This window comes from Streptomyces sp. NPDC031049, assembly GCF_055571015.1.
On record NZ_JBVIGC010000001.1, the window covers coordinates 644,972 to 698,002 of the forward strand.

65 protein-coding genes (2 of these 65 only partly in view) are annotated in these 53,031 nt (G+C 71.4%); 9 read left to right on the top strand and 56 right to left on the bottom strand.

Annotated elements, in window-relative coordinates:
• A protein-coding gene (locus ACZ45Q_RS02775; RefSeq protein WP_003948568.1) for a response regulator transcription factor crosses the window boundary here: on the bottom strand, positions 1 to 291 show its 5' end (the start). The gene continues 321 nt to the left of window position 1, outside the view; the window shows 291 of its 612 coding nt (coding positions 1-291); its start codon is at positions 289 to 291; its stop codon lies off the left edge, out of view.
• 380 nt (positions 292 to 671) lie between these two features.
• Here ACZ45Q_RS02775 and ACZ45Q_RS02780 point away from each other — a divergent pair, with 380 nt between their 5' ends.
• Positions 672 to 995: a WhiB family transcriptional regulator gene (locus tag ACZ45Q_RS02780; protein WP_468253990.1), complete on the top strand. Its 324-nt coding sequence runs from the start codon at positions 672 to 674 to the stop codon at positions 993 to 995.
• A 92-nt stretch (positions 996 to 1,087) separates the two neighbouring features.
• On the opposite strand, the gene ACZ45Q_RS02785 is transcribed toward ACZ45Q_RS02780, so the two are convergent.
• Positions 1,088 to 1,984, bottom strand: coding sequence for a LysR family transcriptional regulator (locus tag ACZ45Q_RS02785; protein WP_468253992.1), 897 nt, complete (start codon positions 1,982 to 1,984; stop codon positions 1,088 to 1,090).
• Between the two features lie 81 nt (positions 1,985 to 2,065).
• Here ACZ45Q_RS02785 and ACZ45Q_RS02790 point away from each other — a divergent pair, with 81 nt between their 5' ends.
• Both ACZ45Q_RS02790 and ACZ45Q_RS02795 read left to right on the top strand, forming a co-directional pair.
• The gene (locus tag ACZ45Q_RS02790; protein WP_468253994.1) at positions 2,066 to 2,746 is read left to right on the top strand and encodes an MOSC domain-containing protein; all 681 of its coding nucleotides are present in this window, start codon (positions 2,066 to 2,068) and stop codon (positions 2,744 to 2,746) included.
• A gap of 211 nt (positions 2,747 to 2,957) precedes the next feature.
• The gene (locus tag ACZ45Q_RS02795; protein WP_468253996.1) at positions 2,958 to 3,731 is read left to right on the top strand and encodes an SDR family NAD(P)-dependent oxidoreductase; all 774 of its coding nucleotides are present in this window, start codon (positions 2,958 to 2,960) and stop codon (positions 3,729 to 3,731) included.
• A 169-nt stretch (positions 3,732 to 3,900) separates the two neighbouring features.
• Here ACZ45Q_RS02795 and groL read toward each other — a convergent pair whose 3' ends face one another.
• From groL to ACZ45Q_RS02815, 4 genes are all read right to left on the bottom strand, one after another.
• Positions 3,901 to 5,526 carry a chaperonin GroEL gene (gene groL / locus ACZ45Q_RS02800; protein ID WP_468253998.1) on the bottom strand — a complete coding sequence of 542 codons (1,626 nt, stop codon included), beginning with the start codon at positions 5,524 to 5,526 and terminating at the stop codon, positions 3,901 to 3,903.
• 115 nt (positions 5,527 to 5,641) lie between these two features.
• On the bottom strand, positions 5,642 to 5,950 hold the full coding sequence (gene groES, locus ACZ45Q_RS02805; RefSeq protein ID WP_190206047.1) for a co-chaperone GroES: 309 nt from the start codon (positions 5,948 to 5,950) through the stop codon (positions 5,642 to 5,644).
• Between the two features lie 260 nt (positions 5,951 to 6,210).
• The gene (locus ACZ45Q_RS02810) at positions 6,211 to 6,906 is read right to left on the bottom strand and encodes a polysaccharide deacetylase family protein (protein WP_468254000.1); all 696 of its coding nucleotides are present in this window, start codon (positions 6,904 to 6,906) and stop codon (positions 6,211 to 6,213) included.
• Positions 6,903 to 7,775, bottom strand: a complete 873-nt coding sequence (locus ACZ45Q_RS02815; RefSeq protein WP_468254002.1) for a polysaccharide deacetylase family protein — start codon at positions 7,773 to 7,775, stop codon at positions 6,903 to 6,905. Before ACZ45Q_RS02815 ends, ACZ45Q_RS02810 begins: the two co-directional genes overlap by 4 nt.
• 294 nt (positions 7,776 to 8,069) lie before the next feature.
• On the opposite strand from ACZ45Q_RS02815, the gene ACZ45Q_RS02820 reads away from it, so the two are divergent.
• Complete coding sequence (locus tag ACZ45Q_RS02820; RefSeq protein WP_468254004.1) at positions 8,070 to 9,248, top strand: class I SAM-dependent methyltransferase; 1,179 nt, start codon at positions 8,070 to 8,072, stop codon at positions 9,246 to 9,248.
• A 58-nt stretch (positions 9,249 to 9,306) separates the two neighbouring features.
• Here the strand turns inward: ACZ45Q_RS02820 and ACZ45Q_RS02825 are convergent, their stop codons facing one another.
• Together ACZ45Q_RS02825 and ACZ45Q_RS02830 are read right to left on the bottom strand one after the other, a co-directional pair.
• The gene (locus ACZ45Q_RS02825) at positions 9,307 to 10,305 is read right to left on the bottom strand and encodes an LCP family protein (protein WP_468254006.1); all 999 of its coding nucleotides are present in this window, start codon (positions 10,303 to 10,305) and stop codon (positions 9,307 to 9,309) included.
• A gap of 399 nt (positions 10,306 to 10,704) precedes the next feature.
• Positions 10,705 to 11,757: a LacI family DNA-binding transcriptional regulator gene (locus ACZ45Q_RS02830; protein WP_468254008.1), complete on the bottom strand. Its 1,053-nt coding sequence runs from the start codon at positions 11,755 to 11,757 to the stop codon at positions 10,705 to 10,707.
• 163 nt (positions 11,758 to 11,920) lie between these two features.
• Here ACZ45Q_RS02830 and ACZ45Q_RS02835 point away from each other — a divergent pair, with 163 nt between their 5' ends.
• Positions 11,921 to 14,239, top strand: coding sequence for a beta-xylosidase/alpha-l-arabinosidase (locus ACZ45Q_RS02835; RefSeq protein ID WP_468254010.1), 2,319 nt, complete (start codon positions 11,921 to 11,923; stop codon positions 14,237 to 14,239).
• A gap of 42 nt (positions 14,240 to 14,281) precedes the next feature.
• Here ACZ45Q_RS02835 and ACZ45Q_RS02840 read toward each other — a convergent pair whose 3' ends face one another.
• The 4 genes from ACZ45Q_RS02840 to tsaB are packed head-to-tail and all read right to left on the bottom strand — an operon-like array spanning position 14,282 to position 16,803.
• Complete coding sequence (locus ACZ45Q_RS02840) at positions 14,282 to 14,539, bottom strand: hypothetical protein (protein WP_468254012.1); 258 nt, start codon at positions 14,537 to 14,539, stop codon at positions 14,282 to 14,284.
• Positions 14,536 to 15,642, bottom strand: coding sequence for a tRNA (adenosine(37)-N6)-threonylcarbamoyltransferase complex transferase subunit TsaD (gene tsaD, locus ACZ45Q_RS02845; RefSeq protein ID WP_468254014.1), 1,107 nt, complete (start codon positions 15,640 to 15,642; stop codon positions 14,536 to 14,538). The genes ACZ45Q_RS02840 and tsaD overlap by 4 nt, the downstream gene beginning before the upstream one ends.
• Positions 15,635 to 16,120, bottom strand: a complete 486-nt coding sequence (gene rimI / locus ACZ45Q_RS02850) for a ribosomal protein S18-alanine N-acetyltransferase (RefSeq protein WP_468254331.1) — start codon at positions 16,118 to 16,120, stop codon at positions 15,635 to 15,637. The genes tsaD and rimI overlap by 8 nt, the downstream gene beginning before the upstream one ends.
• A gap of 29 nt (positions 16,121 to 16,149) precedes the next feature.
• Positions 16,150 to 16,803, bottom strand: a complete 654-nt coding sequence (gene tsaB / locus ACZ45Q_RS02855; RefSeq protein ID WP_468254016.1) for a tRNA (adenosine(37)-N6)-threonylcarbamoyltransferase complex dimerization subunit type 1 TsaB — start codon at positions 16,801 to 16,803, stop codon at positions 16,150 to 16,152.
• Between the two features lie 147 nt (positions 16,804 to 16,950).
• Between tsaB and ACZ45Q_RS02860 the strand changes: the two genes are divergently transcribed.
• On the top strand, positions 16,951 to 17,505 hold the full coding sequence (locus ACZ45Q_RS02860; RefSeq protein WP_468254019.1) for a hypothetical protein: 555 nt from the start codon (positions 16,951 to 16,953) through the stop codon (positions 17,503 to 17,505).
• 20 nt (positions 17,506 to 17,525) lie between these two features.
• On the opposite strand, the gene ACZ45Q_RS02865 is transcribed toward ACZ45Q_RS02860, so the two are convergent.
• The 5 genes from ACZ45Q_RS02865 to ACZ45Q_RS02885 all read right to left on the bottom strand — a co-directional run bounded on the left by ACZ45Q_RS02865 (position 17,526) and on the right by ACZ45Q_RS02885 (position 23,270).
• The gene (locus ACZ45Q_RS02865) at positions 17,526 to 17,717 is read right to left on the bottom strand and encodes a hypothetical protein (RefSeq protein ID WP_468254021.1); all 192 of its coding nucleotides are present in this window, start codon (positions 17,715 to 17,717) and stop codon (positions 17,526 to 17,528) included.
• Between the two features lie 213 nt (positions 17,718 to 17,930).
• A complete protein-coding gene (tsaE, locus tag ACZ45Q_RS02870; protein ID WP_468254023.1) occupies positions 17,931 to 18,452 on the bottom strand; it encodes a tRNA (adenosine(37)-N6)-threonylcarbamoyltransferase complex ATPase subunit type 1 TsaE in 522 nt (173 codons plus the stop codon).
• Positions 18,418 to 19,683, bottom strand: coding sequence for an alpha/beta fold hydrolase (locus ACZ45Q_RS02875; protein ID WP_468254026.1), 1,266 nt, complete (start codon positions 19,681 to 19,683; stop codon positions 18,418 to 18,420). The genes tsaE and ACZ45Q_RS02875 overlap by 35 nt, the downstream gene beginning before the upstream one ends.
• A gap of 107 nt (positions 19,684 to 19,790) precedes the next feature.
• On the bottom strand, positions 19,791 to 20,957 hold the full coding sequence (gene alr / locus ACZ45Q_RS02880) for an alanine racemase (RefSeq protein ID WP_468254028.1): 1,167 nt from the start codon (positions 20,955 to 20,957) through the stop codon (positions 19,791 to 19,793).
• A gap of 852 nt (positions 20,958 to 21,809) precedes the next feature.
• On the bottom strand, positions 21,810 to 23,270 hold the full coding sequence (locus ACZ45Q_RS02885) for an NAD(P)H-hydrate dehydratase (RefSeq protein ID WP_468254031.1): 1,461 nt from the start codon (positions 23,268 to 23,270) through the stop codon (positions 21,810 to 21,812).
• A 142-nt stretch (positions 23,271 to 23,412) separates the two neighbouring features.
• Here ACZ45Q_RS02885 and ACZ45Q_RS02890 point away from each other — a divergent pair, with 142 nt between their 5' ends.
• Positions 23,413 to 24,660 (top strand): hypothetical protein, encoded by a 1,248-nt coding sequence (locus ACZ45Q_RS02890; protein WP_468254033.1) that lies wholly within the window; start codon positions 23,413 to 23,415, stop codon positions 24,658 to 24,660.
• Between the two features lie 211 nt (positions 24,661 to 24,871).
• Here ACZ45Q_RS02890 and ACZ45Q_RS02895 read toward each other — a convergent pair whose 3' ends face one another.
• From ACZ45Q_RS02895 to ACZ45Q_RS02905, 3 genes are all read right to left on the bottom strand, one after another.
• Positions 24,872 to 25,243 (bottom strand): holo-ACP synthase, encoded by a 372-nt coding sequence (locus tag ACZ45Q_RS02895; RefSeq protein ID WP_468254035.1) that lies wholly within the window; start codon positions 25,241 to 25,243, stop codon positions 24,872 to 24,874.
• A gap of 31 nt (positions 25,244 to 25,274) precedes the next feature.
• The gene (gene glmS / locus ACZ45Q_RS02900; protein WP_468254037.1) at positions 25,275 to 27,122 is read right to left on the bottom strand and encodes a glutamine--fructose-6-phosphate transaminase (isomerizing); all 1,848 of its coding nucleotides are present in this window, start codon (positions 27,120 to 27,122) and stop codon (positions 25,275 to 25,277) included.
• A 100-nt stretch (positions 27,123 to 27,222) separates the two neighbouring features.
• Positions 27,223 to 27,999: a hypothetical protein gene (locus ACZ45Q_RS02905; RefSeq protein ID WP_468254040.1), complete on the bottom strand. Its 777-nt coding sequence runs from the start codon at positions 27,997 to 27,999 to the stop codon at positions 27,223 to 27,225.
• A 218-nt stretch (positions 28,000 to 28,217) separates the two neighbouring features.
• On the opposite strand from ACZ45Q_RS02905, the gene coaA reads away from it, so the two are divergent.
• On the top strand, positions 28,218 to 29,186 hold the full coding sequence (gene coaA / locus ACZ45Q_RS02910) for a type I pantothenate kinase (RefSeq protein ID WP_468254333.1): 969 nt from the start codon (positions 28,218 to 28,220) through the stop codon (positions 29,184 to 29,186).
• 125 nt (positions 29,187 to 29,311) lie between these two features.
• Here coaA and glmM read toward each other — a convergent pair whose 3' ends face one another.
• The 4 genes from glmM to ACZ45Q_RS02930 all read right to left on the bottom strand — a co-directional run bounded on the left by glmM (position 29,312) and on the right by ACZ45Q_RS02930 (position 33,308).
• A complete protein-coding gene (gene glmM / locus ACZ45Q_RS02915) occupies positions 29,312 to 30,670 on the bottom strand; it encodes a phosphoglucosamine mutase (RefSeq protein WP_468254042.1) in 1,359 nt (452 codons plus the stop codon).
• Between the two features lie 209 nt (positions 30,671 to 30,879).
• The gene (gene rpsI, locus ACZ45Q_RS02920; RefSeq protein ID WP_019526966.1) at positions 30,880 to 31,392 is read right to left on the bottom strand and encodes a 30S ribosomal protein S9; all 513 of its coding nucleotides are present in this window, start codon (positions 31,390 to 31,392) and stop codon (positions 30,880 to 30,882) included.
• A 42-nt stretch (positions 31,393 to 31,434) separates the two neighbouring features.
• Positions 31,435 to 31,878 carry a 50S ribosomal protein L13 gene (gene rplM, locus ACZ45Q_RS02925; RefSeq protein WP_416525458.1) on the bottom strand — a complete coding sequence of 148 codons (444 nt, stop codon included), beginning with the start codon at positions 31,876 to 31,878 and terminating at the stop codon, positions 31,435 to 31,437.
• A gap of 224 nt (positions 31,879 to 32,102) precedes the next feature.
• The gene (locus tag ACZ45Q_RS02930; RefSeq protein ID WP_468254045.1) at positions 32,103 to 33,308 is read right to left on the bottom strand and encodes a glycosyltransferase 87 family protein; all 1,206 of its coding nucleotides are present in this window, start codon (positions 33,306 to 33,308) and stop codon (positions 32,103 to 32,105) included.
• Positions 33,309 to 33,382: 74 nt separating this feature from the next.
• Here ACZ45Q_RS02930 and ACZ45Q_RS02935 point away from each other — a divergent pair, with 74 nt between their 5' ends.
• Entirely contained in the window at positions 33,383 to 34,264 is an 882-nt protein-coding gene (locus ACZ45Q_RS02935; RefSeq protein ID WP_468254047.1) for a hypothetical protein, read from the top strand.
• A 67-nt stretch (positions 34,265 to 34,331) separates the two neighbouring features.
• On the opposite strand, the gene truA is transcribed toward ACZ45Q_RS02935, so the two are convergent.
• The 32 genes from truA to gdhA form a co-directional block, all read right to left on the bottom strand.
• Complete coding sequence (gene truA, locus ACZ45Q_RS02940; RefSeq protein ID WP_468254050.1) at positions 34,332 to 35,186, bottom strand: tRNA pseudouridine(38-40) synthase TruA; 855 nt, start codon at positions 35,184 to 35,186, stop codon at positions 34,332 to 34,334.
• 146 nt (positions 35,187 to 35,332) lie between these two features.
• A complete protein-coding gene (gene rplQ / locus ACZ45Q_RS02945; protein ID WP_468254052.1) occupies positions 35,333 to 35,836 on the bottom strand; it encodes a 50S ribosomal protein L17 in 504 nt (167 codons plus the stop codon).
• A gap of 181 nt (positions 35,837 to 36,017) precedes the next feature.
• Positions 36,018 to 37,040, bottom strand: a complete 1,023-nt coding sequence (locus tag ACZ45Q_RS02950; RefSeq protein WP_003966937.1) for a DNA-directed RNA polymerase subunit alpha — start codon at positions 37,038 to 37,040, stop codon at positions 36,018 to 36,020.
• 149 nt (positions 37,041 to 37,189) lie between these two features.
• Entirely contained in the window at positions 37,190 to 37,594 is a 405-nt protein-coding gene (rpsK, locus tag ACZ45Q_RS02955; RefSeq protein ID WP_003948617.1) for a 30S ribosomal protein S11, read from the bottom strand.
• 64 nt (positions 37,595 to 37,658) lie between these two features.
• Complete coding sequence (gene rpsM / locus ACZ45Q_RS02960; protein WP_416525463.1) at positions 37,659 to 38,039, bottom strand: 30S ribosomal protein S13; 381 nt, start codon at positions 38,037 to 38,039, stop codon at positions 37,659 to 37,661.
• Between the two features lie 198 nt (positions 38,040 to 38,237).
• Positions 38,238 to 38,351 carry a 50S ribosomal protein L36 gene (rpmJ, locus tag ACZ45Q_RS02965; protein WP_003974245.1) on the bottom strand — a complete coding sequence of 38 codons (114 nt, stop codon included), beginning with the start codon at positions 38,349 to 38,351 and terminating at the stop codon, positions 38,238 to 38,240.
• A gap of 70 nt (positions 38,352 to 38,421) precedes the next feature.
• Complete coding sequence (gene infA, locus ACZ45Q_RS02970; protein ID WP_003948620.1) at positions 38,422 to 38,643, bottom strand: translation initiation factor IF-1; 222 nt, start codon at positions 38,641 to 38,643, stop codon at positions 38,422 to 38,424.
• A 249-nt stretch (positions 38,644 to 38,892) separates the two neighbouring features.
• A complete protein-coding gene (map, locus tag ACZ45Q_RS02975) occupies positions 38,893 to 39,729 on the bottom strand; it encodes a type I methionyl aminopeptidase (RefSeq protein ID WP_468254054.1) in 837 nt (278 codons plus the stop codon).
• Between the two features lie 202 nt (positions 39,730 to 39,931).
• Positions 39,932 to 40,582: an adenylate kinase gene (locus ACZ45Q_RS02980; protein WP_468254056.1), complete on the bottom strand. Its 651-nt coding sequence runs from the start codon at positions 40,580 to 40,582 to the stop codon at positions 39,932 to 39,934.
• On the bottom strand, positions 40,582 to 41,898 hold the full coding sequence (gene secY / locus ACZ45Q_RS02985) for a preprotein translocase subunit SecY (RefSeq protein WP_468254058.1): 1,317 nt from the start codon (positions 41,896 to 41,898) through the stop codon (positions 40,582 to 40,584). Before secY ends, ACZ45Q_RS02980 begins: the two co-directional genes overlap by 1 nt.
• A gap of 241 nt (positions 41,899 to 42,139) precedes the next feature.
• Positions 42,140 to 42,595: a 50S ribosomal protein L15 gene (gene rplO, locus ACZ45Q_RS02990; RefSeq protein ID WP_468254059.1), complete on the bottom strand. Its 456-nt coding sequence runs from the start codon at positions 42,593 to 42,595 to the stop codon at positions 42,140 to 42,142.
• A gap of 2 nt (positions 42,596 to 42,597) precedes the next feature.
• Complete coding sequence (gene rpmD, locus ACZ45Q_RS02995) at positions 42,598 to 42,780, bottom strand: 50S ribosomal protein L30 (protein ID WP_004984515.1); 183 nt, start codon at positions 42,778 to 42,780, stop codon at positions 42,598 to 42,600.
• Positions 42,781 to 42,783: 3 nt separating this feature from the next.
• Positions 42,784 to 43,389, bottom strand: coding sequence for a 30S ribosomal protein S5 (gene rpsE, locus ACZ45Q_RS03000; RefSeq protein ID WP_019753099.1), 606 nt, complete (start codon positions 43,387 to 43,389; stop codon positions 42,784 to 42,786).
• A 42-nt stretch (positions 43,390 to 43,431) separates the two neighbouring features.
• Complete coding sequence (rplR, locus tag ACZ45Q_RS03005) at positions 43,432 to 43,815, bottom strand: 50S ribosomal protein L18 (protein WP_416525467.1); 384 nt, start codon at positions 43,813 to 43,815, stop codon at positions 43,432 to 43,434.
• Between the two features lie 3 nt (positions 43,816 to 43,818).
• Positions 43,819 to 44,358 carry a 50S ribosomal protein L6 gene (rplF, locus tag ACZ45Q_RS03010; protein ID WP_468254063.1) on the bottom strand — a complete coding sequence of 180 codons (540 nt, stop codon included), beginning with the start codon at positions 44,356 to 44,358 and terminating at the stop codon, positions 43,819 to 43,821.
• Between the two features lie 24 nt (positions 44,359 to 44,382).
• On the bottom strand, positions 44,383 to 44,781 hold the full coding sequence (gene rpsH / locus ACZ45Q_RS03015; protein ID WP_015658459.1) for a 30S ribosomal protein S8: 399 nt from the start codon (positions 44,779 to 44,781) through the stop codon (positions 44,383 to 44,385).
• Between the two features lie 212 nt (positions 44,782 to 44,993).
• Positions 44,994 to 45,179: a type Z 30S ribosomal protein S14 gene (locus ACZ45Q_RS03020; RefSeq protein WP_003956452.1), complete on the bottom strand. Its 186-nt coding sequence runs from the start codon at positions 45,177 to 45,179 to the stop codon at positions 44,994 to 44,996.
• Between the two features lie 5 nt (positions 45,180 to 45,184).
• Entirely contained in the window at positions 45,185 to 45,742 is a 558-nt protein-coding gene (rplE, locus tag ACZ45Q_RS03025; RefSeq protein ID WP_184818456.1) for a 50S ribosomal protein L5, read from the bottom strand.
• Complete coding sequence (rplX, locus tag ACZ45Q_RS03030) at positions 45,742 to 46,065, bottom strand: 50S ribosomal protein L24 (protein WP_004984523.1); 324 nt, start codon at positions 46,063 to 46,065, stop codon at positions 45,742 to 45,744. Before rplX ends, rplE begins: the two co-directional genes overlap by 1 nt.
• 2 nt (positions 46,066 to 46,067) lie before the next feature.
• Entirely contained in the window at positions 46,068 to 46,436 is a 369-nt protein-coding gene (rplN, locus tag ACZ45Q_RS03035) for a 50S ribosomal protein L14 (RefSeq protein ID WP_003998823.1), read from the bottom strand.
• Between the two features lie 104 nt (positions 46,437 to 46,540).
• Positions 46,541 to 46,828, bottom strand: coding sequence for a 30S ribosomal protein S17 (gene rpsQ, locus ACZ45Q_RS03040; protein ID WP_289933197.1), 288 nt, complete (start codon positions 46,826 to 46,828; stop codon positions 46,541 to 46,543).
• Complete coding sequence (gene rpmC, locus ACZ45Q_RS03045; RefSeq protein ID WP_007494763.1) at positions 46,828 to 47,052, bottom strand: 50S ribosomal protein L29; 225 nt, start codon at positions 47,050 to 47,052, stop codon at positions 46,828 to 46,830. Before rpmC ends, rpsQ begins: the two co-directional genes overlap by 1 nt.
• Positions 47,052 to 47,471 carry a 50S ribosomal protein L16 gene (rplP, locus tag ACZ45Q_RS03050; RefSeq protein ID WP_004984526.1) on the bottom strand — a complete coding sequence of 140 codons (420 nt, stop codon included), beginning with the start codon at positions 47,469 to 47,471 and terminating at the stop codon, positions 47,052 to 47,054. Before rplP ends, rpmC begins: the two co-directional genes overlap by 1 nt.
• Positions 47,472 to 47,476: 5 nt before the next feature.
• A complete protein-coding gene (gene rpsC, locus ACZ45Q_RS03055) occupies positions 47,477 to 48,307 on the bottom strand; it encodes a 30S ribosomal protein S3 (RefSeq protein ID WP_468254068.1) in 831 nt (276 codons plus the stop codon).
• Complete coding sequence (rplV, locus tag ACZ45Q_RS03060; protein ID WP_006130776.1) at positions 48,307 to 48,654, bottom strand: 50S ribosomal protein L22; 348 nt, start codon at positions 48,652 to 48,654, stop codon at positions 48,307 to 48,309. The genes rpsC and rplV overlap by 1 nt, the downstream gene beginning before the upstream one ends.
• A gap of 42 nt (positions 48,655 to 48,696) precedes the next feature.
• Positions 48,697 to 48,978, bottom strand: a complete 282-nt coding sequence (rpsS, locus tag ACZ45Q_RS03065) for a 30S ribosomal protein S19 (protein WP_030233885.1) — start codon at positions 48,976 to 48,978, stop codon at positions 48,697 to 48,699.
• A 12-nt stretch (positions 48,979 to 48,990) separates the two neighbouring features.
• Positions 48,991 to 49,827: a 50S ribosomal protein L2 gene (rplB, locus tag ACZ45Q_RS03070; protein ID WP_468254071.1), complete on the bottom strand. Its 837-nt coding sequence runs from the start codon at positions 49,825 to 49,827 to the stop codon at positions 48,991 to 48,993.
• 53 nt (positions 49,828 to 49,880) lie between these two features.
• Positions 49,881 to 50,300 carry a 50S ribosomal protein L23 gene (gene rplW, locus ACZ45Q_RS03075; RefSeq protein ID WP_468254073.1) on the bottom strand — a complete coding sequence of 140 codons (420 nt, stop codon included), beginning with the start codon at positions 50,298 to 50,300 and terminating at the stop codon, positions 49,881 to 49,883.
• Positions 50,300 to 50,956 (bottom strand): 50S ribosomal protein L4, encoded by a 657-nt coding sequence (rplD, locus tag ACZ45Q_RS03080; RefSeq protein ID WP_468254076.1) that lies wholly within the window; start codon positions 50,954 to 50,956, stop codon positions 50,300 to 50,302. Before rplD ends, rplW begins: the two co-directional genes overlap by 1 nt.
• A gap of 8 nt (positions 50,957 to 50,964) precedes the next feature.
• A complete protein-coding gene (gene rplC, locus ACZ45Q_RS03085; protein ID WP_190166826.1) occupies positions 50,965 to 51,609 on the bottom strand; it encodes a 50S ribosomal protein L3 in 645 nt (214 codons plus the stop codon).
• 18 nt (positions 51,610 to 51,627) lie between these two features.
• Entirely contained in the window at positions 51,628 to 51,936 is a 309-nt protein-coding gene (gene rpsJ, locus ACZ45Q_RS03090; protein WP_003948644.1) for a 30S ribosomal protein S10, read from the bottom strand.
• A gap of 425 nt (positions 51,937 to 52,361) precedes the next feature.
• On the bottom strand, positions 52,362 to 53,031 hold the 3' end of the coding sequence (gdhA, locus tag ACZ45Q_RS03095; RefSeq protein ID WP_468254077.1) for an NADP-specific glutamate dehydrogenase. Its footprint extends 689 nt past the window's final position; only the last 670 of its 1,359 coding nucleotides appear in the window; its start codon lies beyond the right edge, outside the window; it ends in the stop codon at positions 52,362 to 52,364.

Genomic DNA, 53,031 nt, shown 5'->3' on the forward strand with positions numbered 1-53,031 from the left:
GCCGGCGGCGACCGCGAGGGCGACGCCGTCGAGGTCCTCGGCGACGGTGAGCATGATGATGCGCGCGCCGGGGTCGGCGGACAGCAGCCGCCGGACGGTCTCGACGCCGCCCAGGCCGGGCATGCGCACGTCCATCAGAATGAGGTCCGAGCGGTCGGCACCCCAGCGGCGGAGGACTTCCTCGCCGTTGGCAGCCGTCGTCACGCGCTCGACGCCGGGCACGGTCGCGACCGCGCGGCGGAGCGCCTCTCGGGCAAGCGGGGAGTCGTCGCAGACGAGGACGGATGTCATGGCCGTCCTCCGCAGCTGATGCGCGTCACCTTGAGCCTCCAGGCTGGTACGAATCGTCACCTGTGCGGTCGACCGTCTCGGACGCCCGCCCGAGCGCTTGTTCTTTCAACCGCCTCCGCACTCTCAACGACGGTCACTCGAAAGAGTTACGGGGCCGTGTGCCGTCTTCGGCACTCTACGTGAGGGCGCGGACACGGTGCAGACATGCGCGGCGGACCCACAAGCTTTCATCACAACCCATGCCCCATTCGGCCCTTTTTCTTCCGCTTTGGCAGTGTCTGAGGCTAGATTCGCAATGAGTCATATTTTCATCTCCTTAGATGGTAGTTGTACGGTCGTGGACACCCCGTCCACCCAGATCGGCTACAAGGGGTCACGCAATGGCAGATTTCTCCCGCCTTCCCGGACCGAACGCGGACCTGTGGGACTGGCAGCTCCTGGCCGCGTGCCGTGGGGTGGACAGCTCGCTGTTCTTCCATCCGGAAGGCGAACGCGGTGCGGCTCGGAGCGCTCGTGAGAACTCGGCCAAAGAGGTCTGCATGCGGTGCCCGGTGCGCGCCGAGTGCGCAGCCCACGCGCTGGCGGTGCGCGAGCCGTACGGCGTGTGGGGCGGACTGACCGAGGACGAGCGCGAGGAGCTCATGGGGCGGGCACGCAACCGCCTGGTGTCGGCGGCCAGCGGGGAAGCCGCCTCGTCTCACTGAAGGAACGTTTCTCTTGACTGGGCACGCGGAAGCGTGCCCCGCCTTCGTCCGGGCCCGTCGTGCACCCCTCGGCGCGCTGGGCTCCGGTCGGGTCAGCGCGCCGCTGCCCGCGCCAGGTGGTCCAGGGTGGCCGTCACGGCCGGGACCTGGGCCAGGTCCGGCAGCGTGAGCGCGACGATCTCGCGGCGCACCGCGGGTTCCAGCTCCACCGTGCGCGCGCCCCGCGGCCGCACCGACTCCACCGCGAGCTGGGGCAGGACGGCGACGCCCAGGCCGGCGCCGACCAGGCCGACGACGGCCGGGTAGTCGTCGGTCGCGAAGTCGATGCGCGGTGTGAAACCGGCCTCCGCGCACACCTCGACCAGCTGGCCCCGGCAGCGGGGGCAGCCCGCGATCCAGGACTGGTCGGCCAGTTCGCCGATGGACACCGACGCCGAGCGGGCGAGCGGATGCCGCTCGGGCACCAGGGCCACCAGCCGGTCGGTCAGCAGCGGCCGCACCACCAGGTCGTCCCACTCCTCCGCGCCGGCCGCGCCCTCGTAGCGGAAGGCGAGCGCCACGTCGCAGTCGCCCTCGCGCAGCAGCCCCACGGACTGCGGCGGTTCGGCCTCCTCCAGGGAGACCCGGGTGCCGGGGTGGGCGGCGCGGAGCGCGGCGAGTGCGGTGGGCACGAGCGTGGAGCTGCCGCTGGGGAAGGACACCAGGCGGACCCGTCCGGCGCGCAGGCCCGCGATCGCGGCGACCTCCTCCTCCGCCGCGGTGAGCCCGGCGAGGATGCCGGCGGCGTGGCGCACCAGGGCCTCGCCGGCCTGGGTGAGTCGCATCTCGCGTCCGTTGCGCACGAGCAGGGGCGTCCCGACGGAGGCCTCCAGGGCCTTCATCTGCTGGCTGACGGCGGGCTGGGTGCAGCCCAGCTCGCGCCCCGCCGCCGAGAAGGAGCCGGTGGCGGCGACGGCGCGCAGGACACGGAGATGGCGGGCCTCGATCACACCCCCGAGGATAAGTGACGCTTTGGTGCGGCGGCGAATAATGCGTCGACGCTTTGAGGGAGGGTCTTCTACCGTGCCGCCATGAAGCTTCTGTCAGTGAACCTGGGCCGCGCGACGCCCGTGCCGTACACGGACCAGCCGGACGGAGTGACCGGCATCGACAAGCGTCCGGCCGAGGGGCCGGTGCGGGTGGCGCCTCCGGGGACCGAGGGGACGGGCGCGAGCGGCCTCGCCGGGGACGCGGTGTGCGACACGCGGCATCACGGCGGCGCCGACCAGGCCGTCTACGCGATGGCGCGCGAGGACCTCGACGCGTGGGAGCGCGAACTGGGCCGCGCCCTGCCCGACGGCGCCTTCGGGGAGAACCTCACCACCGCCGGCCTGGACGTGTCCGGCGCGCTGATCGGCGAGCGCTGGAGGGTGGGCCCCGACGTGGTGCTGGAGGTGACGAGCGGACGGATACCGTGCCGCACCTTCCAGGGCCATCTGGGTGAGGAGGGCTGGGTCAGGCGCTTCACGCGCAAGGGCGCGCCGGGCGCGTATCTGCGGGTGATCGAGCCGGGTGAGATCCGGGCGGGCGACCCGGTGCGGATCGTGCACCGCCCCGCCCACGAGGTGACGGTGGCCCTCCAGTTCCGCGCGGTGACGACGGAGCGGGAGCTGCTGCCCCGGCTGCTGGCGGCGGGCGACGCGCTGCACCCGCAGGCACGGGCGACGGCGCGGACGTACGTGGAGAAGCAGGGGGTGCGCCAGGAGGCGTGACGGTACGTCGGCCGGCGGTGGGCCTGACGGCACGTCGGCTGACGGAGCGTCGGCAGGTGGCTGGGCCTGACGGTGCTCGCGGCGCCACCTGGTCCCCGCACTGGACGGAGGAGGACCAGTCGGCGGCGACGCTCTCGCCGGCCGGTCCACCCGTGCCGGAGGGCTGGGCCGGTGAGCGGATGGCTCTCTTCCGGGTAACTAGTCTTGCGCCATGACAACGGCTCTGATTACGGGATCGACGGCAGGGATCGGTGCCGCGTTCGCGCGGCGGCTGGCGGCCGACGGGCACGACCTGGTGCTGGTCGCCCGCGACACCGAGCGGCTGCGCCTACAGGCGACCGAGCTGCACGACCGGCACGGCATCGAGGCGGAGGTGCTGGGCGCCGACCTGGCCGAGGAGGCCGGCATCGAGGCGGTGGCGGCCCGGCTGGGTGACCGCAGGAACCCGGTCGACCTGCTGGTCAACAACGCCGGTTTCGGCAACAAGGGCCGTTATCTGGACGTCCCCATGGCCGACGAGCTGCGCATGCTCAAGGTGCACTGCGAGGCGGTGCTGCGGCTGACCTCGGCGGCGGCCGAGGCCATGCGGGAGCGGGGCCGCGGCGGTGTCGTCAACGTCGCCTCGGTCGCGGCCTTCGTGCCGCGCGGCACCTACGGGGCGTCCAAGGCGTGGGTCGTGCAGTTCACCCAGGGCGCGGCGAAGGACCTGGCGGGCAGCGGCGTACGGCTGATGGCCCTGTGCCCCGGCTTCGTGCGCACCGAGTTCCACCAGCGGGCCGGGATGGGGACGGACAACATCCCGAAGTGGATGTGGCTCGACGCGGACAAGCTGGTCGCGGCGGCCCTGGACGACCTGGCCCGCGGCAAGACCCTGTCGATCCCCGACCCCCGCTACAAGGCACTCATGGGCGCGGCGAAGCTGGTGCCGCGCGGAATGCTGGGCGGCATCACGTCGAAGACGGGACGAAAGTACGGGCCGCAGTAACAGCGCCCCGCAGGGGGGCGCGGGGAACTGCGCGACCGGCCACGACGGCGCCGCGCCCGGCATCGGACCCGCACGGGGCGGACGCGAACCCGGCACCCGCCCCAGGCATAACGCACGGTGCCCAGCACCCCCGCAGGGGCACTGGGCACCGTTCAGCTCAGCGCAGCGCTCAGTGGGCGTGGCCGTGGCCGTGGCCCGCGGCGGCCGGCTCTTCCTCTTCCTTCTTCTCGACGACCAGGGTCTCGGTCGTCAGCAGGAGGGAGGCGATGGAGGCGGCGTTCTCCAGGGCGGAGCGGGTGACCTTCACCGGGTCGATGACGCCGGCCTTGACCAGGTCGCCGTACTCGCCGGTGGCGGCGTTGTAGCCGCTGCCCTTCTCCAGCTCCTTGACCTTGGAGACGATGACGTAGCCCTCCAGGCCCGCGTTCTCCGCGATCCAGCGCAGCGGCTCGACCACGGCGTTGCGCACGACCGCGACACCGGTGGCCTCGTCGCCGGTCTTGGAGAGGTTGCCCTCCAGGACCTTGGAGGCGTGGACCAGCGCGGAGCCACCACCGGAGACGATGCCCTCCTCGACCGCGGCGCGGGTCGCGGAGATGGCGTCCTCCAGACGGTGCTTGCGCTCCTTCAGCTCCACCTCGGTGGCGGCGCCGACCTTGATCACGCACACGCCGCCGGCCAGCTTCGCGAGGCGCTCCTGGAGCTTCTCGCGGTCCCAGTCGGAGTCCGTGGCCTCGATCTCGGCCTTGATCTGGGAGACGCGGCCCTCCACGTCCTCCTTCTTGCCGGCACCGTCGACGATGGTGGTGTCGTCCTTGGTGACGGTGACGCGGCGGGCGGAGCCCAGCACGTCCAGGCCGACCTGGTCGAGCTTGAGGCCGACCTCCTCGGAGATGACCGTGGCGCCGGTGAGGACCGCCATGTCCTGGAGCATGGCCTTGCGGCGGTCGCCGAAGCCGGGGGCCTTCACCGCGACCGCGTTGAAGGTGCCGCGGATCTTGTTCACGACGAGGGTGGACAGGGCCTCGCCCTCGACGTCCTCGGCGATGATCAGCAGCGGCTTGGAGGAGTTGGCCTGGATGACCTTCTCCAGCAGCGGCAGCATGTCCGCGATGGAGGAGATCTTGCCCTGGTGGATCAGGATGTACGGGTCGTCGAGGACGGCCTCCATGCGCTCCTGGTCCGTGACGAAGTACGGCGACAGGTAGCCCTTGTCGAAGGCCATGCCCTCGGTGAAGTCCAGCTCCAGACCGAAGGTGTTCGACTCCTCGACGGTGATGACGCCGTCCTTGCCGACCTTGTCCATCGCCTCGGCGATCAGCTCGCCGACCTGCTGGTCCTGGGCGGACAGCGCGGCCACGGCGGCGATGTCGGACTTCTCGTCGATCGGGCGGGCGGTCGCGAGGAGGTCCTCGGAGACGGCGGCGACGGCCGCGTCGATGCCCTTCTTCAGCAGCGCCGGGGAGGCACCCGCGGCGACGTTCTTCAGACCCTCGCGGACCAGCGCCTGGGCCAGGACGGTGGCGGTGGTGGTGCCGTCGCCCGCGATGTCGTTGGTCTTGGTCGCCACCTCCTTCACCAGCTGGGCGCCGAGGTTCTCGTACGGGTCCTCGATCTCCACCTCACGGGCGATGGTGACGCCGTCGTTGGTGATGGTCGGGGCACCGAACTTCTTGTCGATGACGACGTTGCGGCCCTTGGGGCCGATGGTGACCTTGACGGTGTCGGCGAGCTTGTTGACGCCGCGCTCGAGGGCGCGACGGGCGTCCTCGTCGAACTTCAGGATCTTCGCCATGGGAGCGTGAGCCCTCTTCCGGAATCTGGGTTTAACGGCACTGCGCCCCGGGCGCCCGGCTTCTTATGGGTCGCGGGGGGCCAGGGGCGCAGCTAAAGCAAGGTGCTTCGGTGAATTACTTCTCGACGATCGCGAGCACGTCGCGGGCCGAGAGGACGAGGTACTCCTCGTTGTTGTACTTCACCTCGGTGCCGCCGTACTTGCTGTAGAGAACGACGTCGCCGACCTTGACGTCGAGCGGAAGGCGGTTGCCGTCCTCGAAGCGGCCCGGGCCCACGGCCAGGACGACGCCCTCCTGGGGCTTCTCCTTGGCGGTGTCCGGAATGACCAGGCCCGAAGCCGTGGTCTGCTCGGCGTCCAGCGGCTGGACCACGATGCGGTCCTCGAGCGGCTTGATGGCAACCTTGGAGCTGGCGGTCGTCACGATCCGACCTCCCCCTTCGGAGATCTCACGGGGTTAACTGTCTGAGGTGGCGACCAGGTCGATCCGTCGTCGCGGGTGCCGGACCTGCCCGTCGCTGTGTTGGCACTCTCCAGGGGGGAGTGCCAGAGCCGAGACTATGACCGGGGTTAGCACTCGGTCAAGCGGAGTGCCAATGCCGTGCGGCGCGTCGGCGGGGGTTCGCCGTGAACGCCGGTTTTTCTGGGACCGTGCGCCGCGAAGCTGCCGGGCGGTGGGACGGGCTACAGGTAGTCCTCCAGGCGGCCCACGCGCAGGCCGCCGTCCTCGATCCTCCGCAGCAGCTCCGCCGTGCGCTCCGGTGCGGTCACCGCCACGATGTCGCCGGGATGCAGGCGGTGCTCCCCGCGGGTGTACGTGACGTCGCCGGTGGCCGTCACCTGGGCCCGCCACAGGACGACCGCCGTGATGCCGCAGTCGGCGGCGGCGCGCAGGGTCGTCGTGTCGTACCGGCCGTGGGGCGGGCGGAGCAGGCGGGGGCGGACGCCGAAGCGGGCGCGGAGCTTGCGCTGCTGGCCGCAGATCTCGGCGCGCTGGCCGGCGTAGGGCAGGCCGCGCAGGGAGCGGTGTTCGAGGGTGTGGTTCTGCAGGCTCGCGCCGACGGAGCGGAGCCCGGCGAGGTCGCCGTAGGCGGGGCCGGCGACGGTGTCGGTGAGGAAGAGGGTGACCGGGAGCCTTCGGGTGCGGACCAGGTCGGTGACGTGCGGATGCCGCTCGGCGCCGTCGTCGTAGGTCAGGAAGACGACCCTGTCGCGGGTGCGGACGTGGTCGACGACCGGGGGCAGGTCCCGGGCCGGGCCGGCGGCCGCCTGGGCGCCGTCCCCGGGCGGGCGGGCGACCGGGCCGGTGGTCTGGGCGCAGGCGGCGAGCAGGACGGCCGTGAGCGCGGCGCCGGCGGACCGGAGCCGCCGGCGCCTCACAGGTAGTCCTCCAGGCGGGCCACGGCGTACCCCTCGGCGGTGACCTTGTCCAGGAACCGGCGGACCATGTCGGCCATGGTGCCCTTCCAGTCGTCGGGGCCGCGGAAGTGGCTGAGCACGATGTCGCCGGGGTGGATCTCGCGGTCCCACTCGCGGTAGTCCCAGCGGTCGACGAAGACCTCCTCGTTCCACAGCGGGACGTGCTTGATGCCGCAGCTCTTGGCGGCGCGCAGCGAGTCGGCGTTGTAGTTGCCGAAGGGCGGGCGGAAGACGGTGGGGCGCTTGCCGTAGCGCTCGCGGATGACCTTCTGCATGCCGCAGATCTCGCGCTTCTGCGCCGCGTACGACAGGCCGGGCAGGTAGGGGTGGTTGAGGGTGTGGTTGTTGAGGGTGACCCCGCGGTCCTGCATCTTCCTGAAGTAGCCGTAGTCGTCCTTCACCACGTAGTCGCTGAGGAAGGCGGTGTACGGGATCTTCAGCTCGCTCATCATCCGCAGGAACGCCGGGTCCTTCTCGGCGCCGTCGTCGATGGTCAGGAAGACGATCTTCTGCTTGGTGGGGATCGTGGTGAAGACCGGCGGGAGCCCCCGCTCGGCGTGGTCGTCGACCTCGAAGCCCTTGCGCGTGGTGATCTCCGGCTTCTCGGCCGGGGGCGCCGGCGCGGCGAGCGGGACGCGCTTCAGCCCCCAGCGCTTGGCGGCGGCGGCCCGTGCGGCGTGCGCGGCCTTGAGCTTGCCGGCGTAGGCGTCCAGCGCGCGGGCCGGCGGTGCCTGAAGGGGCTGCTGGCCGGGGGCGGGCCGCACGTCGGCGGCGTCGCCGCAGCCTGCGACGAGCGCGGTGACGGCGAGCACGGCGAGGCCGCCACGCACACGTGCGCCCCGGTTCCGGAGCAGGGGGCCGCCCGGGGACCGGAGCAGCGGGCCGTGCGGGGACCGGAGCGCACGGACGCCGGGGGTCCGGAGCGCGCGGGCCTCCCGGGACCGGAGCGCGCGGTCCCAGGGGAGCCGGACCCCGGTACTCCCGCCGCGCGCCCGGAACATCCGACTCTTGTCATTTTGTACGACTGCTCGCATGGTGCCGGATCCTGACAGCCGACGCCCCGGGAACCGGTCCGACACCGCGGCGGGCGGCGCTCCGTCCACCGACTGGCCCACAATGAGGCGGTGAACGACCTCGACGCCCTCCGCACTCCAGAAGGCCGCGCCCTCCTCGCCGAGGTGCACGGCACCGACCCCGCGCGGGAGCTCGCCGTGGCCACCCGGTTGCGGCGCGAGCACCCCGCCCACCTGGTGTCGGCGGCGCTCGCCCAGGCGCGGCTGCGGCAGCGGGCGGTGGCCAAGTTCGACGCCGAGGACGCCGGGCGCATGTTCTTCACGCCGAACGGCGTCGAGCAGTCGACGCGGGCGAACGTGGCGGCGTACCGGGCCGCGCGCCTGCGGGCGCTGGGGGTGCGCTCCGTCGCCGATCTGTGCTGCGGTATCGGTGGGGACGCGATCGCGTTCGCCCGCGCCGGCATCCGGGTGCTGGCCGTCGACCGCGATCCGGTGACCGCGGGCGTGGCCCGCGCCAACGCCGAGGCGCTCGGGCTCGCGGACCTGATCGACGTACGGGAGGCGGACGTCACGGACGTCGACACGGTCCCGTACGACGCGGTGTTCGTCGATCCCGCCCGGCGCGGCGGACGGGGCCGCGTCTTCGACCCGGAGGCCTACTCGCCGCCCCTGTCCTGGGCGGTGTCCGCCGCGCTCCGGGCGCCGCTCGGCGTGCTGAAGGTCGCTCCCGGCATCCCGCACGAGGCGATCCCCGCCGAGGCCGAGGCGGAGTGGATCTCGGACGGCGGCGACGTGAAGGAGGCCGTGCTGTGGTTCGGCACGGGCAGGACGCCGGGGGCGCGGCGGGCGGTGCTGCTGCCGTCGGAGGCGGGCGTCCGGGCCACGCCGGAGACGATGCTGCCCGATCCCGGGGTCCGTCCCGTCGGACGCTACCTGTACGAGCCCGACGGCGCCGTCATCCGCGCCCACCTGGTCGCCCAGGTCGCCGGGGAACTGGACGGCGGCCTGATCGACCCGACCATCGCCTACATCACCGCCGACGAGCGGCGCGTGACCCCGTTCGCCACCGCCTACGAGATCACCGACGTGCTGCCCTTCAACGTCAAGAAGCTGAAGGCGCTGCTGCGGGAGCGGGAGGTCGGCGTCCTCACCGTGAAGAAGCGCGGCTCGGCCGTCGAGCCGGAGGAGCTGCGCAGGAAGGTCAAGCCCCAGGGGCCGCACTCGGCGACCGTGTTCCTGACCCGGGTGGCGGGGGCGCCGACGATGCTGATCGGGCGGCCGGCGGGCTGAGCGCGTGAGGGACGGCCGCCCGCGCGGGCCGGTGCCGGCGGCGAGCCGTGACGGCCGGTCAGCGCAGGGACTCCCACAGCTCGTCGGCCTCCGGCTGGTGCGCGATCACCCGGTTGGGGTCGAACGGCGCCGGGATGACGGGCATCGTCACCGTGCGCACATCGTCCGCCGACAGGCCCGCCAGGCTCTGGCCGAGGCTCATCAGCTCGCCGAGGGAGTCCAGGCCCGTGTCGGTGGTGAGGCTGCCGGTGGCGGCGTCGGCGACGCGGTAGAGCCTGGCCGGGTCGGTGAGCAGGTCGGTGGCGGAGATCCGCTCCAGCAGGGCCCTGACCAGTTTCTGCTGGAGCTCTATGCGCGCGAGGTCACTGCCGCCGTCGAGGCCGTAGCGGGTGCGGGCCAGCGCCAGGGCCCGGGTGCCGTCGAGGTGGTGGGTGCCGGCGGGCAGGTGCAGCCGGCTCTTGTCGTCGTCGATGTCCTGCTCGGTGGTGACGGTGACCCCGCCGAGGGCGTCCACGAGCTTCGCGAAGCCGGCGAAGTCGACCTCGACGTAGTGGTCCATGCGGACGTTCGTCAGCGACTCGACCGTCTTGACCGCGCACACCGGCCCGCCGACCGCGTACGCCGTGTTGAACATGGCGCTCGACGCGGGCGCCGTCCGCTCGCCGGAGGGCAGGGGGCAGGACGGGCGGGCGACCAGGGTGTCGCGCGGGATGCTCACGACGGTCGCCTCCGTGCGCCCGGCGTCGAGGTGGACGACCATCGCGGTGTCGGAGCGGGCGCCCTCGCTGTCGCCGCCGCCGAGCCTGCGGTTCTCCTCGCCGCCGCGGGAGTCGGAGCCCAGGAGCAGGATGTTCAGCGCGCCGGTGGGGACCGAGGCGGCGGACGGGACGGCCGCCGGCCGCGGCGGGCGGTCGTCGCCGAGCGCGCCGTCGATGTCGACGCTCTCGATGTTGTCGCCGAGGCGCCAGTACGCCCAGCCGGCCGCCGCGACGCCCAGGAGCACGGCGCCCGCCAGGGCTAGGCAGGCGGCCTTCAGCACCCTCGACCGCACGCCCATGTGTCCGCCCCCGTCTCCGTCCTTCGCGGTCCCTCGTGCGTCTGCCGTGTCCCTTTCGGGTGCCCGCGGGAAGGAACGTAAGTCCGAATTGTTGCGAGCGGTGGCGCGCGGACGGGATTCTGCGGAAATTCTCAGATTGCCGAGAGCGGGACGGCCCGCCCGGCGACGTGTGCGGGCGCGCACCGGGGGCGGCGGAGGCACCACCCGCTCGGGGTCGGCGGAGGGGCGCACCAGGGGTCGGGCGGAGGCGCCCTCCCGGGTCGGCGGAGGGCGCTCCGAGGTCGACGGCGGTCGCGCTGGGGAGTCGGCGGAGGGCGCGCTACGAGGTCGGCGGAGGGCGGGCTGCGGAGTCGGCGGAGGGGGCGTCGAAAGTTTCGACGTGGTGAACGACTCTCTTCGCTAGACCGTCGCGGGCGCCGCCGTGCTGCTGCGCACCACCAGGCTGGTGGCCAGTTCCACCCGGGTCGCCGCCGCGGAGGCGTCGTCGCGGCCGAGGTCGAGGACGAGCCGGGCCGCCGCCTCGGCCATCTCCGTCAGCGGCTGCCGCACCGTCGTCAGCGGCGGCCCCACCCAGCGGGCCACCGGCAGGTCGTCGAACCCGACCACGCTCAGATCCTCCGGGATCCGCAGCCCCAGCTCCCGCGCCGCCTCGTACAGCCCGAGCGCCTGGAGGTCGTTGCCGGCGAACACCGCGGTCGGCCGGTCGGGGCGGCGCAGCAGTTCCAGGCCCTGGCGGTAGCCGGTCTCGTGGTGGAAGTCGCCGGTGCGGATCAGGCCCGGGTCGACGGGCAGGCCGGCCGTCTCCAGGGCTGCCCGGTAGCCGTCGACGCGGGCGCGGCTGCACATCATGCGGGTCGGCCCGCTGATCGCGCCGATCCGGGTGTGCCCCAGGTCGACCAGGTGCCGGGTGGCGGCCAGCCCGCCCTGCCAGTTGGTCGCGCCGATGGACGGCACGTCGGTTCCGGGGTCGCCGGCCGGGTCCATCACCACGAAGGGGATGGAACGGCTGGTCAGCAGGGCGCGCTGGGAGCCGTCCAGCCCGGACAGCACGAGGATCACGCCGTGCGGACGGCGCGCGGCGACCTGGTCGGCCCAGGTCCGCCCCGGCGTCAGCCGGCCCGCACTCTCGGACAGCACGACGCTCAGGCCCGCGTCCCGCGCCACGTTCTCCACGCCCCGGATGACCTCCATGGCCCAGGCGCTCTCCAGTTCGTGGAAGACCAGGTCGAGCAGGGGGGACCGGGTGGCCTCGGCCCGCCTGCGCCGGTAGCCGTGGGCGCGCAGCAGCTCCTCCACCCGCGCCCGGGTGGCCGGGGCCACGTCGGCTCGGCCGTTGAGCACCTTCGAAACAGTCGGTGCCGACACACCGGCCTCGCGGGCGATCTCGGCGAGGGTCGCGGTCTGCGCGGACCGCCCTTGCGTCCGGGTTTCAGCGGGCTGGGGGGATGTCATGGCGGCGATCGTATCCCCGTCGACCCCCTTGACGAAGCCCGCGGAGCGCCAATAGGTTCCCGGAACATTCGGATTGAACTTCGAAACATTCGAAGCGGATGCGTTCGACGAACGATGCGCGAGTGCCGTCCGTGAGAGGGCAAGCCCACCCGACAGGAGTTCCATGACCACCGCGCCCTGGCGTGACCCCGCCCTGCCCGCCGCCGCCCGTGTCGACGACCTCCTGGCCCGGATGACCCCGCGGGAGAAGATCGCCCAGCTCTACGGCGTGTGGGTGGGCGCCGCCACGGACGGCGAGGGCGTCGCCCCGCTCCAGAACCGGATGAACGCCGACCACGACTGGGACGAACTGATCACCCACGGCCTCGGCCAGCTCACCCGCCCCTTCGGCACCGCCCCCGTCGATCCGGCCGTCGGCGCCCGCGCCCTCGCCCGCGCCCAGCGCCGTATCGCCGAGGCCGGCCGGTTCGGCATCCCGGCCCTCGCCCACGAGGAGTGCCTGGCCGGCTTCACCGCCTGGCGCGCCACCGCCTATCCGGTGCCGCTGGCCTGGGGCGCGACCTTCGACCCGGACCTGGTCGAGGAGATGGCCCGGCGCATCGGCCAGGACCTGCGCGCGGTCGGCGTCCACCAGGGCCTGGCGCCCGTGCTGGACGTCGTACGCGATCCGCGCTGGGGCCGGGTGGAGGAGACCATCGGCGAGGACCCGTACCTGGTCGGCACGATCGGCACCGCCTATGTGCGCGGTCTCGAGTCGGCCGGGATCGTCGCCACCCTCAAGCACTTCGCCGGGTACGCCTCCTCGGCCGGCGCCCGCAACCTCGCCCCCGTCCGGGCCGGGGTGCGGGAGTTCGCCGACGTCACGCTGGCACCGTTCGAGATGGCCCTGCGCGAGGGCGGCGCACGCTCGGTGATGGCGGCGTACACGGAGACCGACGGCGTCCCGGCCTCGGCCGACCCCGCGCTGCTGACCGCGCTGCTGCGCGAGGAGTGGGGCTTCACGGGCACGGTCGTCGCCGACTACTTCGGCATCGGCTTCCTCCAGGCCCTGCACCGGGTCGCCGGCACCCCCGCCGAGGCGGCCCGCCTGGCGCTCGCGGCCGGCATCGACGTGGAGCTGCCGACGCTCGACTGCTACGGGCAGCCGCTGGTGGACGCCGTGGCGGCGGGCGAGGTCCCCGAGGAACTGGTGGAGCGGGCGGCCCGCCGGGTGCTGCTGCAGAAGTGCGAACTGGGCCTGCTGGACGCCGACTGGGCCCCGGAGCCCCCGGAGTCCGACGGCCGCCCGGTCGACCTGGACTCCCCCGCCAACCGGGCCCTGGCCCGCCGGCTGGCCGAGGAGTCGGTGGTCCTCCTGGACAACCCGGACGGGGTGCTGCCGCTCGCGCCGGACACCCGGATCGCGGTCGTCGGCCCCCGCGCGGCCGACGCGCTCGCGATGCTGGGCTGCTACTCCTTCCCCACCCACGTCCTGCCCCACCACCCCGAGGCGGCCACGGGCATCGAGATCCCCACCGTCCTCCAGGCGCTGCGCGAGGAGCTCCCGGACGCGAAGGTGACGTTCGCCGAGGGCTGCGGCGTGTCGGACCCGGACACCTCCGGCTTCGAGGAGGCGGTGGCCCGGGCGGCCGAGGCGGACGTGTGCGTGGCCGTCCTCGGCGACCGTGCGGGCCTGTTCGGGCGGGGCACCTCCGGCGAGGGCTGCGACGCCACCGACCTCCGGCTGCCCGGGGTACAGGGCGCGCTGCTGGACGCGCTGGTCGCGACGGGTGTCCCGGTCGTCCTGGTGCTGCTGACCGGCCGGCCGTACGCGCTCGGCCGCTGGCGGGGCCGGCTGGGCGCCGCCGTCCAGGCCTTCTTCCCCGGGGAGGAGGGCGGCCCGGCGGTGGCGGGCGTGCTCTCGGGCCGCGTCAACCCCTCCGGGCGCCTCCCGGTCAGCGTCCCGGACCTGCCCGGCGGCCAGCCGTGGACCTACCTCCAGCCCCCGCTGGGCCTGGCGGGCGAGGTCAGCAACCTGGACCCGACGCCGCTGTACGCCTTCGGGCACGGGCGCTCGTACACGACGTTCGCGTGGGACCGCTTCGAGGGCCCCGCTCCCGAGGTGGGCACGGACGGGACGTACGAGGTGGCGGTGACGGTCCGCAACACCGGCGACCGGCGCGGCGCAGAGGTCGTCCAGCTGTACCTGCACGACCCGGTGGCGAGCGTGACCCGCCCGGACGTCCGCCTGATCGGCTACCGGCGCCTGGAGCTGGACCCCGGCGCGGCGGCCCGGGTGACCTTCCGGGGCCACGCCGACCTGGCGGCCTTCACCGACCGCACCGGCCGCCGCGTGGTCGAACCCGGCGCCCTGGAGCTGCGGCTGGCCGCGTCCAGCTCCGACGTACGCCACACCGCGCGCCTGACCCTGACCGGCCCGGAACGCGTCCTGGGCCCGGACCGCCGCCTGCGCTGCGAGACCGAGACCACCCCGGAGACGTGACCCGGCGGGCCGGGACTCGCGGCCCGGCGGAACCCGGGCCTCCTACTCCGCGGTCACCGACTCGAAGCGCCAGCGGTGGACCGCGCGGGTCACCAGGTCCGCGTCCGGCTCCGGCAGTTCCGGCAGGTCGGCGTCGTACTCCGCGTCCCACCAGGTGACGACCAGCACCCGGTCCTGCGGGGCGCGGAAGGTCTCCCGGCGCAGGGGGCGGGCGTCGAGCCGCTGCGCCCGTGCCCAGGCCAGCAGTTCGGCGCCCCGGCCCGGCACGGCCCGCGCCTCCCACATCAGCGCGACGGTCACGGGTAGAGGTTCTCCTTGCCGGCCTCGTGCACATGGTCGTGGCCGTGGTGGTGGCCCGGCACGTGCGGGTCGGTCACCGGCAGCGAGGAGTCCGCCGACAGGTCCCAGGACGAGGCGGACCGGTTCCGGGCGACCATCTCGGCGCCGAGCGCGGCCACCATCGCGCCGTTGTCCGTGCACAGCTTGGGCCGGGGCACCCGCAGCCGGATGCCGGCGGCCTCGCAGCGCTCCTGGGCGAGCGCCCGCAGCCGGGAGTTGGCGGCGACGCCGCCGCCGATCATCAGGTGGTCGACGCCCTCGTCCTTGCAGGCCCGCACCGCCTTGCGGGTCAGCACGTCCACGACCGCCTCCTGGAAGGACGCCGCCACGTCCCGCACCGGCACCTCCTCGCCGGCCGCCCGCCTGGCCTCGATCCAGCGGGCCACGGCCGTCTTCAGACCGGAGAAGGAGAAGTCGTACGCCGGGTCGCGCGGCCCGGTCAGCCCGCGCGGGAACGCGATCGCCTCCGGGTCGCCCTCGCGCGCGTACCGGTCGATGACCGGGCCGCCGGGGAAGCCCAGGTTCAGCACCCGGGCGATCTTGTCGAAGGCCTCGCCCGCCGCGTCGTCGATGGTGGCGCCCATCGGCCGCACGTCGGAGGTGATGTCGGAGGACAGCAGCAGCGACGAGTGCCCGCCGGAGACCAGCAGCGCCATCGTCGGCTCGGGCAGCCTGCCGTGCTCCAGCTGGTCGACGCAGATGTGCGAGGCGAGGTGGTTGACGCCGTAGAGCGGCTTGCCGAGCGCATAGGCGTACGCCTTGGCCGCCGAGACCCCGACCAGCAGGGCGCCGGCCAGGCCCGGACCGGCGGTGACGGCGATGCCGTCGAGGTCGCGGGCGGCGACCCCGGCCTCCTTCAGTGCGCGGTCGATGGTGGGGACCATCGCCTCCAGGTGGGCGCGGCTCGCGACCTCCGGGACGACGCCGCCGAAGCGGGCGTGCTCGTCCACGCTGGAGGCGACGGCGTCGGCGAGCAGGGTGGTGCCGCGGACGACGCCGACGCCGGTCTCGTCGCAGGAGGTCTCGATCCCCAGCACGAGAGGCTCGTCGCGGGTGTCAGCCATTGGTCTCGGTTCCTCGTTCGGTTCCCGGTACGGAGGTGGAAGGGTCGGTCAGGCGCATCACCAGGGCGTCCACGTTCCCCGGCTGGTAGTAGCCGCGTCTGAAGCCGATGGGCTCGAAGCCGAAGCGCTCGTAGAGCTTCTGCGCGCGGACGTTGTCGACCCGGCACTCCAGCATCACTTCGGCGCACTCGAAGGCGGTCGCGGCCCGCAGCAGCTCGGTCAGCAGCCGGGAGCCGAGTCCGGTGCCCCAGTGGTCGCGGGCGACGGCGATGGTCTGCACGTCGCCCTGGTCCCCGGAGGCGACCAGACCGGCGTACCCGACGATCCGGCCGTCGTCCTCGGCGACGAGGTACCGGCGGGTGGCCCCCGGACCCCGCGAGTGGGCCAGCTCGGACCAGAACATGCCGCGCGACCAGGCGTCCTCGGGGAACAGCTCCCGCTCCAGTGCGAGCACGGGGTCGATGTCCCACCAGCGCATCTCGCGCAGTACGGCAGTGGCTGACCCGTTCACTTGGGGGTGACCACCTTGTAGTTCTTCGGGACCTGGGCGTCGGGGCGGCGCAGGTACAGCGGCCGGGGCGCGGGCAGTTCCTCGCCGGCCGCGAGCCGCTCGGCGGCCAGCCGGGCCAGGGCGGCGGCGGACACGTGCTCGGGCTCGTGCGCCTTGGGGAAGGTGTCCGGGTACAGCAGCGCGCCGGCGCCGACCGCGGGCAGGCCGGCGACCTGCTCGGCGATGTCGGCGGGGCGGTCGACGGCCGGGTCGGTGAGGCGGGTGCGGGAGTCGGCGTAGCGGGCCCAGTAGACCTCCTTGCGGCGGGCGTCGGTCGCCACGACGAAGGGGCCTTCCAGGTCGGCGGCGTACGCGAGGCCGTCCAGGGTGCACACGCCGTGCACGGGGACGCCGAGGGCGAGGCCGAAGGTGTCCGCGGTCATCAGGCCGACGCGCAGCCCGGTGTACGGGCCGGGGCCGGTGCCGGCGACGATCGCGGTGACGGCGTCGAGCCGCAGGCCGGCCTCGGCGAGCATCCGGTCGATCGCCGGCAGCAGCAGCTCACCGTGGCGGCGTGCGTCCACCTGGCTGGAGGAGGCGATGACGTCCGTGCCGTCGTGCAGCGCGACGGTGACGGCGGGGGTTGCGGTATCCAGAGCGAGCAAGAGCACGCGAACAGCCTACGGCGCGCCGGGGCCGCCGTCGGACCCCGTGTCGGCGGCCCCGGTCCGGCGGTCACCTGCTGCTACCGTCGCCGGAAGCGGTAGGAATGCCGCGAACCGCACGATGCACGACGTACGACACCGAGGTGGTCCCCAGTGGCAAGCAGCAGCTCCGGGTTCGTGGCCGGGCTCACCGCGGCGGCCCTGGTCACGGTCGGTGTCCTCGCCTACCAGGCCTCCGCGACGGTCCCGCCGAGCCTGGGCAAGCCGCAGGCGAGCGTTTCCCCGGCGCCGGGCGCCTCGAAGGCGCCGCGCGACCGGCGGCACCCGACGGCGCTGCCCGCCGGGTCCGGAACGGGTGAACGGGTGGTGTACTCGGTGGACGACGACCGGGTGTGGCTGGTCGGCGCGGGCAACACGGTGCGGCGCACGTTCACGGTCACCCCCAGCGCGGTGGACCCGGTGCCGGGCACGTACGCGGTGACGTCCCGCTCGGGGCGGGTCACCGGCTCCGACGGCATCCCGGTCGAGCACGTCGTGCGGTTCGCCAGCGTCGACGGCGTGGTCATCGGGTTCAGCGCGGCCGTCGACGGTTCGACGGCACGGCCCGACCCGACCGTCCGGACGGGCGGCATCCGCGAGTCACGGGCGGACGGCGAGGCGATGTGGAAGTTCGCGACGATCGGCAGGAAGGTCGTCGTCATCCGCTGAGCGCCGGTCTCCCGCGGGCGCTACGCGGCCTCGGGCCGCTCCTCGCGAGGCGCCCCGGCCTCCTGCGGCTCGGGCACGCGCGGAGGCGTGGAGACGGCGGTGGCCGCGGCGCACGCGGCCAGCAGGACGCTCATGGACACCTGCGGCTGCTCGGTGGTCTCCTCGACCGGCATGGACGCCTCCTGATGCTCGGGGGCGTCGTAGTTAGGCATGCCTAACTACGAGCGGGATACCATGTGACCACGGCGAGGCCGCGGAAGGCAATATCTTCCCGACGACCTGTCGGAATCCCGTCGGCATCCGTCACTCCGGCAGACGGGCCGACGACGCGGCCGGCCCCCGCCCGGCGTTCCGGCCGGCATTCCCCGCAGGCGTTTCCGGCCGCCGCTCCAGCCGGCGTTTCCGGCCGGCGTTCCGGCCGGCGCTCAGGCCGTGAGCACGCCGAGGTCGACCGCCGCCCAGCGCTCTCCGACCCCGGTCAGCGACACGCGGCGGACCTCGTCCGCGGTGTCGCCGACGGCCCGGTGGATCACGAGCTGGAGCCGGTCCTCGGTCAGCTCCTCGAACCTGCCCTCGCCCCACTCCACGACGACCACCGACTCGGGCAGCGAGACGTCCAGGTCGAGGTCCTCCATCTCGTCCAGCCCGCCGGACAGCCGGTAGGCGTCGACGTGGACCAGGGGCGGGCCGTCCCCGAGGGAGGGGTGCACGCGGGCGATCACGAACGTCGGGGAGGTGACGGCGCCGCGGACGCCCAGGCCCTCGCCGAGCCCGCGGGTCAGCGTCGTCTTGCCCGCGCCCAGCTCCCCGGTGAGCATCACCAGGTCGCCGGCGCGCAGCAGTTTGGCGAGCCTGCGGCCCAGCTCCCGCATCTGGTCGGGAGAGGTGACGGTGATCTCGACGGGCGTGGGCTCAGCGGGGTCGTGCGGTGCTGCCGGTGCTTCCATAGCCATCAACGGTAGCCCCTGCGGGGACCGCACCGGCGCGGGCGAGCAGGTCGGCGAGGCGGTCGGTGACCACCTCGGGGTGCTCCAGCATGACCAGGTGCCCGGCGTCCGGGACCAGGACCAGCTCGGCGTCCGGCAGCAGGTCGGCGATGGCCTCGCTGTGCTCGCTCGGCGTGACCAGGTCCTGCACCCCGGCCAGCACCAGCACGGGCAGGCCGGCGAAGCGGGCGAGGGCCTCGTTCTTGTCGTGGTCGTCGAAGGCCGGGTAGTACTCGGCGACCACGTCGATCGGCGTGGACTCGATCATCCGCTCGGCGAACCGGGCCACGGCCGGGTCGACCTCCCGGGACGCGAACGAGTAGCGCTTGATGATCCCGGCGAACAGGTCCGCCGTCGCGCGGCGCCCCTTCTCCACCAGCTCCGCCCGCTGCCCCAGCGCCTTCAGCACCCCCGGGAGCACCCGCCGCACCGCGTTGACGCCGGCCACCGGCAGCCCGAAGTTGACCTCGCCGAGCCGCCCCGAGGACGTGCCGACCAGGGCGACGCCGACGACGCGGTCGCGGACCAGCTCGGGGAACTGGTCGGCCAGGGCCATCACCGTCATGCCGCCCATGGAGTGCCCGACCAGCACCAAGGGGCCCTCGGGTGCGGCGGCGTCGATGACCGCCTTCAGGTCCCGGCCCAGCTGGTCGATGGTGACGGGCTGCTCACCGCGCGCCTGCGCCACTCCGCGGCCGGACCGGCCGTGGCTGCGCTGGTCCCAGTGGACGGTGCGGACGACGCCGCGCAGCGCCGCGCGCTGGAAGTGCCAGGAGTCCTGGCTGAGGCAGTAGCCGTGGCTGAAGACGACGGTGACGGGGGCGGGGGCCCGGCGGCCGAAGAGGCGCCGGCGGCGCGGGGCCGGGCCGCCCTCCGGCTCGGCCTCGTCGACCTCGTAGTACAGCTCGGTGCCGTCGTCCGCGCGGGCCTGCCCGGGGGTGCCGCGCAGTGCGCCGTAGGGGCCGGCCGAGTCGAGGGCGAGCCGCGCCTTCCTGCGCATGCCGCGGCCGACGGTCAGCCGCTCTATGGCGACGCCCGCGGCGGCTCCCGCGGCGACGACGCCTATGGCCACGCCCGCTATCCCGGTCGCCCGGCGCCAGCCGCCGGCGGCCACCTCGGTGGCGGCCTCCGTGGCGGAGGCGACGGCCGCCGCGGCGACGTCCGCGACGCCCTCCCCGCTGCTCTCGCTCACGTACCGCTCCCCTTCGCCGACCCCTGTCCGGGTGGTGACCCCTCTGGTTCCTGATTCACCGGAACGCGTGCGTCATGCACATGGGGCCGTCGTCTTCGTCATGTCGGTCACTCACCGGCATAGACGCGCGGGACGCGGGTTCCGATGCGGGTGACGATCTCGTACCCGATGGTGCCCGCGGCCTGCGCCCAGTCCTCGGCGGTGGGCTCGCCGCGGTCGCCGGGCCCGAACAGGACGGCCTCGGCGCCCGGCGCGGGCTCGTCGCCGCCGAGGTCGACCACGAACTGGTCCATCGCGATCCGCCCCGCGACCGTACGCCACTTGCCGTCGACCAGGACGGGCGCGGTGCCGGAGGCGTGCCGCGGGACGCCGTCGGCGTAGCCGAGGGGGACGAGGCCGAGGGTGGTGTCGCCGGGGGTGGTGTAGTGGTGGCCGTAGCTGACGCCGTGGCCGCCGGGGACGTGCTTGACCAGCGCGAGCGCGGCGGAGAGCGTCATCACCGGGCGGAGCCCGAGGTCGGCGGGGGTGCCCAGCTCGGGGCTGGGCGAGAGGCCGTACATGGCGATGCCGGGGCGAACGAGGTCGTAGTGGGCCTCGGGGAGGGTCAGCGTGGCCGGGGAGTTGGCGATGTGCCGCACCTCGGGGCGCAGGCCCTGCTCCTCGGCGTACGCCGTCATCTCCCGGAAGCGGGCGAGCTGGGCGGCGATCGACGGGTGCCCGGGCTCGTCGGCGCAGGCGAGGTGGGACCACAGCCCGGTGACGGCGAGCAGCCCCTCGGCCTCGGCGCGCCGGGCCGCGCCGACGAGCCGGGACCAGTCCTCGCCCGGCTGGCAGCCGTTGCGGCCGAGCCCGGTGTCGGCCTTGAGCTGCACGCGCGCGGGGCGCCCGGCGAGCCGTGCGGCGGCCGTGACCTCCTCCATGGCCCACATGCCGCTGACGGAGACGTCGAGTCCGGCGTCGATCGCCTCCCGCCAGGGGCCGCCCGGCGTCCACAGCCAGCACATGATCCGTACGTCGTCCGGCAGCCCGGCGCCGGCGCGCAGCGCGAGCGCCTCCTCGGGAGTGGCGGTGCCCACCCAGGTGGCCCCCGCGGCGACGGCCGCGCGAGCGCACGGGACCGCCCCGTGCCCGTACCCGTCGGCCTTGACCACGGCCATCAGGGCCGCGCCGGGGGCCAGGGCACGCAAGGTCCGCACGTTGGCCCGCAGGGCGGCCAGGTCGATCTCGGCACGGGCCCGCAGAGCCGCGGTCCGCTGGGCTGCTGTCTCACTCATGGTGGGGCCAGTGTCTCAGAGGGGCCGTCGGCACCGTGGCGGACGTCTCGGCGACGTGCCTCCACCGACCCGCAGGCGGCGATGTCACCGCCGGTCCCATCGGCAACCGGCGCCGTGGTTGATGTGGGGGGGCGTCTGCGCAGCCCGGCGTGACGGGGTGCGGCCCACGAAGTATCGCCGACGGTTCGTTGGTCCCCGGCGTTGTGGCTGGGGTCGGGGCGTTGCGCAGCCCGGCGTGACGGGGTGCCGCCCGCGCCCACCCTCCCCCACTCTCGGCTTCGCTCGAGCGGGGGGACCCCCATCGCCCTGGGGGTACCTCCCAGGCCGTTCAGGCACTGGGGGAGGCACGACTGCCCGCGGATTGCGGGCGCGCGCCCGCGGCTGGGCGGCGCGGCTGCGCGCGGATCGCGGCAGCCGGCCGCGGCGCGCAAGCGGCGACCAGGTGGAGCGCTGCCCGCGGGCGCCCGCGGTGAGCAACCAGGCACGGGCCGAGGCGCTACCCGCAGGCGCCCGCGGTGAGCAACCAGGCACGGGCCGGGGCGCTGCCCGCAGGCGCCCGCGGTGAGCAACCAGGCACGGGCCGGGGCGCTGCCCGCAGACGCGTACGGCGGGGAGGGGTCGTGTCGGGGGGTCTCCGCCCGCAGCGGTTGTCGCGTCAACACGGGGACCTTCCAGTCGGCCGATTCCGCGACGTTCCGAGGACGGAGACCCCCCGGCACGGCCCCGCACCACCCACCGAACCCAAGGCGCTACGCGCACCCCCGACCACCCGCAGCGGCGCCGCAGGCATCCACCCACCACCCCGCACCCGACACACCACACGAACCCCCACCAGCGCAGGCGCCGCAGGCATCAACACGCGCCCCCGTCCCCGCCCGCCCGCAGCCGCACATCGCGCCAGGCCCGGGGAATCGTCTCCGCCACGTCGTGCGCCCCCACCGGCGCGCCCTCCGCCGCGAAGCGGCCCGCGAGGCCGTGGACGTAGGCGGCCGCGCTCCCGGCGTCGAGAGCGGCCAGGCCCGCCGCCAGCAGGGAGCCGGCCAGGCCGGACAGCACGTCACCGCTGCCGGCCGTCGCCAGCCACGGCGTGCCGGTGGCGTTGACCCGGACGGGACCGCCGCCCGGCGCGGCGACCAGCGTGGTCGACCCCTTGAGCAGCACGGTCGCGTCGTAGCGCGCGGCGAGTTCCCGGACCGCCGTCAGCCGCGCGCCCTCGACCTCCTCCCGGGCCACGCCGAGCAGCGCGGCGGCCTCCCCCGCGTGCGGTGTCAGCAGCGTCGGCGAGGTACGGGCACGCACGGCGTCCCGGTCGGCGAGCCGCAGCCCGTCCGCGTCGATCAGCACGGGCACCTCGGCCGCCAGCACCTCCGCGACGGTACCGGCGTCGTCCCCGGCCCCCGGACCGACCACCCACGCCTGCACCCGCCCGGCCCGCTTCGGCCCCTGGTCCGACACGAGCGTCTCGGGGAAGCGGGCGATCACGGCGTCCGCGGCGGGACCGACGTACCGCACCGCCCCCGCCCCACCGCGCAGCGCCCCCGCCACGGCGAGGACCGCCGCGCCCGGGTAGCGGCCGGACCCGGCGGCGACGCCCACCACCCCGCGCCGGTACTTGTCGCTCTCCGCCGCCGGCACCGGCAGCAGCCGGGCGACGTCCGCGTGCTGCACCGCCTCCAGCACGACGGCGTCGTTCGGCAGCGCCAGCCCGATGTCCACGAGCCGCACCGACCCGGCGTACTCCCGCGCCGGATCGATCAGCAGCCCCGGCTTGTGCGTGCCGAACGTCACCGTCAGGTCGGCCCGCAGCGCCGCCCCGTGCACCTCCCCCGTGTCCGCGTCGACGCCGCTCGGCAGGTCGACCGCGACGACCGCGGCCCGCGACCGCTCGGCGGCGGCGGCCACCGACCGGGCCTCCGGCCGCAACCCGCCCTTGCCGCCGATCCCGACGATCCCGTCGACGACGAGGTCGGCGCGCTCGATCAGCGCCTCGGCGGCCCCCTCGCCCCCCACGCTCCCACCGGCCCGGCGCAGCGCGGCGAGCCCGCCGGCGTGGGCGCGCTCCGGCGCGAGCAGCACCGCCGTCACCCCGGCCCCGCGCCGGGCGAGGCGGGCCCCGGCGTACAGGGCGTCGCCGCCGTTGTCACCGCTGCCGACCAGCAGCACGACCCGGCTGCCGTACACCCTGCCGAGCAGGTCCGCGCAGGCGGCGGCGAGCCCCGCCGCCGCGCGTTGCATCAACGCCCCCTCGGGCAGCCGTGCCATCAGCTCCCGCTCGGCCGTCCTGACCGTCTCCACGCTGTACGCAGTACGCATGCCGGAGAGTCTTCCCCGCGTCCGGGAAAGGCGTCCAACTCCGCCTCGCCCCTTGACGCTTCGCCACCCCCTTGCCACACTCACCCGCCCCCACGAATGAATCGATTCAGTCGAATCGGTTCGATGAGAGGACGGACCCCCCATGGCACGCAGAGCCGCACTCCTCGCCGCCGCCGGCGCGGCAGCCCTCCTCACCACGGCAGCGACCCTGACGGCCCCGGCCACCACCGCGGCCGCCACCGGCATCACCACGGCCGCAGCCACCGGCACCACCACAGCCGCAACCACCGCACCCCCCACACCCCTCGCAACCACCGCACCCCCCGCGCGCACCCTCGCGGCCTGCGGCGAAGGCCCGTACCAGGCCGAGGCCGTCCGCAGCGGCGACACCTGGACCTCCCGCCGTGGCGGGAGCGTCGTGTACACGGGCTCCGACATGCGGGCGGCCGTCCAGGCGGCGGTGAACAGCCTGTCGTCCGGCCGTACGAGCAAGGAGCGGGTCGTGGTCCGCGGTTCGGGCACCGTCTCCGCCGGCTCCCGCATCTCCCTGCCCAGCTACACCGTCCTGGACGTCTGCGGCACGATCGACGTCACCGGCACCGGCTCCGGCGACCAGGCGCCGGTCTACTCCCGCGGCACCCGGGACGTGGAGGTCCAGCACCTGAACGTCACCGGCACCCCGCTGTACGGCATCTTCCTGCGCAACGTGCAGAACGTGACGCTGGGCCGGATCGACATGCGCCTCTCGCGCGGCCTCGGCGTCCGGATCGACAACCGCGGCGACACCAGCCAGTGGACGCGCAACGTGCGCATCGACGACGTGTACGTCTCCGGCGCCTCCAGCCACGCCGTCGAGACGTACGGCGTCGACGGCCTGACCATCGGCACCGTCACCGCCCGGAACGTGGGCGAGTCGGGCCTGCTGCTCAACCAGACCGTCAACGCCACGGTGGCACGGGTCGACGCGGAGAACGCCGGCGCGGGAACCGGCTACGCGGCCTTCCGCATGGCCAACCGCAACGGCCGGATCGGCAGCGGCTACCCGGTCAACATCCGCGTCGGCGAGGTGGTCGCGCGCGGCGGCGGGCGCGGGGTGTTCTGCGTCTCGGAGAGCGGCGGGGCGGTGATCGACCGGGTGACGCTCTCGCACACCGGCAACAACTCGGTCCTGATCGAGAACTGCTACAACGTCACCCTCGCCGGGCAGAGCGGCACGGTCACCGGCGGCGGGGAGATCCGGCTGGCGGCGCGCTCGGAGTTCCCCAACAACCGGGACATCACCATCCAGAACCTCACGGTGACGGACACGTCGATCCGGGAGAGCCCGTGCGGTGAGAACACGACGTTCCGCAACAACCGTCTGGTGAACAGCAGGCAGTCGATCTGCTGACAGCCCGTACCCCACACGCCGCGGCGGAGGACCCCAGCACCACCTCCCGCGAACGGGTGACGGGGCCGGCCGAGGCCCCGTCACCCACCCCGGCCCGCAGCGACGGCCACCGCGCCGCGGTCACCTCTGCGCCATCACCACAGCGCCCCGATCCCTCCGCGCCACCGCCACAGCGCCCCCGTCCCCCTCCGCCATCACCACAGCGCCCCGGTCACCCCTCCGCCACCACCACCGCCGAAGCCACCCCCGCGTCATGGCTCAGCGACACGTGCCAGGAGGTCACCCCCAGCTGCGCCGCCCGCGCCGCCACCGTCCCCGTGACCCGCAGCCGGGGCCGCCCGCCGTCCTCGACGTACACCTCGGCGTCCGTCCAGTGCAGCCCGGCCGGCGCGCCCAGCGCCTTGGCGAGCGCCTCCTTGGCCGCGAAGCGGGCGGCGAGCGAGGCGACGCCCCGGCGCTCGCCGTTGGGCAGCAGCAACTCGCTCTTCAGGAACAGCCGTTCGGCCAGCGCGGGCGTCCGCTTCAGCGACGCCGCGAAGCGGTCGATCTCGGCCACGTCGATCCCGACGCCGATGATGCTCATGCCGAGCACCCTAACGACCGGTCGCCGGCGCCTACTCCACCGTCACCGACTTCGCCAGGTTCCGCGGCTGGTCCACCTCGTTGCCGCGGGCCGTCGCCAGTTCGCAGGCGAAGACCTGGAGCGGCACCGTGGCCACCAGCGGCTGGAGCAGGGTGGGGGTGACCGGGATGCGGATGAGGTGGTCGGCGTAGGGGACGACCGCCTCGTCGCCCTCCTCCGCGATCACGATGGTCCGCGCACCTCTGGCCCGGATCTCCTGGATGTTGGAGACGATCTTGTCGTGGAGCACGGAACGGCCGCGCGGCGACGGGACGACCACCACCACCGGCAGGTCCTCCTCGATCAGCGCGATCGGGCCGTGCTTCAGCTCGCCCGCCGCGAAGCCCTCGGCGTGCATGTAGGCGAGTTCCTTGAGCTTGAGGGCGCCCTCCAGCGCCACCGGGTAGCCGACGTGCCGCCCCAGGAACAGCACCGTGTTCTTGGCGGCGAGGGAGCGCGCCAGCTCCCGCACCGGCTCCATGGTCCCGAGGACCTGCTCCACCTCGCCGGAGATGTGCGACAGGTCGCGGATCACCGCCCGGATCTCGTCGCCCCACTTGGTGCCGCGCACCTGGCCCAGGTAGAGGGCGACCAGGTAGCAGGCCACCAGCTGGGTGAGGAACGCCTTCGTCGAGGCGACGGCGATCTCCGGGCCGGCGTGGGTGTAGAGGACCGCGTCCGACTCGCGGGGGATGGTCGAGCCGTTGGTGTTGCAGATGGCCAGCACCTTCGCGCCCTGTTCGCGGGCGTGCCGCAGGGCCATCAGCGTGTCCATCGTCTCGCCGGACTGGGAGATGGCGATCACCAGCGTCTGCTGGTCCAGGATCGGGTCGCGGTAGCGGAACTCGCTGGCCAGCTCCACCTCGCACGGGATGCGCGTCCAGTGCTCGATCGCGTACTTCGCGATCAGCCCGGCGTGGAAGGCCGTACCGCAGGCGACGATGACGACCTTGTCCGTCTCGCGCAGCTCGGCCGCGGAGATCCGCACCTCGTCCAGGCTCAGCGAGCCGGCGCCGTCGATGCGGCCCAGCAGGGTGTCGGCGACCGCCTTGGGCTGCTCGGCGATCTCCTTGAGCATGAAGTAGTCGTAGCCGCCCTTCTCGGCGGCGGAGGCGTCCCAGTCGACGTGGTAGGAGCGCACGTCGGCCGGGCTGCCGTCGAAGCCGGTCACCGTCACGCCGTCCCGGCGCAGCTCGACCACCTGGTCCTGCCCCAGTTCGACGGCGTCGCGGGTGTGCGCGATGAACGCCGCCACGTCGGAGGCGAGGAAGGACTCGCCGTCCCCGACGCCCACGACCAGCGGCGAGTTGCGGCGCGCTCCGACGACCACGTCCGGCTCGTCAGCGTGCACCGCCACCAGGGTGAATGCACCCTCCAGGCGGCGGCACACCAGCCGCATCGCCTCCGCCAGGTCGGCGCAGGAGGAGAACTCCTCGGCGAGGAGGTGGGCAACGACCTCGGTGTCCGTCTCGGACGCCAGCTCGTGCCCGCGCTCGGCCAGCTCGGCCCTGAGGGACGCGAAGTTCTCGATGATGCCGTTGTGGACGACGGCGACCCGGCCGGCGTTGTCGAGGTGCGGGTGGGCGTTGGCGTCGGTGGGGCCGCCGTGCGTGGCCCAGCGGGTGTGTCCGATGCCGGTGGTGCCGGTGGGCAGCGGGCGTTCGGACAGCTCCTTCTCCAGGTTGACGAGCTTGCCGGCCCGCTTGGCGGCGGCGAGTCCGCCGTCGGCGAGCACGGCGACGCCCGCCGAGTCGTATCCCCGGTACTCCAGCCGCTTCAGCCCGGCCACCACGACATCGAGCGCCGACTGCGACCCCACGTAACCCACGATTCCGCACATGACCGGCAGCCTACGATCAGCGCCGCTCCCGAACACGCCATCACGTGCCCGAAATCGGAAATTCCCACCGGGGTACGAACGCCCCGGTGGGAACTGTGGGTCACTTCAGCTTGCCGACCTGGGCGTCGACGATCTCGGTGGGGAACGCGAAGTCCTTGCCGCTCGCCATGGACGCGAGGTTGACGGCGCTGAAGGAGGCGACGGTGGCGCCCTTGCGGACCACCACGACCTTCATCGGCGGGGTGACGCCCTCCCCGACGTTCACGGTCATGGTCAGGGCGACGCCCCCGTCACCGCCGGCGGGGGCGTCGGTCACGGTCACCTCGGTGTACTCGGCCTTCTCGCCGCCGACGGTGGCCGTGAAGCCCTTGGCGCACTTCTGGGCCGCAGCCTCCACGTCCTTCAGTGCCTTCTCGGCGCCGCCGTCCTCGTAGGAGGCCAGGGTCACCAGCACCTTCGGCACGTCGAGGGCGGCCATCGCGGCCTGCTCGGGCGGGGTGTCGGCGGACGGCTTCTTCGGCTCGCCGGCCCAGCTGCGCTTGACCGTGGCGGCGGGCGTGCCGCCGGGGACGCCGGCCTGGGCGTGGGCGAGCGGCAGGCACTCCTCGCCGTCCGCCTTCACCTGCTCCTTGGTGACGTCGTCCCCCGCGGGCAGCTCCGCGACGACCTTGCCGCTCTCGACGTCCGCCTGGGTGAGGGCGGCCTGCTCCAGCTCGGCGGCGGTCAGCGCCTTGGCCGCCGCGGTGGAGCCGCCACCGGCCTTGTCGCCGCCGGCCTCGCCGCCGTCGTCGGTGGAGCCGCCGCAGGCGGTGGACAGAAGGGCCAGGGCGGCGGCAGCGCCCGCGAGGGCGGTACGGCGAACGGCGATGCTTCTCACGTCGGGGACTCTTTCTTCCAGGTCGCGGAGGTTCCGCGCATGCGTGCGCGCACTGTACGCACAGCGGGCCCACAGATGATCTTCGGGCGACGACCTGGTATCCGACCGTGACACCGACGTGATCATGCGCGCCGCGGCCCGGTCCGGCGTGACACAGCCCACCTGCCGAGCCGTTCGAACTCCGTTAACAATGGACTGTGATCTCTCCGGCCTCCTCGATGCCCCGGAGCGCCCACCGGCACCGGCCGGAGGCGACTCCCTACGTCGACCTCACGCGCACCGAGTGGAGCGCGCTGCGCGACAAGACGCCGCTGCCGCTCAGCGCCGAGGAGGTCGAGAAGCTGCGGGGCCTCGGCGACGTGATCGACCTCGACGAGGTGCGGGACATCTACCTCCCGCTGTCCCGGCTGCTCAACCTCTACGTCGGCGCCACGGACGGGCTGCGGGGCGCGCTGAACACCTTCCTCGGTGAGCAGGGTTCCCAGTCGGGCACGCCGTTCGTCATAGGCGTCGCCGGGTCCGTCGCGGTCGGCAAGTCCACCGTCGCCCGCCTGCTCCAGGCGCTGCTGTCGCGCTGGCCCGAGCATCCGCGCGTGGAGCTGGTCACCACCGACGGCTTCCTGCTGCCCACCCGGGAGCTCCAGGCCCGCGGTCTGATGTCGCGCAAGGGGTTCCCGGAGTCGTACGACCGCCGGGCCCTGACCCGGTTCGTCGCCGACATCAAGGCCGGCAAGGAGGAGGTGACGGCGCCCGTCTACTCCCACCTGATCTACGACATCGTCCCCGGCGAGAAGCTCGTCGTGCGCCGCCCCGACATCCTCATCGTCGAGGGCCTCAACGTCCTCCAGCCCGCCCTGCCCGGCAAGGACGGCCGCACCCGGGTGGGTCTGGCCGACTACTTCGACTTCAGCGTGTACGTCGACGCCCGGCCCGAGGACATCGAGCGCTGGTACCTGAACCGCTTCAAGAAGCTGCGCGCGACCGCGTTCCAGAACCCCTCGTCCTACTTCCGCAAGTACACGCAGGTGTCGGAGGAGGAGGCGCTCGACTACGCCCGCACCACCTGGCGCACCATCAACAAGCCCAACCTCATCGAGAACGTCGCCCCGACCCGGGGCCGTGCCACGCTGATCCTGCGCAAGGGCCCCGACCACAAGGTGCAGCGGCTGAGCCTGCGCAAGCTGTGAAGGCGGTCGGACGGACGCCATGCTGAGGACAGCGCCCCGAAGGGGCGCGGGGAACTGCGCGACAGGCCACGACGAAACCCGCAGGCCCGCAGCACACAGCCCCCCGACCCGGCGACTCCGAAGAACTACCCCAACGCCGACTTGACGGAATCGGCCAGCCGGCTCGCCACCGACCGGGCCTGCTCGATGTCCGCAGCCTCGACCATCACGCGAACGAGCGGCTCCGTCCCGGAGGGACGCAGCAGCACCCGCCCGGTCTCCCCCAGCTCCCGCTCCGCCTCGGCGACCGCGGTGGCCAGCTCCGCGGAGGTCGTCACCCGGGACTTGTCCACGTCGGGCACGTTGATCAGCACCTGCGGCAGCCGCTCCATCACGGAGGCGAGGTCCCGCAGCGTACGACCGGTCTGCGCGACCCGTGCCGCCAGCATCAGGCCGGTCAGCGTGCCGTCACCGGTGGTGGCGTGGTCGAGGATGATGACGTGGCCGGACTGCTCGCCGCCCAGGGCGAGGCCCTTGTCCTTCATCTCCTCCAGCACGTACCGGTCGCCGACCGCCGTCTGCACGACCTCGATGCCCTCGCGCTCCATGGCGAGCTTGAAGCCCAGGTTGGACATGACGGTCGCGACGACGGTGTCCCGGCGCAGCACGGACCGCTCCCGCATCGCCAGCCCGAGCACGGCGAGGATCTGGTCGCCGTCCACCTCGGCGCCGGTGTGGTCCACGGCCAGGCAGCGGTCGGCGTCGCCGTCGTGGGCGATGCCGAGGTCGGCGCCGTGCTCCACGACGGCGGCCTTGAGCTGGTCGAGGTGGGTGGAGCCGCAGCCGTCGTTGATGTTGAGGCCGTCCGGCTCGGCACCGATGGTGACGACCTCGGCGCCGGCCCGCGCGAACGCCTCCGGCGAGACCCGGGCGGCGGCGCCGTGCGCCTCGTCGAGGACGATCTTCAGTCCGTCGAGCCGGTTGGGCAGCACGGCGACGAGGTGGGCGACGTACTTGTCGAAGCCCTCGCCGTAGTCGCGGACCCGGCCGACCCCGGCCCCGGTCGGCCGGTCCCAGGGGGCGCCGGTGCGGTGCCCCTCGTAGAGGGACTCGATGCGGTCCTCCAGCTCGTCGGCGAGCTTGTGACCGCCGCGGGCGAAGAACTTGATGCCGTTGTCGGGCATGGCGTTGTGGCTGGCGGAGAGCATCACACCGAGGTCGGCGCCGAGCGCGCCGGTCAGGTACGCCACGGCGGGGGTCGGCAGCACGCCGACCCGCAGCACGTCCACCCCGGCGCTGGCCAGGCCCGCCACCACGGCGGCCTCCAGGAACTCCCCGGACGCGCGCGGGTCACGTCCGACCACCGCGGTCGGCCGGTGTCCTTCGAACGTGCCCGCCTCGGCCAGCACGTGCGCCGCGGCGACGGAGAGGCCGAGCGCCATCTCGGCCGTCAGATCCGCGTTGGCGACACCGCGCACGCCGTCCGTGCCGAAGAGTCGTCCCACTTGTCCTCCTGAGGAAACGTCAGTTCCGGAAGCGTGCCGTGCGGCCCACGCACCTGCCTCCGTGTTCCCGGACACCCGCAATGCCCGGCCATCCGATCACACAAGCCGTTGAGCGTCTTGTGCCGTTATACGCCTGACGACGGTGATATACGAACGCCCCGGCAGCACAGTGGCGTGCCGCCGGGGCGTTCGGAGTACAGCAGCGCCGATTAGCGCTTGCTGTACTGCGGAGCCTTGCGGGCCTTCTTCAGACCGGCCTTCTTCCGCTCGACCGCGCGGTCGTCGCGGCGCAGGAAGCCGGCCTTCTTCAGCGGGCCGCGGTTGTTGTCGACGTCGGCCTCGTTGAGGGCACGCGCGACACCGAGGCGGAGGGCACCGGCCTGGCCGGAGACGCCGCCGCCGGCGATGCGGGCGATGACGTCGTAGCGGCCCTCGAGCTCGAGCACCTTGAAGGGCTCGTTGACCTCCTGCTGGTGCACCTTGTTCGGGAAGTAGTCCTCGAGGGTGCGGCCGTTGATCTTCCACTTGCCGGTGCCCGGGACGATCCGGACACGGGCGATGGCGTTCTTGCGGCGGCCCAGGCCGGCGGCCGGCTGGGGCTCGCCGAAGCGGGAGGCCATGGACTCCGAGGTGTACTCGCCCTCGACGGGGACCTCGGACTCGGTGGTGTAGCTGTCGATGTCAAGCTCTTCGAGCGGCTGCTCGGCAGTGGTCTCGGCCACGATTCTCCTCAGATTCTCTTCAGTCTTAGGGGGTGGCCGGACTTACTGCGCGACCTGGGTGATCTCGTACGGCTGCGGCTGCTGCGCGCCGTGCGGGTGCTGGTCACCCTTGTAGACCTTCAGCTTCGAGAGCATCTGACGGCCCAGGGAGTTCTTGGGAAGCATGCCCTTGACGGCCTTCTCGACGGCCTTCTCGGGGTTCTTCTCCAGCAGCTCGTCGTAACGGACGGAGCGCAGACCGCCCGGGTAGCCGGAGTGGCGGTACGCCATCTTCTGGGTCCGCTTGTTGCCGGACAGGTGCACCTTGTCGGCGTTGATGATGATGACGAAGTCACCGGCGTCTACGTGCGGAGCGTAGATCGGCTTGTGCTTGCCCCTCAGGAGGGTCGCTGCGGTGGAGGCGAGACGGCCCAGGACAACGTCCTGAGCGTCGATGACGTGCCACTGGCGCGTCACATCGCCGGGCTTGGGGCTGTACGTACGCACGGTTCGTAGCCTTCGCTTCGAGTGAATGGTCCTGAACAGGTCACCGAAACGATCACGACAGCCTTGACCGCACCGCGGTGACGCAAACCGCGTGCTGGTCGCTGGTCATCGGCCCGGTGGACCGGTGTAAGGGCCCGTCCCGTGAGAATGAGCAAGCCAATACACAACGAACAAGCAGGATACCGGGGGCCTCGGAATGGGTCAAAACGAGGGACCGCCGTGCATCACCGCCTGCTACCACTGTACGTGTCCGCCCGCCGGGGCGCGGCGACGAGCCCTTCCCCCTCCCGGGAGGCCCTCGCCGCCCATCCCTGCCGGGCCACCGTCGCCGCCAGCACACAGAGGGTGACCGCGTCCTTGAAGGCGCGCCGCCGGGGCGGCTCCAGCCAGGGCCAGGTCAGCCCCGGCAGCTGCGGGACCAGGGCCAGCCAGAACCAGGGGCGGCGGGCGACCGAGCCGGCGTACGGCAGTCCGGCGAGCAGCAGGGGCAGGACGACCAGGAGGTAGTGGTCGTAGGAGGGGCGGGAGACCAGGAACGCCGAGAGCATCAGCCCGGCGGCGGTCTCGGCGAGCCGCGCCGCCCCGGCATCGGCCCGGCGCCAGCGCCGCCGGGCGCACAGCACCCCCGCGGCGGCGGCGAGCACCGCGACGGCCCCGGCGAGCGCCGAGGGCACGCCGAGCCGGGGCAGCACGGCCGCCGGGGAGGCCTCGTAGAGCCGGACGAAGCCGTCGTCGCCGCCGAGCAGGAACGGCAGCGTGCGGGTGAAGAAGCCGGCCGGGTCCGGCATCAGCAGCCCGGCGGCGGCGGACGCGCCGAACGGCACGAGGACCGCCGCCGCCAGCGCCCGCCACCGCCCGGCGAACAGGAACAGCAGCACCAGCGGCACCAGCAGCGGCTTCACCGCGACGGCGACGCCGACGACCACGCCCGCCGCCGTCCACCGCCCCCGGCTCGCCGCCAGCAGGCACAGCGGCAGGGCCGCCGCCGCGGTCACCGTCCAGTTGCCGAGCAGCACCAGGTGCGCGAACGGCGCGAAGCCCGCCGCGAGCCCGAGCAGGCCGAGGGCGGCGAAGCGGCTGCCCAGCGGGACCCGGTGCAGCCGCAGCGCGCAGGCCCAGCCCAGCACCAGCAGGGCCGTCACCGTCAGCGGCACCAGCACCCGCAGCACGGCCGCGGACGGCAGTGCCTGCGGTACGGCGGCCAGGACGGCGCTCGGGAAGTACAGGAAGTGCGGATCGGCGTACGGGTCGCCGCCCGCCAGCCAGGTCCGGGCCGCCCGGACGACGATGGCGTTGTCCATCCCGCCGTCCGCGGTGGTGCGTGCCGTACGCGCGACCAGAGCGCCGAGCACCGCGGCGAGCGCCGCCCACAACTGCCACGGCGCCGGTCGCACCAACCACCCGGAGATGTCGCTTTTGCCCGTCCGCATGGGAGGAACGCTAGGGCTTCCGGGGCCCGTTGAGGCGGACCAGCACGCCGGACAACCCGTCTAAGATGCGCCCCATGAGCTTTGGGCAGGGGGGACCCCAGTCTCAGTGGGATCCCTGGAAACCGAATTCCCAGCAGCCCTGGAACAGCGGCGGCGGTGACGGGACCCCGGACTGGGCGGCGCTGGCCGAGGCGTCCGAGGCCCGCAACAAGCGGCGCCGGCTGCTGTTCATCGGTGGCGGCGCGCTGGCCACGGTCGCCGTCGCCAGCGCGGTCGCGGTGGCCGTCGTGTCGGCGAACGGCTCCTCCTCGGCCTCCGGCGACCCCTCCGAGCTGCCCTCGGCGGCCGACATCCCGAGCGAGACCGCCACGGCCCCGTCGTTCGCGCCGACCTCCGCGCCGCCCCCGCTGGACCCGAAGGACTTCGTGTCCAGCGCGAAGAAGGACAAGGCCCCGCTGAGCCCGGACACCCTCTTCCCCGGCACCCAGCTGACCATGGGCGAGACGGTCTACAAGAAGGGCCCGACCGCCGACACCCGCAGCTGCTTCTCCGCCGCGCAGGGCACCCTGCCGAAGGTCCTGAAGGACAACGACTGCACCCGGCTGATCCGCGTCAGCTACACCCAGGGCGGCGTCGCCGTGACGGTCGGCGTGGCCGTCTTCGACACCGCCGCGCAGGCCACCGAGGCCAAGAAGCAGGCCGACAGCAAGAGCATCGTCAAGTCCCTGGCCGGCGGCGGGGTGAAGTCCTTCTGCCAGGGCGCGGTGTGCCGGTCCACGACCAACTCCTACGGCCGGTACGCCTACTTCACCATCTCCGGGTTCACCTCCGGCAAGGACGTCACCGAGAAGGACACCGAGGTCTTCCGGACCGGCGACGACCTGGCGGAGTTCACCTTCCGCCAGATCCGCCAGCGCGGCGAGGCCCAGGCCTCGGCGGCGGCGACGGCCGGCTAGCACCTGCGGGCGCGGCGCCACCGCGCCCGGGCCCGGACCGTTCGGCGGCGGGCCGGGCGGGGACCGCTCAGCAGCAGCCCGCGCCGGGCAAGGACCGCTTGTTCCGCGCCTCGCGGCTGCGCGCCGCGAGCAGCTCGTCCGCCGGGTAGCCGACCTCCTCCAGGGTCAGCCCGTGCGGCCGTACGACGTGCACGGCCGAGTCGCGTACGCCGGCCGCCAGCACCTTCCCCGGCCAGTCGGGCGGGCGGTGCCCGTCGCCGACGAACAGCAGCGCGCCGATCAGCGAGCGCACCATGTTGTGGCAGAAGGCGTCCGCCCGGACGGTGGCCGTGATGATCCCGTCCTCGCCCCGCGCCAGGCTCAGTTCCTGAAGGGTCCGGATGGTCGTGGCCCCCTCCCGCCTCTTGCAGTAGGCGGCGAAGTCGTGCTCGCCCAGCAGGTGCCGAGCGGCCTCGTTCATGGCGTCGACGTCGAGGGGCCAGTCGTGCCACAGGACGTGGTTGCGCAGCAGCGGGTCCACACCGCCGGGGTTGTCGGTGACGCGGTAGGCGTAACGCCGCCAGATCGCGGAGAACCGCGCGTTGAACCCGCTGGGGGCCTCCCGCAGCGCCCAGACCCGTACGTCCCTGGGCAGCCGTCCCGCGAGCCGCTTGAGCAGCTTCCCGTGGTGCTCGCGCCACACGCCCTCGGGCAGGTCCACGTGCACCACCTGCCCCCGGGCGTGCACCCCGGCGTCGGTCCGCCCGGCCACGGTCAGCTCGTACGTCTCCCGCGACCGCGTCACGGTCCGCAGCGCGTCCTCGACCTCCCCCTGCACGGTCCGCCGCCCCCCGGCCTGCTTGGCCCACCCGGAGAAATCGGTCCCGTCATAGGACAGGTCGAGACGCACACGGACATGACCGGGCTGTACTTCGTCACTCACCCCTGCATCCTCTCAGCAACACGAAAGCGGGCCCGCTCCTGAAATGGAACGGGCCCGCAACCGCCCCCCGAAGGGGGCGCGGGGAACTGCGCGACCAGCCACGACAAACCCGCAGCCGCCAGGCACACAGCCCCCCGGCAGAACGCTTACGCGTCCTTCGACTCCTCGGCGGCAGCCTCGTCGTCGGCCTTGGTCGTGTCGACCTTGGCCTCGGGAGCCTCGGCAGCCTCGGCGTCCTTGGCGGCGCGCTTGGTGGCGGCCTCGGCCTCACCCGTCGCCTGCTGCGCGACCGTCAGCGCCTCGACCAGCTCGATGACGGCCATGGGCGCGTTGTCACCGCGGCGGTTGCCGATCTTGGTGATACGGGTGTAGCCACCCGGACGGTTCTCGTAGCGCGGGCCGATCTCGGTGAAGAGCGTGTGGACGACGCTCTTGTCCGTGATGACCTGGAGCACCTGGCGGCGGTTGTGAAGGTCGCCCTTCTTCGCCTTGGTGATCAGGCGCTCGGCGTACGGCCGCAGACGGCGGGCCTTCGCCTCCGTCGTGGTGATCTTGCCGTGCTCGAAGAGGCTCTTCGCCAGGTTCGCGAGGAGCAGCTTCTCGTGCGCGGCGCTGCCGCCCAGACGGGCACCCTTGGTGGGCTTCGGCATGGTGTTTCTCCTAGGTGTCTGCCCCGGCCGTATCAGGTACCGGGGTCAGTATCCGAGCAGGCGGTCGCCTGTCGGAGATCCGGAGGCAGCCCCGAAGGGGCGCCTCCGGAAGGGGCGCGGGGAACTGCGCGACAAGCCACAGTCCGCCCGCACCCGAGTACGGACCGGATGGCCCGAGCTCTTAGTACTGCTCGGTCTCCACGAAACCGGCGTCAGCGTCGTCATCGGCGCCGAAGGCGTCCGCGGCGGCGGTCGGGTCGAACCCGGGAGGCGAGTCCTTGAGCGCCAGGCCCATGCCCGCCAGCTTCGCCTTGACCTCGTCGATCGACTTCGCACCGAAGTTGCGGATGTCGAGCAGGTCCGCCTCGCTGCGCGCGACCAGCTCACCCACGGAGTGGATGCCCTCGCGCTTGAGGCAGTTGTACGACCGGACGGTGAGCTCCAGCTCCTCGATCGGCAGCGCCAGGTCTGCGGCGAGCGCGGCGTCCGTCGGGGACGGACCCATGTCGATGCCCTCGGCGTCGATGTTCAGCTCGCGGGCGAGACCGAACAGCTCGACCAGCGTCTTACCGGCGGAGGCCATGGCGTCACGCGGACGCATCGCCTGCTTGGTCTCGACGTCGACGATCAGCTTGTCGAAGTCGGTGCGCTGCTCGACACGCGTGGCCTCGACCTTGTACGTGACCTTGAGGACCGGCGAGTAGATCGAGTCGACCGGGATCCGGCCGATCTCCTGGCCGACCTGCTTGTTCTGCACGGCGGAGACGTAGCCGCGACCGCGCTCGACGGTCAGCTCCATCTCCAGCTTGCCCTTGCCGTTGAGCGTGGCGAGGACCAGGTCGGGGTTGTGCACCTCGACACCGGCCGGCGGCGCGATGTCGGCGGCGGTGACCAGACCCGGGCCCTGCTTGCGCAGGTACATCACCACGGGCTCGTCGTGCTCGGAGGAGACGACCAGCTGCTTGATGTTGAGGATCAGGTCGGTGACGTCCTCCTTGACGCCCGGCACGGTGGTGAACTCGTGCAGGACGCCGTCGATGCGGATGCTGGTGACAGCAGCGCCGGGGATCGACGACAGGAGGGTGCGGCGGAGGGAGTTGCCGAGGGTGTAGCCGAAGCCCGGCTCCAGCGGCTCGATCACGAACCGGGAGCGGAACTCGTCGACGACCTCTTCGGTCAACGAGGGACGCTGAGCGATCAGCATGTGTGGATCAGATCCTTCAGTCGTGGGCGCCCGCTATATGACGCCCGACGGGACCGCGCCGGAACAGAGCGCGGGTACTGCAAGGGTACGGGCGGTACGACCCGAAAGAGCCGTACCGCCCGAAAAACCGCGGCCTGGAAGGCGACGCGTCAGACGCGACGGCGCTTCGGCGGGCGGCAGCCGTTGTGCGGGGTCGGGGTGACGTCCTGGATGGAGCCGACCTCGAGACCGGTCGCCTGGAGCGAACGGATGGCGGTCTCACGACCGGAACCCGGGCCCTTGACGAACACGTCGACCTTGCGCATGCCGTGCTCCTGAGCGCGGCGGGCGGCCGACTCGGCGGCCATCTGCGCGGCGAACGGCGTGGACTTCCGGGAGCCCTTGAAGCCGACGTGGCCGGCGGAGGCCCAGGAGATCACGTTGCCGGTCGGGTCCGTGATCGACACGATCGTGTTGTTGAACGTGCTCTTGATGTGCGCGTGGCCGTGAGCGACGTTCTTCTTTTCCTTGCGGCGCACCTTCTTGGCAGCGCCCTGACGTCCCTTGGGGGGCATGTCTTAACTCCTACGGAGGTGGTCGGTCCTACAGCGAAGACCGTGGACAGGCGTCCGCTGCGGACTACTTCTTGCCCGGCTTCTTCTTGCCGGCGATGGCGCGACGCGGGCCCTTGCGGGTGCGGGCGTTGGTGCTGGTGCGCTGGCCGCGGACGGGCAGACCGCGACGGTGACGCAGACCCTGGTACGTGCCGATCTCGACCTTGCGGCGGATGTCGGCCTGGATCTCGCGACGGAGGTCGCCCTCGGTCCTGAAGTTGTTGTCGACGTACTCGCGGATCGCGACGAGCTGCTCCTCGGAGAGGTCGCGGACGCGGGTGTTCGGGTCGACGCCGGTGGCAGCCAGCGTCTGCTGGGAGAGGGTCCGGCCGATGCCGAACACGTAGGTGAGGGCGATCTCCACGCGCTTGTCGCGCGGGATGTCAACACCGGAAACGCGTGCCATTCAATGGCTCCTGGTGATCTTCGGAGGTCTTCCACAGGACCGGCTCCCAGCCGCCGTACTAGGTACGAACTGGGTCCCCGGCCTCCGAACCGGGGGTGTCAGACGGCGTACGCCGTCCGGGCCCTGCGTATGAACATATTCAGCTCGCGTCGCGCGAATCCCTGCGATGTGGATGCAGAGGGTGCGGTCGGTCGTGCGTCAGCCCTGGCGCTGCTTGTGGCGCGGGTTGTCGCAGATGACCATGACCCGACCGTGACGGCGGATCACCCTGCACTTGTCGCAGATCTTCTTGACGCTCGGCTTGACCTTCATGGGATGTGAGGTTCTCCGGGTCAGTTGCCGGCGGACCCACGGCGTCGCCGCCGCGGGACGTGGGCAAGATCTACTTGTACCGGTAGACGATCCGGCCACGCGTCAGGTCGTACGGAGACAGCTCCACCACGACCCGGTCGTCAGGGAGGATGCGGATGTAGTGCATGCGCATCTTGCCGCTGATGTGTGCCAGGACCTGGTGGCCGTTCTGGAGCTCGACCTTGAACATGGCGTTCGGCAGAGACTCGACGACAGTGCCCTCGATCTCGATGGCACCTTGCTTCTTGGCCACGCTTCGCCCTTCGAATCGACTACCTTGATCGACTCCGACGTGCACGGAACGCGAGGTCTGCGGGCATGCAGACATGCGGGTGCACAAGAGCCGACGAGTCAGTCTACGTCAGCACACCCGGAAAGGCGAAACGAGGAAGTCTGCCCCACCCGGGAGATCGTTACGCAGCGGGGTCCGGGGGCACCCGAGCGGGCCGGGGGCGGTCACCCGAGCGGGCCGGGGGCGGTCACCCGAGCGGGCCGGGGGCGGTCACCCGAGCGGGTCGGGGGCCGCCGTGATGCCGTACTCCGCCAGCTTGGCCTTGCCGCCGTCGGGGGCCGTCAGGACCAGGGGGCCGTCCTCCGTCAGGGCGACGGAGTGCTCCCAGTGGGAGGACCAGGTTCCGTCCGTCGTCACGACCGTCCAGTCGTCCTCCAGGACGACCGTCTTCGGAGTGCCCAGGGACACCATCGGCTCGATCGCGAGGCAGAAGCCGGGGACCAGCTTCGGGCCCTTGCCCCGCCGGCGGTCGACGTAGTTCAGCAGGTGGGGGTCCATGTGCATCTCGGTGCCGATGCCGTGGCCGCCGTAGTCCTCGATGATCCCGTACCGACCGCCGCCCGGCTTGGGCTGGCGGCGGATGTACGTCTCGACGGCCCGGGAGATGTCGACCAGCCGGTTGCCCTGCTTCATCGCCGCGATCCCGGCCCACATCGACTCCTCGGTCACCCGGGACAGCTCGACCAGCTCCGGGGAGTGACCGGACCCGACGAACGCCGTGTACGCGGCGTCACCGTGCCAGCCGTCGATGATCGCGCCGCAGTCGATGGAGATGATGTCCCCGTCCTTGAGGACGACCTCGTCGGAGGGGATGCCGTGGACGACGACCTCGTTCACGGACGTGCAGATCGTCGCCGGGAAACCGCCGTACCCGAGGAAGTTCGGCTTGGCGTCGTGCTCGGCGAGCACCTTGCGGGCGACCTGGTCCAGGTCCTTCGTCGTGGCACCGGGTACCGCGGCCTCCCGCGTGGCCGCGTGAATGGCGGCGACCACCAACCCCGCCTGACGCATCTTGGCGATCTGCTCGGGGTTCTTGATCTGCACCATGGGGGCTGCGGCCTTTCTTGGACCGGGTACGGACGGACACCATCAACGATACGGGGCGGCCACCGACCAGCCCGTCCGGCGCTTGCGGACGAGGCCGTTCAGGCCGATGGGGGTCCGGGGGCGCGACCCCGGGGGACGGCACCCTCGCCCCGGGCACACGTCGGCCGCGGCCCCTTGCGGAACCGCGGCCGAGCGAGCGCGGCTACTTGCGCTTCAGCGCCTCCAGCGCACGGCCGGTCACCTCGTCGACCTTGCCCATCGCGGAGATGGTCACGACCAGCCCCTGCGCCTTGTAGTAGTCGATGATCGGCTCGGTCTGCGTGTGGTAGACCTCCAGCCGCTTGCGGACCGTCGCCTCGGAGTCGTCGTCCCGCTGGTACAGCTCTCCGCCGCAGACGTCGCAGACGCCCTCCTGCTTCGGCGGCGAGTACGTCACGTGGAAGACGTGCGCCGACTCGTTGCGGCAGACACGGCGTCCGGCGATCCGCTTGACGACCTCTTCCTCCGGGGCCTCCAGGTCCAGCACGGCGTCCAGCTTCATCTGCTCCGTCTCGAGCAGTTCGTCCAGCGCCTCGGCCTGCGAGACGTTGCGCGGGAAGCCGTCCAGCAGGAAGCCGCCCTCGGCGTCGGGCTGCTCCATCCGGTCCTTCGCCATGGCGATGGTGACCTCGTCCGGTACGAGGTTGCCGGCGTCCATGTAGGACTTGGCCAGCTTGCCCAGCTCGGTCTGCTGGCTGATGTTGGCGCGGAACAGGTCGCCCGTGGAGATGTGCGGGATGTGCAGCGTCTCGGCAAGGCGGGTGGCCTGCGTACCCTTTCCGGCACCCGGCGGCCCGACGAGGACGATTCGCATCAGCGGAGGAACCCTTCGTAATTGCGCTGCTGGAGCTGGCTCTCAATCTGCTTCACCGTCTCCAGGCCCACACCCACGATGATGAGGATGCTGGTGCCACCGAACGGGAAGTTCTGGTTTGCCCCGAAACCTGCCAACGCCATCGTCGGCACGAGAGCGATCAGTCCCAGATACAGCGAACCCGGCCAGGTGATCCGGTTGAGTACGTAGCTCAGATACTCAGCGGTCGGTCGGCCAGCCCGGATGCCCGGGATGAAGCCACCATACTTCTTCATGTTGTCGGCGACTTCTTCGGGGTTGAAGGTGATGGCCACGTAGAAGAACGCGAAGAAGACGATGAGCAGGAAGTACAGGATGATGTGCGCGGTGGCGTCCGTGGCCGCGAGGTTCCGCTCGATCCACTGCGCCCAGCCGGAGCTGGAGTTGGAGAACTGGACCACCAGCGCCGGGATGTAGAGCAGCGACGACGCGAAGATCACCGGGATGATGCCCGCCTGGTTGACCTTCAGCGGAATGTACGTGGACGTACCGCCGTAGGACCGGCGGCCGATCATGCGCTTCGCGTACTGGACCGGGATACGGCGCTGAGCCTGCTCCACGAAGACCACCAGGCCGATCATCACCAGACCGACGGCGACCACGGTGCCGAACTCGATCCAGCCGTCGGCCAGGTCACCCTGCTGCTTGATGGCCCACAGGGCGGACGGGAAGGTCGCGGCGATCGAGATGAACATCAGGATCGACATGCCGTTGCCGATGCCGCGGTCGGTGATCAGCTCACCGAGCCACATCACGACGGCCGTACCGGCGGTCATCGTGATCACCATGACGACGGTGGTGAAGATGGCCTGGTCCGGGACGACCTGGTTGGCGACCGTGCAGCCGGAGAAGAGGGCGCCGCTGCGGGCGGTGGCGACGAGGCCGGTGCCCTGGAGGACGGCCAGCGCGATGGTCAGGTAGCGGGTGTACTGCGTGATCTTCTGCGTACCCGCCTGGCCTTCCTTCTTCAGGGCCTCCAGGCGCGGGATCACCACGGTCAGCAGCTGGAGGATGATGCTCGCCGTGATGTACGGCATGATCCCGAGCGCGAACACCGTGATCTGCAGCAGAGCGCCGCCACTGAACATGTTGATCAGGCCGAGGGGACCACCCTGGTTGCCGGACGCCTGGTCCACACACTCCTGAACGGCCCGGTAGTCGACGCCCGGGATCGGGATGTGCGTACCGATCCGGTACACCACGATGATGCCCAGCGTGAAGAGCAGCTTCTTGCGCAGGTCGGGCGTCTTGAACGCCCGGGCGAACGCGGTGAGCACGGTGCCTCCTGCGACCCCCGCGCAACTGCGTCAAGGGTGACGGTCTTGAGGTTCGACTGACGACTTAATAGCTAACGGTCAACTGCCGCCAAGGGTGCCCCATGTGTGACACCCGTGAAAGTGGGCAGTGCAGGCCACCTTACCGGCGAGACCCATGCCCTTGGAACGACCAACCGGGGATACCCCATTTGTGGGGTATCCCCGGTCGGGATCGCTCAAGTCATCGAGACGCCTGAGGTGTTCAGACGAGCTCGGTGACGCTGCCGCCGGCGGCGGCGATCTTCTCCTTGGCGGAGGCGGAGGCCTTGTCGACCTTCACCGTCAGCGCCACGGAGATCTCACCCTCGCCGAGGACCTTGACCAGGCTGTTCTTGCGAACGGCGCCCTTGGCCACCAGGTCCTCGACCGTGACCTCGCCACCCTGCGGGTAGAGCTTGGCCAGCTTGTCGAGGTTCACGACCTGGTACTCGGTCTTGAACGGGTTCTTGAAGCCCTTCAGCTTCGGGAGGCGCATGTGCAGCGGCATCTGGCCGCCCTCGAAGCGCTCCGGAACCTGGTAGCGGGCCTTCGTACCCTTCGTACCACGACCGGCCGTCTTACCCTTCGACGCCTCACCGCGACCCACACGGGTCTTGGCGGTCTTGGCGCCGGGGGCGGGACGGAGGTTGTGGATCTTGAGCGGGTTCTGCTCCGCCATGATCAGTCGACCTCCTCGACCGTCACGAGGTGGCGGACGGTGTGCACCATGCCGCGGAACTCGGGGCGGTCCTCCTTGACGACCACGTCGTTGACCTTCTTCAGGCCAAGCGAACGCAGGGTGTCACGGTGGTTCTGCTTGCTGCCGATGTAGGACTTGACCTGCGTAATCTTGAGCTGCGCCATGATTTACGCACCCGCCCCGGCACGCGCACGCAGCAGGGCCGCGGGGGCGACGTCCTCGAGCGGCAGACCACGGCGGGCCGCGATCTCCTCGGGACGCTGCAGGCCCTTCAGGGCCTCCACGGTGGCGTGCACGATGTTGATGGCGTTGTCGGAGCCGAGCGACTTCGACAGCACGTCGTGGATACCGGCGCACTCGAGCACGGCACGCACCGGACCACCGGCGATCACACCGGTACCGGGGGACGCGGGCTTGAGCAGCACGACGCCGGCAGCCTTCTCACCCTGGATCGGGTGCGGGATGGTGCCCTGGATCCGGGGGACCTTGAAGAAGTGCTTCTTGGCCTCCTCAACGCCCTTGGCGATGGCGGCCGGCACCTCCTTGGCCTTGCCGTATCCGACACCCACGGTGCCGTCACCGTCGCCCACCACGACCAGCGCGGTGAAGCTGAAGCGACGACCACCCTTCACAACCTTGGCGACGCGGTTGATCGCGACGACGCGCTCAACGTACGCGGTCTTCTCGGCGGCAGCAGCGCCGCCGTCACGGCCCTTCCGGTCCCGCCGCTCGCCGCCACCGGCACCGCTTCCGCGGCGCTGGGGTCCAGCCATTGGAATTACCTCTCTCTGTTTCCGCTAGCTACGGAACCTGGCTCAGAACTTGAGCCCGGCCTCGCGGGCGGCGTCGGCCAGGGCGGCGATGCGCCCGGCGTACTGGTTGCCACCACGGTCGAACACGACGGCCTCGACACCGGCGGCCTTGGCACGCTCGGCGACCAGGGCGCCGACCTGCTTGGCCTGCGCGGACTTGTCGCCCTCGCCACCGCGGATCGAGCTGTCCAGGGTGGACGCCGACGCCAGGGTGTGGCCCTTCAGGTCGTCGATCACCTGCGCCACGATGTGGCGGTTGGAGCGGGTCACGACCAGACGGGGACGCTCCGCGGTACCCGAGACCTTCTTGCGGATCCGGATGTGACGGCGCTTGATCGAGGCGCGCTTGTAGGCGTCGCCCTTGAGGATCTTCTGCCCGTATGCCATGGCTTACTTACCCGCCTTTCCGACCTTGCGGCGGATGACTTCGCCCTCGTACTTGACGCCCTTGGCCTTGTACGGGTCGGGCTTGCGCAGCTTGCGGATGTTGGCCGCGACCTCGCCGACCTTCTGCTTGTCGATGCCCTCGACCGAGAAACGGGTCGGGGACTCCACCTTGAAGGTGATGCCCTGCGGGGCCTCGACCAGGATCGGGTGGCTGTAGCCGAGGGAGAACTCCAGGTTCGAACCCTTGGCGACGACGCGGTAACCGACACCGCTGATCTCGAGCTTCTTCACGTAACCCGTGGTCACGCCGGTGATCATGTTCGCCACCAGCGTGCGGGACAGGCCGTGCAGGGCCTTGTTCTGACGCTCGTCGTTGGGGCGGGTGACGTTCAGGACGCCGTCCTCACCCTTGACGACCTCGATCGGCGCGACGACGGTGTGGGTCAGCTCGCCCTTGGGGCCCTTGACCTTGACCGTACGGCCGTCGATGGTGACGTCCACGCCGGCGGGAACCGCGATGGGGAGCTTGCCGATGCGCGACATAGCTGTTTCCTCCGTTCCCTTCCGTTACCAGACGTAGGCGAGGACTTCTCCGCCTACGCCCTTCTTGCCGGCCTGCTTGTCGGTGAGGAGCCCGTGCGACGTGGAGATGATCGCCACGCCGAGGCCGCCGAGCACCTTCGGCAGGTTGGTGGACTTCGCGTACACCCGGAGACCGGGCTTGGAGATCCGCTTGATGCCCGCGATGGAGCGCTCACGGTTGGGGCCGAACTTCAGTTCCAGGACGAGGTTCTTGCCGACCTCGGCGTCCTCGACCTTCCAGCCCGTGATGAAGCCCTCCTGCTGGAGGATCTCCGCGATGTGCGACTTGATCTTCGAGTGCGGCATCGCCACGGTGTCGTGGTACGCCGAGTTCGCGTTCCGCAGACGCGTAAGCATGTCTGCGATCGGATCAGTCATGGTCATGAATTGGCCTTCGGCCTCTCTCGCCGGGGTTTCCTGGTGCGCCATCCCTCTCCCCGATCCGAGACGGGACGGGTGCGGCGCGGTGGACCTACGGCGTAGTAAGTCGTACGGGCACGGCAGGCGCCCAACCCCACAAGCCTAAGGCATGTGAGCTGGGCGCTCTGCCGGCCCAGATGCTTACCGAGAGCCCTGGTGATCCCTGATGAAGGGGACTACCAGGAGCTCTTGGTCACGCCCGGCAGCTCGCCACGGTGAGCCATCTCACGAAGGCACACGCGGCACAGGCCGAACTTGCGGTACACGGAGTGCGGACGGCCGCAGCGCTGGCAACGGGTGTACGCGCGCACACCGAACTTGGGCTTGCGAGCAGCCTTCGCGATGAGAGCCTTCTTCGCCATCTCGCTCACGCCTCCTTGAACGGGAAGCCGAGGTGACGGAGAAGGGCACGGCCCTCTTCGTCGTTGGTCGCCGTGGTGACCACGGTGATGTCCATACCCCGGACGCGGTCGATCTTGTCCTGGTCGATCTCGTGGAACATGACCTGCTCCGTGAGACCGAAGGTGTAGTTGCCACGGCCGTCGAACTGCTTGGGGGACAGGCCGCGGAAGTCGCGGATGCGCGGGAGCGCGAGCGACAGGGTGCGGTCCAGGAACTCCCACATGCGGTCGCCACGGAGCGTGACGTGGGCACCGATCGGCTGTCCCTCACGCAGCTTGAACTGCGCGATGGACTTGCGGGCCTTGGTGACGGCCGGCTTCTGACCGGTGATGGTGGTCAGGTCGCGGATCGCGCCCTCGATCAGCTTCGAGTCACGGGCGGCGTCGCCGACACCCATGTTGACCACGATCTTGACGAGGCCGGGAACCTGCATGACGTTCTCGTACTTGAACTCGTCACGCAGCTTGCCCGCGATCTCCTCGCGGTACTTCGTCTTCAGACGCGGAGCAGTGGTGGTAGCCATCAGATGTCCTCACCCGTCCGCTTGGCAACGCGGATCTTGTTGCCTTCGTCGTCGAAGCGGTAACCGACGCGGGTCACGACCTTCTTGCCGTCCTTCTCCACGACCAGCTGGACGTTGGAGACGTGGATCGGCGCCTCGGTGGTGACGATGCCGCCGGCCTGCGAACCACGAGCCGTGGGACCGGCCTTGGTGTGCTTCTTGACCCGGTTGACACCCTCGACCAGGACGCGCTCCTCGCGCGGGTAAGCGGCGATGACCTTGCCCTGCTTGCCCTTGTCCTTGCCGGTGATGACCTGGACCAGGTCGCCCTTCTTGATCTTCATGCTCACAGCACCTCCGGCGCGAGGGAGATGATCTTCATGAACTTCTTCTCGCGCAGCTCACGGCCGACGGGGCCGAAAATACGGGTGCCGCGAGGGTCGCCGTCGTTCTTGAGAATGACGGCGGCGTTCTCGTCGAAGCGGATGTACGAGCCGTCCGGACGGCGGCGCTCCTTGACGGTGCGAACGATGACCGCCTTGACGACGTCACCCTTCTTCACGTTGCCACCGGGGATCGCGTCCTTGACGGTGGCGACGATGACGTCACCGATACCCGCGTAGCGGCGACCGGAGCCGCCGAGCACACGGATGCAGAGGATCTCCTTCGCACCCGTGTTGTCGGCGACACGCAGTCGCGACTCCTGCTGGATCACGTCTATCTCCTGGTTGTCTGCCGGTTCCCGGGGAGAAGCGTGAATGACTCACGTTTCTCCCCGAGCCTGGCGGAACGATGCCTAGGGGGTCCCCCTAGGAGGGATTACTTGGCCTTCTCGAGGATCTCGACGACGCGCCAGCGCTTGGTCGCGGACAGCGGCCGGGTCTCCATCAGGAGGACGCGGTCGCCGACACCCGCGGCGTTCTGCTCGTCGTGCGCCTTGAGCTTGTTCGTACGGCGGATGACCTTGCCGTACAGCGCGTGCTTGACGCGGTCCTCGACGGCGACGACGACGGTCTTGTCCATCTTGTCGCTGACGACGTAACCCTCACGGGTCTTGCGGAAGCCGCGCTGCTCCGTCTTGTTCTCAGTCACGTTGCTCTCGCTCATCAGGCGTTCTCCACCGTCTCGATGCCGAGCTCACGCTCACGCATGAGGGTGTAGATCCGGGCGATGTCCTTGCGGACCGCCTTGAGACGGCCGTGGTTCTCGAGCTGGCCCGTCGCCGCCTGGAAGCGGAGGTTGAACAGCTCTTCCTTGGCCTCGCGGAGCTTCGCCAGAAGCTCCTCGTTGCCCAGCTCGCGCAGCTCGGACGCCTTGGTACCGGCCGACATCACGCTTCACCTGCCTCGCGCTTGACGATCTTGCACTTCATCGGCAGCTTGTGAGCCGCACGGGTCAGGGCCTCGCGCGCGATCTTCTCGTTGGGGTACGACAGCTCGAACATGACGCGTCCGGGCTTGACGTTGGCCACCCACCACTCCGGCGAACCCTTACCGGAACCCATGCGGGTCTCGGCCGGCTTCTTGGTGAGGGGGCGGTCCGGGTAGATGTTGATCCAGACCTTGCCGCCACGCTTGATGTGACGGGTCATGGCGATACGAGCCGCTTCGATCTGGCGGTTCGTGACGTACGCCGGGGTCAGCGCCTGGATGCCGTACTCGCCGAACGCAACCTGCGTTCCACCCTTGGACATGCCGTTGCGCTTGGGGTGGTGCTGCTTGCGGTGCTTGACCCTACGGGGGATCAGCATGTCGGTCAGGCCTCCGTTCCGGTGCTCTCAGCCGGAGCGGCAGCGGCGGGCGCGTCGGCCTTGGGGGCCTCGGCGGCCGGAGCCGACTGCTGCTGCGGCTTGCGCCCACGACGCTCGCCACCGCGGCCACCGCGGGCCGGGCGGTCGCTGCCACCACGGGCCGGGCGGTTGCCGGCGCGGGCGGCGGCGTTCTCGGCGCGGACCTCGGCGATGTTCTTGACGTCGCCCTTGTAGATCCAGACCTTCACACCGATGCGGCCGAAGGTCGTCTTGGCCTCGAAGAAGCCGTAGTCGACGTTCGCGCGGAGCGTGTGCAGGGGCACGCGGCCCTCGCGGTAGAACTCCGAGCGGGACATCTCGGCGCCGCCGAGGCGGCCACCGCACTGGATCTTGATGCCCTTGGCGCCCGCCTTCATCGCCGACTGCATGCTCTTGCGCATGGCGCGGCGGAAGGAGACGCGGCTGGACAGCTGCTCGGCAACGGCCTGGGCCACGAGCTGAGCGTCGGTCTCGGGGTTCTTGACCTCGAGGATGTTCAGCTGGACCTGCTTGCCCGTGAGCTTCTCGAGGTCGCCGCGGATGCGGTCGGCCTCGGCGCCACGGCGGCCGATGACGATGCCCGGACGCGCGGTGTGGATGTCCACGCGGACGCGGTCACGGGTGCGCTCGATCTCCACCTTGGAGATGCCGGCGCGCTCCATGCCGGACGTCATCATCCGACGGATGGCGACGTCTTCCTTGACGTAGTCCTTGTAGAGCTTGTCGGCGTACCAACGCGACTTGAAGTCGGTCGTGACACCGAGCCGGAACCCGTGCGGGTTTACCTTCTGGCCCATTACCGGGTTCCTTCCTTGCTGCTGACGACCACGGTGATGTGGCTGGTCCGCTTGCGGATCCGGTAGGCGCGGCCCTGGGCGCGCGGACGGAACCGCTTCAGGGTCGGGCCCTCGTCGACGTAGGCCTCGGAGATGAAGAGGCTGTCGACATCGGTGTGGTCGTAGTTGTGCGCGGCGTTGGCGATGGCGCTGTCGAGCACCTTGCCCACCGGAACCGAGGCTGCCTGCGGAGCGAATCGCAGGACGGCCTGGGCCTCCGTGGCGTCCATGCCACGGATGAGGTCCACCACACGGCGGGCCTTCATGGGCGTGACGCGGATGTACCGCGCCTGGGCCCTGGCTTCCATGGTTGTCCTTCCAGTTACTTACGTGTCTGTTGCGATCCGCGCCTAGCGGCGCTTCGACTTCCGGTCTTCCTTGACGTGGCCGCGGAAGGTGCGGGTCGGCGAGAACTCGCCGAGCTTGTGGCCGACCATCGACTCGGTGACGAACACCGGGATGTGGGTCTTGCCGTTGTGCACCGCCAGCGTGTGGCCCAGCATCGCCGGCACGATCATGGAGCGGCGGGACCAGGTCTTGATGACGTTCTTGGTGCCGGCTTCGTTCTGGGCGTCCACCTTCTTCATCAGGTGGTCGTCGACGAAGGGCCCCTTCTTCAAGCTACGAGGCATCTCAACCCGTCCTTAGCGCTTCTTGTTCGTCTTGCGGCGGCGGACGATGTACTTGTTCGACGCCTTCTTGGGCGAACGAGTACGGCCTTCCTTCTTGCCCCACGGGGACACGGGGTGGCGGCCACCGGAGGTCCGGCCCTCACCACCACCGTGCGGGTGGTCGACCGGGTTCATGACCACACCGCGGACGGTCGGGCGAACGCCCAGCCACCGCTTGCGGCCCGCCTTGCCCCAGTTGATGTTCGACTGCTCGGCGTTGCCGACCTCGCCGACGGTGGCGCGGCAGCGGACGTCGACCAGGCGGATCTCACCGGACGGCATGCGCAGGTGGGCCATCTGGCCCTCCTTCGCGAGCAGCTGCACGGAGGCGCCGGCGGAGCGGGCGAACTTGGCGCCGCCGCCGGGACGCAGCTCGATGGCGTGCAGCGTCGTACCGACCGGGATGTTGCGCAGGGCGAGGTTGTTGCCCGGCTTGATGTCGGCCCCGGGGCCGTTCTCGACGCGGTCGCCCTGGTTCAGGCCACGCGGCGCGAGGATGTAGCGCTTCTCGCCGTCCGCGTAGTGCAGGAGCGCGATGCGCGCGGTGCGGTTGGGGTCGTACTCGATGTGCGCGACCTTCGCCGGCACGCCGTCCTTGTCGTGACGACGGAAGTCGATCACGCGGTAGGCGCGCTTGTGTCCGCCACCCTGGTGGCGAACGGTCACACGACCGGCGTTGTTACGGCCGCCCTTGCTGTGCAGGGGACGGACCAGCGACTTCTCCGGCGTGGACCGCGTGACCTCGACGAAGTCGGCGACGCTGGCGCCACGACGGCCAGGAGTCGTCGGCTTGTACTTGCGGATACCCATTGTCTCTCAGTCCTCGGAAGTATTTCCGAAATCCTGGACGTTCCGGACCTCCGTCAGGAGGTCGGACCGCCGAAGATGTCGATACGGTCGCCCTCGGCGAGGGTCACGATCGCGCGCTTGGTGGACGCGCGCTGGCCGAAGCCGGTGCGGGTCCGCTTGCGCTTGCCCTGGCGGTTGATCGTGTTGACCCCGGTGACCTTGACCGAGAAGACCGACTGCACGGCCTCCTTGATCTGGGTCTTGTTGGCCCGCGGGTCGACGATGAACGTGTACTTGTTCTCGTCGAGGAGCGCGTAGCTCTTCTCGGACACGACCGGCTTCAGCAGCACGTCACGGGGGTCCGTGTACGCCTTGCTCGCCGGGGTGACGACGGTGTTCTTGCCCTCGGCGGCGTGGCGGCGTGCCTTGGCGACGCGCGCGGCCTTGGCCTTCTTCGCGGCCTTCGAGGCGATGGAGGGGTGACGGATAGCCATCAGGCCTCGCTCCCTTCGGTGTCGTTGGCCTGCGGGCCGGCGACGAAGGACTCGAAAGCGGCCTTGGTGAAGACCACGTCGTCCGAGACGAGAACGTCGTACGTGTTCAGCTGGCCCGGCTCCAGGATGTGGACCTGGGGCAGGTTGCGGGCGGACAGCCACGCGGCCTCGTCCGAGCGGTCGACGACCAGGAGCAGGTTCTTGCGCTCGCTGATCTTGCCGAACAGGCTCTTGGCGGACTTGGTCGACGGGGTCTCGCCCTCGACCACGCCGGAGACGACGTGGATGCGGTTGTGACGCGCCCGGTCGGTGAGGGCGTGCCGCAGGGCGGCGGCCTTCATCTTCTTCGGGGTGCGCTGCGAGTAGTCGCGCGGCTGCGGGCCGTGGACGACGCCACCGCCGGCGAACTGCGGCGCGCGGGTCGAACCCTGGCGGGCGCGACCGGTGCCCTTCTGGCGGTACGGCTTCTTGCCACCGCCGCGGACCTCGCCGCGCGTCTTGGTCTTGTGGGTGCCCTGGCGGGCAGCGGCCAGCTGTGCGACGACGACCTGGTGGATCAGCGGGATGCTGACCTTCTCAACGCCGAAGATCTCCGCGGGGAGCTCGACGGTACCGGCCTTGTCGCCCGCCGGCGAAAGGATGTCAACAGTGCTCATCGGTTACCTCAGGCCCCCTTGGCCGCGGTGCGGACCAGGACGAGGCCGCCGTTCGGACCGGGAACCGCGCCCTTGATGAGCAGCAGACCCTTCTCCGCGTCAACGGCGTGGACGGTCAGGTTCTGGGTGGTGACCCGCTCGTTGCCCATGCGACCCGCCATGCGGAGGCCCTTGAACACACGGCCCGGGGTGGCGCAGCCGCCGATGGAACCGGGCGAGCGGTGCTTGCGCTGGGTGCCGTGTCCGGCGCCGAGGCCACGGAAGTTGTGGCGCTTCATGACACCGGCGAAGCCCTTGCCCTTGCTCTTGCCGGTGACGTCGACCTTCACGCCGGCCTCGAACACCTCGGCCGTGACCTCCTGGCCCAGCGTGTACTCGGAGGCGTCCGACGTGCGGATCTCGACGAGGTGACGACGGGGGGTGACGTCGGCCTTGGCGAAGTGGCCCTTGAGGGGCTTGTTCACCTTGCGCGGGTCGATCTCGCCGAAGGCGATCTGGACGGACTCGTAGCCGTCGACGTCGTTCGTGCGGACCTGGGTGACGACGTTGGGCCCGGCCTTGACGACGGTGACGGGAACAACGCGGTTGTTCTCGTCCCACACCTGCGTCATACCGAGCTTCTCGCCCAGGATGCCCTTGATCTGCTTAGCCATCTCTTCAGATCACCGGCCTCAGAGCTTGATCTCGATGTCGACACCGGCCGGGAGGTCGAGTCGCATCAGAGAGTCAACGGTCTTGGGGGTCGGGTCGAGGATGTCGATCAGGCGCTTGTGCGTGCGCATCTCGAAGTGCTCGCGCGAGTCCTTGTACTTGTGCGGCGACTTGATGACGCAGTACACGTTCTTCTCAGTGGGCAGCGGCACCGGGCCCGCGACCGACGCACCAGTGCGGGTCACCGTCTCGACGATCTTCTTCGCCGAGGAGTCGATGACCTCGTGGTCGTAGGCCTTGAGCCGGATGCGGATCTTCTGTCCCGCCATGGCTACTTCGTAGTCCTGTCTCTCTAACGCTCTGGAACCCGGAGTTTCCTGCCCTCGCTCCGACCCACGCGGTCGGGCGTGTCGCGCTCCCGCTGACACAGATGTCCCTTGTTCGAACATCCCTGCCGTGGGAGTGCGGGCCCTTCCGGAACCGCGGGCCGGGGGCGAAAGGCCCACCGGGTGCCTGGCCGGCGCCGCGCCCACGCTTCCCGGAAGATTCCCGTACGTCCGCCCCTGATCAGGGGCGACGAGTACTGTGGGACTCGCTTCCGGTCCTCCCGGCGGGAGGCGCGCAGCATCAACACTCGACCGAGCAACTCCGACAGTCTGCCATATGGGGCAGGGGGCTGGCCAATCGGGCCGAAGAGATTACCCCGGGGCCGACGGAGGTCAAACACGGCCCCGGGGCGCCTCGGAAGTCGGTCTCAGATGACGCCCTGGGCCCGCATCGCCTCCGCCACGCGCTCGAAGCCCGCGATGTTCGCGCCGGTGACGTAGTCGCCGGGGGCGCCGTAGCGGTCGGCGGTGTCCCGGCAGGTCGTGTGGATGTCGGTCATCACACGGGCCAGCTCCTCCTCGACGCGGGCCGCCGGCCACGACGTACGGGCGTGGTTCTGGGCCATCTCCAGGGCGCTGACCGCGACGCCTCCCGCGTTGGCCGCCTTGCCGGGGCCGAAGGCGACGCCGGCCCGCTGGAAGAGGTGGACGGCCTCCGGGGTCGTCGGCATGTTCGCGCCCTCCGAGACCGCCTTCACGCCGTTGCGGATCAGGGCGGCGGCGTCGTTCTCGTCCAGCTCGTTCTGGGTGGCCGAGGGCAGCGCGATGTCGGCCGGGACCTCCCAGATCCGGCCGCCCGGGACGAAGCGCGCCGAGGAGCCGCGCCGCTCGGCGTACGTGCCCACCCGGCCGCGCTCGACCTCCTTGACCTGCCGCAGCAGCTCCAGGTCGATGCCCTTGTCGTCGACGACGTAGCCGGACGAGTCCGAGCAGGTCACGGCGTTGGCGCCGAGGGCGGCGAGCTTCTCGATCGTGTGGATCGCGACGTTCCCGGAGCCCGAGACGACCGCCGTCTGGCCCTCGAGGTCCTCCCCGCGC

Bases quoted from the DNA above. Each gene is read 5' to 3' on its own strand.
- ACZ45Q_RS02835 (WP_468254010.1), top strand. From the start codon at position 11,921: ATGACCACCGCGCCCTGGCGTGACCCCGCCCTGCCCGCCGCCGCCCGT.
- ACZ45Q_RS02895 (WP_468254035.1), bottom strand. From the start codon at position 25,243: ATGAGCATCATCGGCGTCGGGATCGACGTGGCCGAGATCGACCGCTTC.
- rplE (WP_184818456.1), bottom strand. From the start codon at position 45,742: ATGGCTACCACCACTGCTCCGCGTCTGAAGACGAAGTACCGCGAGGAG.
- rplX (WP_004984523.1), bottom strand. From the start codon at position 46,065: ATGAAGATCAAGAAGGGCGACCTGGTCCAGGTCATCACCGGCAAGGAC.
- ACZ45Q_RS02885 (WP_468254031.1), bottom strand. From the start codon at position 23,270: ATGCGTACTGCGTACAGCGTGGAGACGGTCAGGACGGCCGAGCGGGAG.
- coaA (WP_468254333.1), top strand. From the start codon at position 28,218: ATGCCCCGGAGCGCCCACCGGCACCGGCCGGAGGCGACTCCCTACGTC.
- rplD (WP_468254076.1), bottom strand. From the start codon at position 50,956: ATGAGCACTGTTGACATCCTTTCGCCGGCGGGCGACAAGGCCGGTACC.
- rplR (WP_416525467.1), bottom strand. From the start codon at position 43,815: ATGGCATACGGGCAGAAGATCCTCAAGGGCGACGCCTACAAGCGCGCC.
- rplO (WP_468254059.1), bottom strand. From the start codon at position 42,595: ATGGCGGAGCAGAACCCGCTCAAGATCCACAACCTCCGTCCCGCCCCC.
- rpmC (WP_007494763.1), bottom strand. From the start codon at position 47,052: ATGTCGGCCGGTACCAAGGCGTCCGAGCTGCGCGAGCTGGGCAACGAG.
- ACZ45Q_RS02780 (WP_468253990.1), top strand. From the start codon at position 672: ATGGCAGATTTCTCCCGCCTTCCCGGACCGAACGCGGACCTGTGGGAC.
- rplQ (WP_468254052.1), bottom strand. From the start codon at position 35,836: ATGCCGAAGCCCACCAAGGGTGCCCGTCTGGGCGGCAGCGCCGCGCAC.
- rpsS (WP_030233885.1), bottom strand. From the start codon at position 48,978: ATGCCTCGTAGCTTGAAGAAGGGGCCCTTCGTCGACGACCACCTGATG.
- ACZ45Q_RS02790 (WP_468253994.1), top strand. From the start codon at position 2,066: ATGAAGCTTCTGTCAGTGAACCTGGGCCGCGCGACGCCCGTGCCGTAC.
- ACZ45Q_RS02950 (WP_003966937.1), bottom strand. From the start codon at position 37,040: ATGCTGATCGCTCAGCGTCCCTCGTTGACCGAAGAGGTCGTCGACGAG.
- rplW (WP_468254073.1), bottom strand. From the start codon at position 50,300: ATGGCTATCCGTCACCCCTCCATCGCCTCGAAGGCCGCGAAGAAGGCC.
- rpsQ (WP_289933197.1), bottom strand. From the start codon at position 46,828: ATGAGCGAGAGCAACGTGACTGAGAACAAGACGGAGCAGCGCGGCTTC.
- rpsM (WP_416525463.1), bottom strand. From the start codon at position 38,039: ATGGCACGCGTTTCCGGTGTTGACATCCCGCGCGACAAGCGCGTGGAG.
- tsaD (WP_468254014.1), bottom strand. From the start codon at position 15,642: ATGGCTGACACCCGCGACGAGCCTCTCGTGCTGGGGATCGAGACCTCC.
- ACZ45Q_RS02830 (WP_468254008.1), bottom strand. From the start codon at position 11,757: ATGACATCCCCCCAGCCCGCTGAAACCCGGACGCAAGGGCGGTCCGCG.
- alr (WP_468254028.1), bottom strand. From the start codon at position 20,957: ATGAGTGAGACAGCAGCCCAGCGGACCGCGGCTCTGCGGGCCCGTGCC.
- rplP (WP_004984526.1), bottom strand. From the start codon at position 47,471: ATGCTGATCCCCCGTAGGGTCAAGCACCGCAAGCAGCACCACCCCAAG.
- rpmJ (WP_003974245.1), bottom strand. From the start codon at position 38,351: ATGAAGGTCAAGCCGAGCGTCAAGAAGATCTGCGACAAGTGCAGGGTG.
- rpsH (WP_015658459.1), bottom strand. From the start codon at position 44,781: ATGACCATGACTGATCCGATCGCAGACATGCTTACGCGTCTGCGGAAC.
- rplB (WP_468254071.1), bottom strand. From the start codon at position 49,827: ATGGGTATCCGCAAGTACAAGCCGACGACTCCTGGCCGTCGTGGCGCC.
- rplC (WP_190166826.1), bottom strand. From the start codon at position 51,609: ATGGCTAAGCAGATCAAGGGCATCCTGGGCGAGAAGCTCGGTATGACG.
- ACZ45Q_RS02930 (WP_468254045.1), bottom strand. From the start codon at position 33,308: ATGCGGACGGGCAAAAGCGACATCTCCGGGTGGTTGGTGCGACCGGCG.
- groL (WP_468253998.1), bottom strand. From the start codon at position 5,526: ATGGCGAAGATCCTGAAGTTCGACGAGGACGCCCGTCGCGCCCTCGAG.
- rpsK (WP_003948617.1), bottom strand. From the start codon at position 37,594: ATGCCCCCCAAGGGACGTCAGGGCGCTGCCAAGAAGGTGCGCCGCAAG.
- ACZ45Q_RS02865 (WP_468254021.1), bottom strand. From the start codon at position 17,717: ATGCCTAACTACGACGCCCCCGAGCATCAGGAGGCGTCCATGCCGGTC.
- rplF (WP_468254063.1), bottom strand. From the start codon at position 44,358: ATGTCGCGCATCGGCAAGCTCCCCATCGCGGTTCCCGCCGGCGTGGAC.
- rplV (WP_006130776.1), bottom strand. From the start codon at position 48,654: ATGGAAGCCAGGGCCCAGGCGCGGTACATCCGCGTCACGCCCATGAAG.
- ACZ45Q_RS02890 (WP_468254033.1), top strand. From the start codon at position 23,413: ATGGCACGCAGAGCCGCACTCCTCGCCGCCGCCGGCGCGGCAGCCCTC.
- ACZ45Q_RS02980 (WP_468254056.1), bottom strand. From the start codon at position 40,582: ATGCGAATCGTCCTCGTCGGGCCGCCGGGTGCCGGAAAGGGTACGCAG.
- tsaE (WP_468254023.1), bottom strand. From the start codon at position 18,452: ATGGAAGCACCGGCAGCACCGCACGACCCCGCTGAGCCCACGCCCGTC.
- ACZ45Q_RS03020 (WP_003956452.1), bottom strand. From the start codon at position 45,179: ATGGCGAAGAAGGCTCTCATCGCGAAGGCTGCTCGCAAGCCCAAGTTC.
- rpsJ (WP_003948644.1), bottom strand. From the start codon at position 51,936: ATGGCGGGACAGAAGATCCGCATCCGGCTCAAGGCCTACGACCACGAG.
- ACZ45Q_RS02935 (WP_468254047.1), top strand. From the start codon at position 33,383: ATGAGCTTTGGGCAGGGGGGACCCCAGTCTCAGTGGGATCCCTGGAAA.
- rpsC (WP_468254068.1), bottom strand. From the start codon at position 48,307: ATGGGCCAGAAGGTAAACCCGCACGGGTTCCGGCTCGGTGTCACGACC.
- map (WP_468254054.1), bottom strand. From the start codon at position 39,729: ATGGTGCAGATCAAGAACCCCGAGCAGATCGCCAAGATGCGTCAGGCG.
- ACZ45Q_RS02825 (WP_468254006.1), bottom strand. From the start codon at position 10,305: ATGGGCGTGCGGTCGAGGGTGCTGAAGGCCGCCTGCCTAGCCCTGGCG.
- rpsE (WP_019753099.1), bottom strand. From the start codon at position 43,389: ATGGCTGGACCCCAGCGCCGCGGAAGCGGTGCCGGTGGCGGCGAGCGG.
- glmS (WP_468254037.1), bottom strand. From the start codon at position 27,122: ATGTGCGGAATCGTGGGTTACGTGGGGTCGCAGTCGGCGCTCGATGTC.
- rpmD (WP_004984515.1), bottom strand. From the start codon at position 42,780: ATGGCGCAGCTCAAGATTACGCAGGTCAAGTCCTACATCGGCAGCAAG.
- ACZ45Q_RS02795 (WP_468253996.1), top strand. From the start codon at position 2,958: ATGACAACGGCTCTGATTACGGGATCGACGGCAGGGATCGGTGCCGCG.
- rimI (WP_468254331.1), bottom strand. From the start codon at position 16,120: ATGCGCTGGTGGGACATCGACCCCGTGCTCGCACTGGAGCGGGAGCTG.